The sequence below is a fragment of the Sphingosinicella xenopeptidilytica genome (genome assembly GCF_042676985.1).
GTDB classification, from domain to species: domain Bacteria; phylum Pseudomonadota; class Alphaproteobacteria; order Sphingomonadales; family Sphingomonadaceae; genus Sphingosinicella; species Sphingosinicella xenopeptidilytica.
In genome coordinates this window covers 330445-386720 of record NZ_JBHTIK010000001.1, presented here as the reverse complement: position 1 = coordinate 386720, position 56276 = coordinate 330445, and the positions used below count along the sequence as shown (strand labels likewise).

General features: G+C 65.8%; 54 protein-coding genes and 1 tRNA gene (2 of these 55 only partly in view). 34 read left to right on the top strand and 21 right to left on the bottom strand.

Going from position 1 to position 56276, the window contains the following annotated elements; translation table 11 throughout:
- From ACFQ00_RS02000 to ACFQ00_RS01965, 8 genes are all read right to left on the bottom strand, one after another.
- Nucleotides 1–1288, bottom strand: partial view of a TonB-dependent receptor gene (locus ACFQ00_RS02000; RefSeq protein WP_381485420.1) — the 5' portion only. The gene continues 851 nt to the left of window position 1, outside the view; the window shows 1288 of its 2139 coding nt (coding positions 1–1288); the start codon lies at nt 1286–1288; its stop codon lies off the left edge, out of view.
- A gap of 194 nt (nt 1289–1482) precedes the next feature.
- The gene (locus ACFQ00_RS01995) at nt 1483–2751 is read right to left on the bottom strand and encodes a tyrosine-type recombinase/integrase (protein WP_381485417.1); all 1269 of its coding nucleotides are present in this window, start codon (nt 2749–2751) and stop codon (nt 1483–1485) included.
- Between the two features lie 153 nt (nt 2752–2904).
- A tRNA-Phe gene (locus tag ACFQ00_RS01990) sits at nt 2905–2980 on the bottom strand.
- A gap of 70 nt (nt 2981–3050) precedes the next feature.
- The gene (locus ACFQ00_RS01985; RefSeq protein WP_381485413.1) at nt 3051–3227 is read right to left on the bottom strand and encodes a DNA gyrase inhibitor YacG; all 177 of its coding nucleotides are present in this window, start codon (nt 3225–3227) and stop codon (nt 3051–3053) included.
- Complete coding sequence (locus ACFQ00_RS01980) at nt 3211–4188, bottom strand: ribonuclease (RefSeq protein WP_381485410.1); 978 nt, start codon at nt 4186–4188, stop codon at nt 3211–3213. Before ACFQ00_RS01980 ends, ACFQ00_RS01985 begins: the two co-directional genes overlap by 17 nt.
- Entirely contained in the window at nt 4181–4759 is a 579-nt protein-coding gene (locus ACFQ00_RS01975) for a Maf family protein (protein WP_381485407.1), read from the bottom strand. Before ACFQ00_RS01975 ends, ACFQ00_RS01980 begins: the two co-directional genes overlap by 8 nt.
- An 11-nt stretch (nt 4760–4770) precedes the next feature.
- A complete protein-coding gene (infA, locus tag ACFQ00_RS01970) occupies nt 4771–4989 on the bottom strand; it encodes a translation initiation factor IF-1 (RefSeq protein WP_184071869.1) in 219 nt (72 codons plus the stop codon).
- A gap of 102 nt (nt 4990–5091) precedes the next feature.
- Nucleotides 5092–5394 (bottom strand): hypothetical protein, encoded by a 303-nt coding sequence (locus ACFQ00_RS01965; protein ID WP_381485404.1) that lies wholly within the window; start codon nt 5392–5394, stop codon nt 5092–5094.
- Nucleotides 5395–5475: 81 nt separating this feature from the next.
- Between ACFQ00_RS01965 and hisG the strand changes: the two genes are divergently transcribed.
- From hisG to recQ, 3 genes are read left to right on the top strand one after another with little or no spacing between them, the layout of a single operon-like run.
- The gene (gene hisG / locus ACFQ00_RS01960; RefSeq protein ID WP_381485401.1) at nt 5476–6132 is read left to right on the top strand and encodes an ATP phosphoribosyltransferase; all 657 of its coding nucleotides are present in this window, start codon (nt 5476–5478) and stop codon (nt 6130–6132) included.
- Complete coding sequence (hisD, locus tag ACFQ00_RS01955; RefSeq protein WP_381485399.1) at nt 6122–7402, top strand: histidinol dehydrogenase; 1281 nt, start codon at nt 6122–6124, stop codon at nt 7400–7402. Before hisG ends, hisD begins: the two co-directional genes overlap by 11 nt.
- A gap of 8 nt (nt 7403–7410) precedes the next feature.
- A complete protein-coding gene (recQ, locus tag ACFQ00_RS01950) occupies nt 7411–9183 on the top strand; it encodes a DNA helicase RecQ (RefSeq protein WP_381485397.1) in 1773 nt (590 codons plus the stop codon).
- Here the strand turns inward: recQ and ACFQ00_RS01945 are convergent.
- Together ACFQ00_RS01945 and ACFQ00_RS01940 are read right to left on the bottom strand one after the other, a co-directional pair.
- A complete protein-coding gene (locus ACFQ00_RS01945) occupies nt 9180–9956 on the bottom strand; it encodes an SDR family oxidoreductase (protein ID WP_381485394.1) in 777 nt (258 codons plus the stop codon). The genes recQ and ACFQ00_RS01945 overlap by 4 nt on opposite strands.
- On the bottom strand, nt 9953–10822 hold the full coding sequence (locus ACFQ00_RS01940) for an alpha/beta fold hydrolase (protein ID WP_381485392.1): 870 nt from the start codon (nt 10820–10822) through the stop codon (nt 9953–9955). The genes ACFQ00_RS01945 and ACFQ00_RS01940 overlap by 4 nt, the downstream gene beginning before the upstream one ends.
- 274 nt (nt 10823–11096) lie before the next feature.
- Here ACFQ00_RS01940 and ACFQ00_RS01935 point away from each other — a divergent pair, with 274 nt between their 5' ends.
- Genes ACFQ00_RS01935 through ACFQ00_RS01890 form a run of 10 tightly spaced genes read left to right on the top strand, consistent with a single transcriptional unit; the run spans nt 11097 to nt 24721 of the window.
- The gene (locus ACFQ00_RS01935; RefSeq protein WP_381485389.1) at nt 11097–11708 is read left to right on the top strand and encodes a TetR/AcrR family transcriptional regulator; all 612 of its coding nucleotides are present in this window, start codon (nt 11097–11099) and stop codon (nt 11706–11708) included.
- Between the two features lie 49 nt (nt 11709–11757).
- The gene (locus tag ACFQ00_RS01930) at nt 11758–13773 is read left to right on the top strand and encodes a hydantoinase/oxoprolinase family protein (RefSeq protein WP_381485385.1); all 2016 of its coding nucleotides are present in this window, start codon (nt 11758–11760) and stop codon (nt 13771–13773) included.
- Nucleotides 13774–13789: 16 nt separating this feature from the next.
- Nucleotides 13790–14128 (top strand): acetone carboxylase subunit gamma, encoded by a 339-nt coding sequence (locus ACFQ00_RS01925; RefSeq protein ID WP_381485382.1) that lies wholly within the window; start codon nt 13790–13792, stop codon nt 14126–14128.
- Nucleotides 14125–14898 carry a hypothetical protein gene (locus ACFQ00_RS01920; RefSeq protein WP_381485379.1) on the top strand — a complete coding sequence of 258 codons (774 nt, stop codon included), beginning with the start codon at nt 14125–14127 and terminating at the stop codon, nt 14896–14898. The genes ACFQ00_RS01925 and ACFQ00_RS01920 overlap by 4 nt, the downstream gene beginning before the upstream one ends.
- Nucleotides 14899–14912: 14 nt before the next feature.
- A complete protein-coding gene (locus ACFQ00_RS01915) occupies nt 14913–17054 on the top strand; it encodes a hydantoinase/oxoprolinase family protein (protein ID WP_381485377.1) in 2142 nt (713 codons plus the stop codon).
- 12 nt (nt 17055–17066) lie between these two features.
- Nucleotides 17067–19145, top strand: a complete 2079-nt coding sequence (locus ACFQ00_RS01910) for a hydantoinase B/oxoprolinase family protein (protein WP_381485374.1) — start codon at nt 17067–17069, stop codon at nt 19143–19145.
- A gap of 13 nt (nt 19146–19158) precedes the next feature.
- Complete coding sequence (locus tag ACFQ00_RS01905) at nt 19159–20763, top strand: AMP-binding protein (protein ID WP_381485893.1); 1605 nt, start codon at nt 19159–19161, stop codon at nt 20761–20763.
- Nucleotides 20760–21173: a Zn-ribbon domain-containing OB-fold protein gene (locus ACFQ00_RS01900; protein WP_381485371.1), complete on the top strand. Its 414-nt coding sequence runs from the start codon at nt 20760–20762 to the stop codon at nt 21171–21173. Before ACFQ00_RS01905 ends, ACFQ00_RS01900 begins: the two co-directional genes overlap by 4 nt.
- 7 nt (nt 21174–21180) lie before the next feature.
- Nucleotides 21181–22320, top strand: a complete 1140-nt coding sequence (locus ACFQ00_RS01895) for a thiolase family protein (RefSeq protein WP_381485368.1) — start codon at nt 21181–21183, stop codon at nt 22318–22320.
- A 34-nt stretch (nt 22321–22354) separates the two neighbouring features.
- Nucleotides 22355–24721 carry a TonB-dependent receptor gene (locus tag ACFQ00_RS01890; RefSeq protein ID WP_381485365.1) on the top strand — a complete coding sequence of 789 codons (2367 nt, stop codon included), beginning with the start codon at nt 22355–22357 and terminating at the stop codon, nt 24719–24721.
- A gap of 65 nt (nt 24722–24786) precedes the next feature.
- On the opposite strand, the gene ACFQ00_RS01885 is transcribed toward ACFQ00_RS01890, so the two are convergent.
- The gene (locus ACFQ00_RS01885; protein ID WP_381485362.1) at nt 24787–26988 is read right to left on the bottom strand and encodes a TonB-dependent receptor; all 2202 of its coding nucleotides are present in this window, start codon (nt 26986–26988) and stop codon (nt 24787–24789) included.
- Between the two features lie 275 nt (nt 26989–27263).
- On the opposite strand from ACFQ00_RS01885, the gene ACFQ00_RS01880 reads away from it, so the two are divergent.
- Nucleotides 27264–28358 carry a helix-turn-helix transcriptional regulator gene (locus tag ACFQ00_RS01880; protein WP_381485359.1) on the top strand — a complete coding sequence of 365 codons (1095 nt, stop codon included), beginning with the start codon at nt 27264–27266 and terminating at the stop codon, nt 28356–28358.
- 19 nt (nt 28359–28377) lie between these two features.
- Nucleotides 28378–29109 (top strand): helix-turn-helix transcriptional regulator, encoded by a 732-nt coding sequence (locus tag ACFQ00_RS01875; protein ID WP_381485355.1) that lies wholly within the window; start codon nt 28378–28380, stop codon nt 29107–29109.
- Here ACFQ00_RS01875 and paaZ read toward each other — a convergent pair.
- Entirely contained in the window at nt 29106–31118 is a 2013-nt protein-coding gene (gene paaZ, locus ACFQ00_RS01870) for a phenylacetic acid degradation bifunctional protein PaaZ (protein WP_381485353.1), read from the bottom strand. The genes ACFQ00_RS01875 and paaZ overlap by 4 nt on opposite strands.
- 38 nt (nt 31119–31156) lie before the next feature.
- Nucleotides 31157–31945 (bottom strand): 2-(1,2-epoxy-1,2-dihydrophenyl)acetyl-CoA isomerase PaaG, encoded by a 789-nt coding sequence (gene paaG, locus ACFQ00_RS01865; RefSeq protein WP_381485350.1) that lies wholly within the window; start codon nt 31943–31945, stop codon nt 31157–31159.
- A 90-nt stretch (nt 31946–32035) separates the two neighbouring features.
- Here paaG and paaI point away from each other — a divergent pair, with 90 nt between their 5' ends.
- The 7 genes from paaI (at nt 32036) to paaE (ending at nt 37446) form a co-directional block, all read left to right on the top strand.
- Nucleotides 32036–32503 (top strand): hydroxyphenylacetyl-CoA thioesterase PaaI, encoded by a 468-nt coding sequence (gene paaI / locus ACFQ00_RS01860; RefSeq protein ID WP_381485347.1) that lies wholly within the window; start codon nt 32036–32038, stop codon nt 32501–32503.
- Nucleotides 32500–33702: a 3-oxoadipyl-CoA thiolase gene (gene pcaF, locus ACFQ00_RS01855; protein WP_381485344.1), complete on the top strand. Its 1203-nt coding sequence runs from the start codon at nt 32500–32502 to the stop codon at nt 33700–33702. Before paaI ends, pcaF begins: the two co-directional genes overlap by 4 nt.
- A gap of 154 nt (nt 33703–33856) precedes the next feature.
- The gene (gene paaA, locus ACFQ00_RS01850; protein ID WP_381485341.1) at nt 33857–34843 is read left to right on the top strand and encodes a 1,2-phenylacetyl-CoA epoxidase subunit PaaA; all 987 of its coding nucleotides are present in this window, start codon (nt 33857–33859) and stop codon (nt 34841–34843) included.
- Nucleotides 34844–34857: 14 nt separating this feature from the next.
- Nucleotides 34858–35142, top strand: a complete 285-nt coding sequence (gene paaB, locus ACFQ00_RS01845) for a 1,2-phenylacetyl-CoA epoxidase subunit PaaB (protein ID WP_381485338.1) — start codon at nt 34858–34860, stop codon at nt 35140–35142.
- A complete protein-coding gene (gene paaC / locus ACFQ00_RS01840; protein ID WP_381485335.1) occupies nt 35142–35894 on the top strand; it encodes a 1,2-phenylacetyl-CoA epoxidase subunit PaaC in 753 nt (250 codons plus the stop codon). The genes paaB and paaC overlap by 1 nt, the downstream gene beginning before the upstream one ends.
- On the top strand, nt 35891–36358 hold the full coding sequence (gene paaD, locus ACFQ00_RS01835) for a 1,2-phenylacetyl-CoA epoxidase subunit PaaD (RefSeq protein WP_381485333.1): 468 nt from the start codon (nt 35891–35893) through the stop codon (nt 36356–36358). Before paaC ends, paaD begins: the two co-directional genes overlap by 4 nt.
- A gap of 8 nt (nt 36359–36366) precedes the next feature.
- A complete protein-coding gene (paaE, locus tag ACFQ00_RS01830) occupies nt 36367–37446 on the top strand; it encodes a 1,2-phenylacetyl-CoA epoxidase subunit PaaE (protein ID WP_381485330.1) in 1080 nt (359 codons plus the stop codon).
- Nucleotides 37447–37483: 37 nt separating this feature from the next.
- On the opposite strand, the gene ACFQ00_RS01825 is transcribed toward paaE, so the two are convergent.
- On the bottom strand, nt 37484–39109 hold the full coding sequence (locus ACFQ00_RS01825; protein WP_381485327.1) for a long-chain fatty acid--CoA ligase: 1626 nt from the start codon (nt 39107–39109) through the stop codon (nt 37484–37486).
- An 8-nt stretch (nt 39110–39117) separates the two neighbouring features.
- Nucleotides 39118–39597, bottom strand: coding sequence for a 2,4'-dihydroxyacetophenone dioxygenase family protein (locus ACFQ00_RS01820; RefSeq protein WP_381485325.1), 480 nt, complete (start codon nt 39595–39597; stop codon nt 39118–39120).
- 189 nt (nt 39598–39786) lie between these two features.
- Here ACFQ00_RS01820 and ACFQ00_RS01815 point away from each other — a divergent pair, with 189 nt between their 5' ends.
- From ACFQ00_RS01815 to paaK, 4 genes are read left to right on the top strand one after another with little or no spacing between them, the layout of a single operon-like run.
- On the top strand, nt 39787–40572 hold the full coding sequence (locus tag ACFQ00_RS01815; protein ID WP_381485322.1) for an SDR family oxidoreductase: 786 nt from the start codon (nt 39787–39789) through the stop codon (nt 40570–40572).
- Between the two features lie 5 nt (nt 40573–40577).
- Nucleotides 40578–41330, top strand: coding sequence for an SDR family oxidoreductase (locus ACFQ00_RS01810; protein WP_381485319.1), 753 nt, complete (start codon nt 40578–40580; stop codon nt 41328–41330).
- Nucleotides 41331–41340: 10 nt separating this feature from the next.
- Nucleotides 41341–41895, top strand: a complete 555-nt coding sequence (locus tag ACFQ00_RS01805; RefSeq protein WP_381485316.1) for a VOC family protein — start codon at nt 41341–41343, stop codon at nt 41893–41895.
- Nucleotides 41896–41909: 14 nt separating this feature from the next.
- A complete protein-coding gene (paaK, locus tag ACFQ00_RS01800) occupies nt 41910–43205 on the top strand; it encodes a phenylacetate--CoA ligase PaaK (RefSeq protein ID WP_381485313.1) in 1296 nt (431 codons plus the stop codon).
- Nucleotides 43206–43240: 35 nt separating this feature from the next.
- Here paaK and ACFQ00_RS01795 read toward each other — a convergent pair whose 3' ends face one another.
- Nucleotides 43241–43621, bottom strand: a complete 381-nt coding sequence (locus ACFQ00_RS01795) for a hypothetical protein (protein WP_381485310.1) — start codon at nt 43619–43621, stop codon at nt 43241–43243.
- Nucleotides 43622–43979: 358 nt separating this feature from the next.
- Between ACFQ00_RS01795 and ACFQ00_RS01790 the strand changes: the two genes are divergently transcribed.
- The 4 genes from ACFQ00_RS01790 to ACFQ00_RS01775 all read left to right on the top strand — a co-directional run bounded on the left by ACFQ00_RS01790 (nt 43980) and on the right by ACFQ00_RS01775 (nt 47424).
- Nucleotides 43980–44558, top strand: a complete 579-nt coding sequence (locus ACFQ00_RS01790; protein WP_381485307.1) for a TetR/AcrR family transcriptional regulator — start codon at nt 43980–43982, stop codon at nt 44556–44558.
- A gap of 118 nt (nt 44559–44676) precedes the next feature.
- Nucleotides 44677–45636 (top strand): MBL fold metallo-hydrolase, encoded by a 960-nt coding sequence (locus tag ACFQ00_RS01785; RefSeq protein ID WP_381485304.1) that lies wholly within the window; start codon nt 44677–44679, stop codon nt 45634–45636.
- A gap of 4 nt (nt 45637–45640) precedes the next feature.
- Nucleotides 45641–47203, top strand: a complete 1563-nt coding sequence (locus ACFQ00_RS01780; protein WP_381485302.1) for an FAD-dependent oxidoreductase — start codon at nt 45641–45643, stop codon at nt 47201–47203.
- Nucleotides 47200–47424, top strand: a complete 225-nt coding sequence (locus ACFQ00_RS01775; protein WP_381485299.1) for a DUF2783 domain-containing protein — start codon at nt 47200–47202, stop codon at nt 47422–47424. The genes ACFQ00_RS01780 and ACFQ00_RS01775 overlap by 4 nt, the downstream gene beginning before the upstream one ends.
- Here ACFQ00_RS01775 and ACFQ00_RS01770 read toward each other — a convergent pair.
- A complete protein-coding gene (locus tag ACFQ00_RS01770; protein WP_381485296.1) occupies nt 47375–47809 on the bottom strand; it encodes an RrF2 family transcriptional regulator in 435 nt (144 codons plus the stop codon). The genes ACFQ00_RS01775 and ACFQ00_RS01770 overlap by 50 nt on opposite strands.
- Before the next feature lie 85 nt (nt 47810–47894).
- Between ACFQ00_RS01770 and ACFQ00_RS01765 the strand changes: the two genes are divergently transcribed.
- The 4 genes from ACFQ00_RS01765 (at nt 47895) to ACFQ00_RS01750 (ending at nt 52134) form a co-directional block, all read left to right on the top strand.
- The gene (locus ACFQ00_RS01765; RefSeq protein ID WP_381485293.1) at nt 47895–48569 is read left to right on the top strand and encodes a winged helix-turn-helix domain-containing protein; all 675 of its coding nucleotides are present in this window, start codon (nt 47895–47897) and stop codon (nt 48567–48569) included.
- A 2-nt stretch (nt 48570–48571) separates the two neighbouring features.
- The gene (locus ACFQ00_RS01760; protein WP_381485290.1) at nt 48572–49945 is read left to right on the top strand and encodes a sensor histidine kinase; all 1374 of its coding nucleotides are present in this window, start codon (nt 48572–48574) and stop codon (nt 49943–49945) included.
- A 183-nt stretch (nt 49946–50128) separates the two neighbouring features.
- Nucleotides 50129–51385: a glycosyltransferase gene (locus ACFQ00_RS01755; RefSeq protein ID WP_381485287.1), complete on the top strand. Its 1257-nt coding sequence runs from the start codon at nt 50129–50131 to the stop codon at nt 51383–51385.
- Entirely contained in the window at nt 51382–52134 is a 753-nt protein-coding gene (locus ACFQ00_RS01750) for a methyltransferase domain-containing protein (protein WP_381485284.1), read from the top strand. Before ACFQ00_RS01755 ends, ACFQ00_RS01750 begins: the two co-directional genes overlap by 4 nt.
- Before the next feature lie 3 nt (nt 52135–52137).
- On the opposite strand, the gene ACFQ00_RS01745 is transcribed toward ACFQ00_RS01750, so the two are convergent.
- The 4 genes in view from ACFQ00_RS01745 to ACFQ00_RS01730 are tightly spaced (at most 3 nt apart) and all read right to left on the bottom strand, a layout consistent with a single transcriptional unit that may run on beyond the window.
- The gene (locus ACFQ00_RS01745; RefSeq protein WP_381485281.1) at nt 52138–53037 is read right to left on the bottom strand and encodes a DMT family transporter; all 900 of its coding nucleotides are present in this window, start codon (nt 53035–53037) and stop codon (nt 52138–52140) included.
- Nucleotides 53034–54242 carry an ABC transporter permease gene (locus ACFQ00_RS01740; protein WP_381485278.1) on the bottom strand — a complete coding sequence of 403 codons (1209 nt, stop codon included), beginning with the start codon at nt 54240–54242 and terminating at the stop codon, nt 53034–53036. Before ACFQ00_RS01740 ends, ACFQ00_RS01745 begins: the two co-directional genes overlap by 4 nt.
- Before the next feature lie 3 nt (nt 54243–54245).
- Nucleotides 54246–54950, bottom strand: coding sequence for an ABC transporter ATP-binding protein (locus ACFQ00_RS01735; RefSeq protein ID WP_381485275.1), 705 nt, complete (start codon nt 54948–54950; stop codon nt 54246–54248).
- Nucleotides 54940–56276, bottom strand: the 3' portion of a protein-coding gene (locus tag ACFQ00_RS01730; protein WP_381485272.1) for an efflux RND transporter periplasmic adaptor subunit. The gene runs 64 nt beyond the window's last position; 1337 of the gene's 1401 nt are visible here — the last part of the coding sequence; its start codon lies beyond the right edge, outside the window — the gene reads right to left on this strand; the stop codon is at nt 54940–54942. The genes ACFQ00_RS01735 and ACFQ00_RS01730 overlap by 11 nt, the downstream gene beginning before the upstream one ends.

The window sequence follows — 56276 nt, the reverse complement described above, 5'->3', positions numbered from 1 at the left end:
AAATGCTCTTCTTCTCGTGCGTATACCGCAATCCACCTGTGACGTTCAGCTTGTCTGTTACAGGCACGGTCAACTCACCAAAGGCGGCATAGGACGTGACCGGAAGCCGTGGCTTCAGCACCACGAGCGCGTCGCCTGGGTTCAGAACGATCTGACCGCCTGTCTTTTCATCGAAGTAGTAACCGCCGACAATCCATTTTACAGGGCTGCTAGGCAGAGAGACGAGCTGCACTTCCTGCGAGAACTGGCGACTGAACGATGGGTCGATGGCAAATCCGATGATTTGCGCGTCGGTACCATCATAGTCCACCGAAGATACGGCGCGATAATTGCGGTACGCCGTAATCGAAACAAGCTGCGCAAAAGAGGTTTCAATTTCGCCGCGGAGCGTTGAGGCCCAGAGGCGCCCCTTCTGGAACGAAGGATAGTTGTGATAGACTTGCCGCGGCTTTGCTCCGGTGTTGCCCCCTGCAAGAAGCCCGAGCGCATTGTCTTGAACCTGCCGGAAGCTCCAGACATCATAAGCTTCGTTTTTCCCGTATTCGCCGCTCAGAACGAACTTGGCCGTATCGGTCGGGGTGAAGACCGTCTTTAGTCGAACGGAGATGTTTTCCTTATCCTGCGGGCTGCCGCCGATCGGATTGATCGCAAGGTTTTCAACAAGCGAATCGCGGCCGAGATAGTTGACGTAAGCGCCAGCAGCGAGCGTCTCGCTCACGGGGCCGGATGCATAGAAGCCCACTTCCCGGCGATTGTGATTGCCGTATCCGGCAACAATGCGCCCCTCGAGCTCCTGGCCGGGTTCGCGTGTGATGATGTTGATGGCGCCGCCGATGGCATTGCGGCCGTAAAGCGTCCCCTGCGGGCCTTTGACCACTTCCACGCGCTCGACGTCGAGAATGTCCATGTTCACGCTGAGCGGGCTGGATACGTATACACCATCGACATAGGTCGCCACGCCGGGTTCAGCACCAACCGTGGCAATATCGCTGCCAATTCCGCGGATATAAGGTGTCGCGAAGCCCCCACTGCTGGAATAGACCAACCCGGGAACGGCGATTTGCAGCTGCGCGGCGCCCTCGATCTGCTGCTGCTCGAGCTTCGCCGGTGTGAATGCTGAAATCGACACGGGAACGCGCTGAAGCGACTCAGAACGCTTTTGAGCCGTAACGACAATTTCTTCGAGCACATAGTCTGAAGCTGGCGCCTCCTGTGCATAAGTGGGCACAGACAGGACGATAGCCGTAGACGCCAAAAGTCCCCCAATTACGTGTTGCTCCAAGCGCATGTCTCTCTCCTCCCCCGGATCCTGTTTTCCGTCACATCACGCCCGAACGACTGATGTGAGATATGGATTCTTTGGTGTGGAGGCTGCGCTTAGCAAACGATCCGCCTTTGCGGGCATGATGAGAGTGCCGCATCCCAAATCAAAATCTTGATGACCCGGCGCACCGCTCCGCAATCAGGTAAAAAACGCAAGAACTACAAGGCCTCACGCCGACCAAACATCGGTCTTTCGGCCGCTTGTCCAAAGCGCTCGCGCCCGAACTTGCCTCTGGCCGCATTCCCTTTGGCACGAAGCTGGTCGAGGTAGTCTGACCAGTATTGCATCATACGCACGCGCTCAGGCCAATGCGCGCCGCGCAGGTAAGCACGCCGAACATCGTTATTTTCGATATGCGCCAGCTGACGTTCGATGGCATCGGGATGCCATTTGCGGCTTTCATTCAAAAGCGTACTCGCGAGCGCGCGAAAGCCGTGCCCAGTCATCTCGGTCTTGTCATAGCCGAGACGCCGCAGGGCGGCATTGACGGTGTTTTCGGAAATCGGCCGGTCGTTCGACCTCACGCTCGGGAACAGATAGCGAGAGTTTCCGGTGACCGCATACAGGCGCTCAAGAAGGTCCAGGACCTGCTTCGATAGCGGCACCTTGTGCTCCCGCCCCATCTTCATCTTCGAAGCCGGTATCGTCCAAACGGCCTCTTCCGCATCAAACTCGTCCCATTCGGCGTTCCTGAGTTCGCCGGGCCGAACAAACACATGCGGCGCGATTTTCAACGCATACTCAACCGCAGGTTGGCCTTCGTAGCCTTCGATCGCGCGCAACAGTGCACCAACCTTGGTGGGCTCGATAATGGCCGCGCGATGCGTGACCTTCGGGGCAATAAGCGCGCCGCGAAGGTCGACGGTCACATCCCGTTTGGCGCGCCCCGTGGCAATCGCATAGCGAAGCACGCTGCTGAAGGTGCTCCTGAGCCGCCGCGCCGTTTCATACCGGCCGCGAACCTCGACAGTCCGCAGCACCGTCAAAAACTCAGGCGCGGTAAGCTTTCCAATCGGACACGTTCCGATAAGCGGTTCCGCAAAGCTGAGAAGCCAGCGCAGCTTCTCCATGGTCGCCGCCGCGCGTCCTTCAGCCTCGATTTTCGCGAGCCACTCATCGGCCACCGCCTTGAACGAATCACCGCCCTCGAGGGAAGCGATACCACTGGTCAGCTTCTTGTAGGCGGACGGGTTCAGTCCCTTGTCGAGCATCTTGCCCGCATTCGCGCGCTTTTCCCGCGCTTCTTTAAGGGAGACCTCCGGATAGACGCCCAGCGCCAACGTGCCCCGCTTGCCCGCATGACGGTAATCGAAACGCCAGTAGCGCGCACCTTTCGGATGCATCAGCAGGTACAGCCCATACATGTCGGCGACCTTGTAGGGTTTCTCCCGACACTTCAGTCTGCGAATGACGGCATCAGTCAGCATGACGGTACATTTCCCAAAAAATGTACCGTCAATGTACCGTCAGCAGCAAAAATTGACAACAAACTGGGACGGTCACGAGCGGACGATGTACCGTCAAAAGGCCCGGATTTCTGCCGTTTTTTGGACGCCTGCGGATGTCTGTGGAAGAGGCGATGGTGCCCGGGGACGGAGTCGAACCGCCGACACTGCGATTTTCAGTCGCATGCTCTACCAACTGAGCTACCCGGGCACATTCCAGCGAATGCGGAATGAAGCGCGCCTCTTAATGGCCTGCGCAGGGCTTGTCCAGCACCCGCGCGTCAATCCTCGGCAGGGGGTTCCTCATCGGAATGCACGGGTACGCGGTAGCGTTCGTCGAGCCACGAGATGAGGTCGCGATCACGGCAGAGCTGCGAGCAGAAGGGCTTGTGCGTGGCGGTTTCGGGCTTGCCGCAGATGGGGCAGCGGCCGATGCGCGAGTCAGCTTTGGGCGGCATGGACATGGCCGGCTTGTAGCGCGAGCGCGGCATCTTCGGCCAGCACGACCTGCGCGCCGACGTGGCGTTCGAGTTCGGTGACCAATGTGAGGTGCGCACGCAGCCATGTGACGACGCGCGGCGCGGCGGTAAGCGTGCGCGGCCCCGCCCCCGGCGTCCGCGCGGCAAGGTGCAGGAGTGCAAGCGCGGCGGTTTCCACAGGTGCGTTCTGCACAAGCTCGATGATCGAGGCGCGCGGTCGCGGGCGCACGATCTGCAGGAAGCCGAAGCCGTTCACCGCCGTGCGTTCGAAGGGCTGCGGCAGCAGGCTGTCCACGAGGTCGCCCGCAGCCTGGCGCGCGGCCTTGTCGCGCAGCGTCGGCAGGTCGATGCCGATGGAGCCGCCGATATCGAAACGCCGGATCGCGGCAACGGCGGCGCGAACTCCCGCCATCGCGAGGTCGGCCGCGGGGAGATCGCCATCGATATCAATGGTTGTCATCGCCGGGGTCGGCACGATCGCGAGGCTGCCGCCGGGGAAAGCGACATGGCCGCTTTCTGCGTCCGCAATCGCTTCGGCCCAACCGTAGTGATCCAGCGTTTCGCCGTAGCCGAGCGTGCGCGCGCCCGGCGGATCGAAGGCAGGCGCCGTGATCAACTCCGGCACAGCGCCCGCCGCCCCTTCGGCCCGCACCTTCGCAAGCCGCGGACGGCCACGCTCCGGGATCGGCTCGCGTACTACAACGACGCGCACGAGACCGCCTTCGGCAAGATCGGTGGGAACCGGTTCAAGCAGCGCTTCGTGCTCGCCCAGCAGCACGATGCCGCGCCGCCCGCCGAGCTTCGCCGTCAGCCGCGCATCCCATATCTCGCCCACGCGGAGACTGCCTTCGCGCGCGATCCGCATTTCGGCGATCGCGCCAGCCTCGATGAGCGCGGCGCGGGTTTCGCCGATGCCGCGCTCGATCAGCCATTCAGCCATCGGAGGGGACGATGCCGGACGCGGCGAGCAGCGCCGACGTCTCGTAAAGCGGCAGGCCGACGACCCCCGAATAGCTCCCCGAAAGGAAGCGCACGAAGGCGGCAGCGCGGCCCTGGATCGCATAGCCGCCCGCCTTTCCGCGTCCTTCGCCCGCGCGGACATAGGCGTCGATCTCGGCAGCCGAGAGCCGCTTGAAGGTGACGATGGTTTCGGCAACCCGTTCCCGCAGGCGTCCCTCCGCATCGATGACCGCGACAGCGCTGTAGACACGGTGCCGCCGCCCCGAAAGCAGCATGAGGCACTGCCGCACGACATCGTCCGTCTCGGCGGGCGGCAGGATACGGCGGCCTGCGGCGACCGTCGTGTCACCCGCGATCACCACCTCGCCCGGCCCCCGCGGCACGGCAGCGGCCTTCTCGGCGGCAAGACGCACCGCATAGTCGCGGGGCAGCTCGTCGCGCCGGGGCGTTTCGTCAATGTCGGGCGAAAGCGTGCGCGCCGGAACGATGCCGATCTGTTCGAGAAGGGCGCGGCGGCGCGGGCTCGATGAGGCAAGGACCAGCGCCGGCACAAACGGTTCCGTTACTTGAAGCGGTAGGTGATGCGGCCCTTGGTGAGGTCGTAGGGCGTCAGTTCGACGAGCACTTCGTCGCCGACGAGCACGCGGATGCGGTTCTTGCGCATCTTGCCGGCGGTGTGGCCCAGAATCTCGTGATCGTTTTCAAGTTTGACCCGGAACATCGCGTTAGGGAGCAGTTCGGTGACCGTCCCCCGCATTTCCAGAAGTTCTTCCTTCGCCATTCAGTCTCCTTGCGCGGGCAAGCGTGCCCGCAAATGCTGCCTGCCCTTGGCGGAAAAGGCGCAGAAACGCAAGGTTGCTGTTGGTGCCGTACGGCCAGCGGCTCAGCGGCGCCTGAGACGCCGCGCGTTCGCGGTGACGCGGCTGTGCACGGGGGCGAGCGCATTCTCCGCCGCCTCTATGGGATCGCGGGCGCGCGCCGCGCCCATCATGCCGCGCGTGAAGGCATCGACCTTTTCGGGCACCATGCGATTGAATTCCTTGGCATCGAAGGCTTCCGGGAAGATCGCTGCGTTGCCGAGCATGGCGCTGCGCTCCGCGATGACGACCATCGAGGCGGACCAGGTTTCCATCGACATGAGCCACAGCCGGACCATTTGCGGACCTGAACGCCACCAGTCGACCATACACACCCCGCATGTTTATCCGCACTGGCGAACCGCCGACTCCGTTGCGGCGCAGCACCGCCTTCTTTACAGGCAGTCGCGATGAAAACGGAACTGGTCTTTGCAATCCCTAAGGGACGCATCCTTGAGGAAGCGTTGCCGCTGCTCGCGCGCGCCGGAATCGAACCCGAACCTGCGTTCGCCGACGAGAGCAGCCGCGCGCTGCAATTCGCCACGAACGTGCCCGGGCTTTCGCTGATCCGCGTGCGCGCGTTCGACGTCGCAACCTTCGTGGCGCACGGCGCGGCAGACCTCGGCATCGCGGGGAACGACGTGCTGATGGAGTTCGCCTACTCCGAGATTTACGCGCCCGTCGACCTCGGCATCGGGCACTGTCGGCTTTCGGTGGCGGAACCTGCCGAGATGGCGGCGGGGGACGACCCGAGGAGCTGGAGCCACGTGCGCGTTGCGACCAAGTACCCGAACCTCACCAGCCAGCACTTCGCGGCGCGCGGCGTGCAGGCGGAGTGCGTGAAGCTGAACGGCGCGATGGAGCTTGCGCCGCGCCTTGGCCTCACCCAGCGCATCGTCGACCTCGTGTCGAGCGGGCGGACGCTGAAGGAGAACGGACTCGTCGAGGTCGAGAAGATCGCCGATGTGACGAGCCGCCTCATCGTCAACCGCGCGGCGTTCAAGACCAAGGCGGCGGCGATCGCGCCGTGGATCGAGCGCTTCCGGGAGGCCGCCGGTGCCGCTTGAGCTTTCAACCGCCGACGGGGACTTCGCGGCGCGTTTCGCGGATTTCGTCGATGCCGGGCGCGAGACGGCGACCGACGTTTCGGCGGCGGTTTCCGGGATTATCGCCGACGTCCGTGCACGCGGCGACGTGGCGCTTTTTGAACTGACGCGGCGCTTCGACCGAACGGACATGACGACGCTGCGCTTCACTGAAGCTGAAATCAGCGCCGCGAAGGATCAAATCGAGCCCGACCTGCGTGCGGCGCTGGAGCTTGCTGCGGAGCGCATCCGCGCGTTTCACGTGGGGCAGCTTCCGGCCGACCACGATGCCGTGGACGCCGCGGGCGTGCGCGCCGGGTGGCGCTGGTCGGCGATCGACGACGTGGGCATCTACGTGCCCGGCGGGCTCGCGAGCTATCCTTCCACGGTGCTGATGAACGCGATCCCTGCGAAGGTCGCGGGCGTGCGCCGCCTTGTGATGACGACGCCGACGCCGGGCGGCGCGGTCAATCCGCTGGTGCTCTATGCTGCAAGCCTTGCAGGTGTAGACGAAATCTACCGCGTCGGCGGCGCGCAGGCGATCGCGGCGCTGACCTTCGGCACGGACACGATCCGCCCGGTGGACAAGATCACCGGCCCTGGCAACGCCTACGTCGCCGAAGCCAAGCGGCAGCTTTACGGGCGCGTCGGCATCGACATGGTCGCGGGACCTTCGGAAATCCTGGTGGTCGCGGACAGCGCCGCGAACCCGGACTGGCTCGCCGCCGACCTTTTGAGCCAGGCTGAACACGACCGCGTCGCGCAGGCGATCCTCATCACCGACGACGCGGACCTCGCCGCGCGGACGGCGAAGGCGGCGGACTCGGCGCTCGACGAACTCGGCGCGGACGTGGCCCGCGAAAGCTGGGCACGCTTCGGCGCGATCATCACGGTGAAGAGCCTCGACGAGGCCCCCGCTCTGATCGACGCGCTCGCGCCCGAGCACCTCGCGCTCAGCATCGCCGACCCGCAGGCGATGTTCGCGCGCGTGCGCCACGCGGGATCAGTGTTCATGGGCTACCGCACGCCCGAGGCGATCGGCGACTATCTCGGCGGGCCGAACCACACGCTGCCGACGGGGCGCCGCGCGCGCTTCTCCTCCGGGCTTTCGGTCGCGGACTTCATGAAGCGGACGACCTTCCTCGACTGCTCGGCCGAAGGCTTCGCCGCCGTCGGCCCGGCCGCAGCACGCCTGGCGCAAGCGGAAGGCCTGCCCGCGCACGCGCTTTCGGTGACGCGCCGCCTCGGTTGAGGCAGACCATGCGACGCGATCCCGCCGCCATCCTTCACGAGGTTTTCGGCTTTCCCGCCTTCCGGGGCGTGCAGGAGCACGTCGTTTCGCGCGTGCTTGCAGGCCAGCATACGCTCGCCATCATGCCGACGGGTGCGGGCAAGTCGCTGTGCTACCAGCTTCCCGCCGTTGCCATGGAGGGCTGCTGCGTCGTCATCTCGCCGCTGATTGCGCTGATGCACGATCAGCTTCGCGCCGCCGAGGCCGTGGGCATCCGCGCAGCGAGCCTCACCTCGGTGGATACCGACCGCTGGGAGACGCAGCGGCGGCTGTGCGCGGGCGAACTCGACCTGCTGTACGTGGCGCCGGAGCGCGCGAGCGGCGACGGGTTCCGCCAGCTTCTCGACGATGCGCGCATTTCGATGTTCGCGATCGACGAGGCGCACTGCGTTTCGGAATGGGGCCACGATTTCCGGCCCGATTACCGCCTGCTGCGGCCGCTGCTCGACGACTTCGCGCATGTGCCAAGGTTGGCGCTGACCGCCACCGCCGACGCGCACACGCGGACGGACGTGCTCGCCGCGCTCGGCATCCCCGAAGAGGGCATGATCGTCGCGGGGTTCGACCGGCCGAACATCCGCTACACCGTGCACCCGCGAAACGGGCTGACGCGGCAGCTCGGCGACCTTCTGGCGGCCAATCCCGGCCCCGGCATCGTCTACGCGCAGACGCGCGCGGCGACCGAGACCCTCGCCGAGACATTGGCGCGCGGCGGGCGGCGCGTGCTGCCCTATCACGCGGGGCTCGCGCCTGAGATCCGCGCCCGGAACCAGTCCGCATTCATCGCCAGCGAGGACATGGTGATGGTGGCGACGGTCGCGTTCGGCATGGGTATCGACAAGCCCGACGTGCGCTTCGTTGCGCACGCGGGCCTGCCGAAATCGATCGAGGGCTATTACCAGGAAAGCGGCCGCGCGGGGCGCGACGGCGAGCCCGCCGAGGCGCATCTGTTCTGGGGTGCGGAAGATTTCGCGCGCGCCCGGCTGAGGGTGGCCGAGGTCGAGGAGGCCCGGCAGGCGGGCGAGCGCGCGCGCATCTCGGCGCTCGGTGCACTTGTCGAAACCGGCGGGTGTCGCCGTGCCGTGCTGCTGAGACATTTCGGCGAGAGCCCGCCGCAGACGTGCGGCAATTGCGACAACTGCCTCAATCCGCCCGCGAGCATCGACGCCACGGAGACGGCGCGCAAATTCCTCTCCGCCGTCTACCGCACCGGGCAGAGCTACGGCATCGGTCACCTCGAAGAGGTGCTGACCGGCAAGGCGAGCGAGAAGGTTCGCGCGCGTGGGCACGACAGCCTCACCGTGTTCGGCATCGTTTCCGCCGAGGACGCGCCGCTGCTGAAGCCGGTATCGCGCGCGCTGCTGGTGCATGAGGCGGTGACGCCTACCGAGCACGGCGGGCTCGCGCTTGGCCCCGGGGCGCGCGCGATCCTGCGCGGCGAGGAGAGCGTGACGCTGGTACTGCCGCCGCGCCGCGAGCGTACTCGGCGCGGACAGAGGGCACAGGGCGAGAATCCGGTCGACGATCCGATGTTCGAGGCACTGCGCGCCTGCCGCCGCGCGCTCGCCCAGGAGGCGGGCGTGCCGCCTTACGTCATATTCCACGACAGCACGCTGCGCGAGATGGCGGCGGCGCGGCCGACCTCGCGCGATGATCTTTCCGAGATTTCCGGCGTCGGCGCGCGCAAACTCGATGCTTACGGCGACCGCTTCATCGAGACGATCCGGGCGTTCGACGGCTAGACGGCGGTGTAACCGCCGTCGATGACGAGCTCCGAGCCGGTCATGAAACTCGATTCGTCGGAGGCGAGGAAGACGACGCCGTTCGCGATCTCGTGCGGCTGGCCGACGCGGCCGATCGGGTGCAGCGAGGCGAAGGCGGCAATCGCGCCCTCCTCGTCGAGGCCCGTCGCCATGCGCGTCACCTCGACGCCCGCCGCTGTGCGGATGAGGCCGGGGTGGACGCTGTTGACGCGGATGCCGTAGCCGCGCTGGCCGCAGTGCGCCGCGACGCACTTCGTGAGCAGCCGCACGCCGCCCTTCCCGGCCGAGTATGCGGGCAGCGCCGCCGTGCCGATGAGGCCGCCGACCGACGAGATGTTGATGATCGAGCCGCCGCGACCCTTCATCGCGGCGATACCGTATTTGCAGCCGAGGAACGCGGTATCGAGATTGAGCGCGATCATGCGCTTGTAGTGCGCGAAATCCATGCTCTCGATGTCCATGTCGAGCCCGCCGCCCGCGTTGTTGACGAGGACGTCGATGCGGCCTTCGTTCGCGAGCACGTCCGCCGTCAGACGCTCCCAGTCCTCGGGCGTGGTCGCATCGTGGCGCACGAAGCGGGCACGGATGCCCTTGCCGCCAAGGTCCGCCGCAGAGGCTTCGCCGCGCGCCGCGTCGATATCGGTGATGACGACGACCGCGCCTTCGCACCCAAGCGCCTCCGCCATCGCAAGGCCGAGGCCTCCCGCGGCGCCGGTGATGACCGCGACCTTGTCCTGAACCCGTCCTGTCATGCTGCGACTCCCTCCCCGGACAGCCCTTGGGCCGTGATGAAATCAATGATCGTGTTCTGCATCTCCGCACTGTCGAGCATGTCGACGTGCACGGCGCCCGGCACGGTGTGCGCGGCGGCGCGCGGGTTGCGCGCGGCCATCTCGGCAAGCTCCGCTTCGCTCAGCACGGTCGAGCGCTCGCCGCGCATGATGAGCGCCGGGCAGGCGACACGGTCCCACCACGGCCACAGCGCGAAGTCTTCCGGGTTGTTGCGGAACTGGTTGGAGAGTGCCGGATCGTAGTGATAGCCAACACCGCCATCGTCGAGGCGGCGCGACCAGCCGATGGTGATCTCGTCGAGCCGATCTGCCGAAAGCGTTGCCCCGGCGCGCTCGAAGAAGCGCCCGACATGCTCGCGGAACGCGCCCATGTTCGGAAAGCGCGGCGGGCCGCCGAGCCGCTCGCCGAGCACGCTGCGCATCGCATCGGGAAGCGTGGTGCCGACATCGTAAAGCACGAGGCTGGCGATGCGCTCCGGCGTCTCGCCCGCGAGGCGGATGCCGAGCGCACCGCCCTTGGAGGCGCCCACCCAGTGCACGGGACCGTCCGCGACCGCATCGAGGAAGCGGCCCACGATGACCGCCATCGTGCCGAGACCGTAGCCGTTCTCGGGATCGGGCGACGGATCGGACCGGCCGCAGCCCGGCGCATCGGGTGCGATCACGCGGAAGCCGCGCGCCCGCAGGTTGCGCGCGAGCGGGGTGTGATCGGCGCTGGTGCCCGTGACACCGTGCGCGATCATCACGGTGGGACCGTCCGCATCCCAGATGCGCACGTGCATACGCTCGGCATCAATGGGGATCAGCCGCGAATAGGCGCCGTCCATGTCAACTCCCCCTCAGGAACAGAATTATAAATAGACCGATCGGTCGATCTTTTCGGAAACCAGAATATGCCGTCATGCACCTTCTTGCTCAACTGAATTTTTTATTCATGAAAAACAGATAGATAAACTAAATTCGCAGATCACAAACTCGTCTCTTGACAAATCTTCGACCGATCATCCAATTATAGAACGATCGTTCTAGACAGCTTGATTCGAAGCCGTGATAGAACAGACAAGATCCGCGATTCGGCGGACTGGAACCTGGGGAGAGTGTATGGCGCGCGTCGTCAGCCTGAAGAATTCGCCTGCCGCCCGTGAGGCGCGGGGCCGCGAGGAACTCGTGGAAGTCGCGGTGGAGCTGTTCGCCCGCAACGGCTTCGCGGGCACCTCGATCCGCGACATCGCCGACGCGGTGGGACGCAGCGTTTCCAACGTCTACCACTATTTCGAGAACAAGGAGGCGCTCTGGCTCGCCATCCTCGAACGCTCGGTGAAGGCGCTTCCGGGCCGCCTGCGCGGTGCGATCGACGGTGTTTCAGCGCCGCGCGACCGGATCGCCGCGCTGGTGCGCGAACATCTGGACGTCTCGGAACAATACCGGCGGGAATCGCGCATCTTCTTCATCGACGAGGAGCGCCTCTCCGCAAGCGGCAACAAGGCCAACAAGCGCATCCAGCGCGAAATCCTCACCATCTACGTCGCAGAACTCGAAGGTCTACGCGCCGTGGGCCTTCTTGCGGACGGCGACATCCGCATCACCGCGTTCAACATGCTCGGCGTCATCAACTGGTACCTGCGCTGGTCGAAACCCTCCGCAGGCCAGGCGAAGCGCGAGCAGACCGTCGATCAGGTGCTCGCCTTCATCCTGCGCGGCACCGGCTTCTGAACAATAGGCAAATCGCCGGACAGGCCGGCCAAGGGAAAACGAAAACCTCATGGGCATCACCATCGACATCGACACCGGCGGCACCTTCACCGACGGCTTCATCGTGCGGGACGGCGACGTGCGCACCGTGAAAGTGCCGACGACGCCGCACGACCTCACCGCCTGCTTCCTCGACTGCATCAGCGCGGGCGCCGAGGCGTTCGAACGCGGCATCGAGGACTTCCTCGGCGAGACGGACATCATCCGCTTCTCGAACACGATCGGCACGAACACGATCATCCAGCGCAACGGCTCCAAGATCGGGCTCATCGTTACAGCAGGATCGGAAGCGCTGGCGCCGACGCACGACGAAGAGGGCAAGTCGCCGCTCGTCGCGCCGGACATGGTGATCGGCATCGCCGAGGCCGTGAGCGCCGACGGTACGGTGACGGCATCGCCAAACGCCGCCGCCATTCTCGATGCGGCGCAGACGCTGATCGACCGTGGCGCACGCGGCATCGTCGTCGCGCTTGGGAACTCCGATCTCAATCCGGCGAACGAGCGCCGCGTGCGCGCGGTGATCAAGGCCGAGTATCCGCGCGATTATCTCGGCTCGGTGCCCACCTTCCTCGCCTCCGACATCTCGGCGCGGCCGGGCACGCGCGAGCGCATCAACGCCGCCGTGCTCAACGCCTATATCCATGGCAAGCTCGCGCGCCTGCTCTACAAGGCGGGCGAGGAGCTGCGCCTGCGCGGCTATCGCGGCACGCTCTTCATCGGTCACAACAACGGCGCGGTCGCCCGCGTCGCCAAGACGCGCGCGATCAACACCTACAACAGCGGGCCCACGGGCGGACTTTACGGCGCGCGCGCCATCGGCGTGCTCTACGGCGCCGAGACGCTGATCGCCACCGACATGGGCGGCACCTCGTTCGACATCAGTTACGTGGAGGGCGGACAGGCGAGCTACGCGCTGCAGCCCGAAGTCGAGGGCTTCGCCTGCAACCTGCCGATGATGGCGATCGACGCGCTCGGCGCGGGCGGCGGTTCGATCGCCGAGGTCGAAGAAGGCGTACTGAAAGTCGGGCCGCAATCGGCGGGCGCGCTTCCCGGCCCCGCCTGTTTCGGGCTCGGGGGCACGAAGGCGACAGTGACGGACGCGAACCTCGTGCTCGGCATCCTCGATCCCGCACGCTTCCTCGGCGGCGGCATGACGCTCGACCTCGAAAAGGCCCGCGCCGCGATCGACGCCGCCGTCGCGCAGCCGCTGGGGCTCAGCATCGAAGACGCAGCGCTCGCCATCCGCCGCAACGTGGAAAGCGCGATGGGCAAGGCGGTCGGCGCGGTCGCCGAGAGGCTTGGGCGCCCAAGCGGTCTTCCCGTCATCGCCTACGGCGGCGCGGGCGCGATTCATGCTGCGGACATTGCGGTGAATGCGGGCGTCAGCCGCGTGATCATCACGCCCTTCTCCGCCGTCTCCTCGGCATTCGGTTCATCGCTGATGGACGTGGGCCACATCTATTACCGCCGCGCGGACATTCTCGTGGAAAGCGCGAGCGACCTGCTCTCCGCAGGCACGCTCTTTGCGGAAATGGCCACCGAAGCCGCGCGCGACATGCGCGGCGAGGGTTTCGAACCGACCGACGCCGAGGCGCGGCTGCAACTCTTCTGGACCGGCGCTGGCGGTGAGCCCGAAATCCTCGTGGGCGCCGAAACCGAGGCTGTCTCCGACGCCGATGCCGCCGCCGCAGCGCTTGTCGCCGCACGCGAAGCCCTCGGCGCCGCGGGTCCGCTGCGTCTTGCCAGCATCGCCTACAGCGCCTCTGCGCGCGTGCCGCATTTCGAATGGCGGCAGGGACAGACGGCAGCAACCGATCTCGCAGCCGCGCGCCTTGCCGACCGGCAGGTGTGGTTCGGCAGACCGGAGCGCATCGCGACCCCAGTTTACGACCGTGCGCGCATGGGCCCGGGCCACACGCTTTCCGGCCCTGGAATCGTGGAATCGAACCAGACGACGATCCTCGTGCCCGAAGGCTGGAGCCTCGGCATCGACGCTTACGACAACGCGCTTCTCGAACGGAACTAAGGCCCGGAGCCGAACAATGAGCAAAGTCCGCATCACCGAGTATCTCGATATCGACCTGCCCACGGAAACGTGGCGCTGCAACCGCTGCGGCCACGATCTCGGCACCGCACACGGGAATTACAAGGAAGGCTGCGTCGTCGCCGAACAGCCGCTTGAAAAAGTGCATCCGCCGCTCGTCGCGGAGGGCAACTACAGCTTCACGCCGGACAGCACATATTGCCGTCTCGTGGAGTTCTACTGCCCCGGCTGCGCGACGATGCTGGAAAACGAGTATCTGCCGCCGGGCCACCCGATCACGCACGAGATCGAACTCGATATCGCCGCGCTGAAGCGCCGCCACGGCGCCGCCGCATGACGAACCGGCTGGCCTCTGTTCTCGGCGGCGACGCAGGCGCGGCGGTGCTGCCGCGCCTTGCGGCGGCGGCCGCGCCGGTGTGCGGCCAGCCGTGGAGCGCGTTTGCCGCCGATGCGGGGCAGATCGTGCAGGCGGCGAAGCGTATCGCCGCGCTGTTCGGCACCGATGCCATCGTCATCGAAATCGATGCGTCGGACAGTGCGAGTACGGTAGAAGCGGTCCGCCGCCTCGCCGCAGAGAATGGCCGCCCGGTCGTCCCCATTCTGCCCGGCCCGGTGACGCTTGCCGCGACGAGCGACGCCGACGCCGCGAAGGAGGTGCTGACGGGCATCGTCGAGGCGATCGGCGAGGCACGTCCGGCGCTGCTGCTGTTCGACGAAAGCACGGTAGCAGCATCGGAACTCGCCGGCATGGGCGCGCGCAAGCTGTTCAACACGCTGCGCAACGTCGCCTCCTATTTCGACGTGCCGCTCGGCATCATCATGGCGATCCCGGATGAAGACGCCGCCGATACGGCTGTGCGACTGAAACCCGATGCGGTGATCGCGGCAGGCGCGGCAGATGCCGCCCTTCTGGACCGCATCGCCGCCGAAGGCCCCATCGCGGGAATCGCGCTGGCGGCAAACGACACAGCGGCGACGAGCAACGCGGCCGCACTCGCGGCGACGCGTCCGCTCATCATCACGACGCTCGGCGGCGGACCCGATCCGCTGCCGGTGGAAACCATGCACGCATTCATGGGCGCCTTCAACGGTGCCCGCCAACCTTGAGGGACGAGGCAGCGATGAGTTACACGGTAGGCATCGACGTCGGCGGTACGTTCACCGACTTCTATTGCGCCCACGAGGGCGGAGGCTTCCACACGGCGAAAACGCCGACGACGCACTACGACCTTTCGGTCGGCTTCATGCGCGGCATGGGGCTGCTCGCGAAGGGGCTGAAACTGAAGCTGCCTGAATTCCTGAGCGGTCTTTCGAGCGTGCGCTATTCGACGACGGTGGGCACCAATGCGCTCATCGAGCGCACCGGCCCCAAGCTCGGCCTCATCACCACCGCGGGTTTCGAGGACACGATCTTCATCGGGCGCGGGCGCAGCTGGGCGGACGGCCTCGGCTGGCAGCAGGGCCGCGACCTCGCGCGCATCGAAAAGCCCGCACCGCTGATCGATCCGCAGATGGTCGTCGGCGTGCGCGAGCGCATCGATTACGCAGGCAAGATCATCGCGCCGCTTTCGCGCGAAGAGGTTCTCGAAAAGCTGCAGTCGCTCGTCGATCGCGGGGCGCAGGGTTTCGTCGTCTCGCTGCTCTGGTCGTTCGTGAACCCCGAGCACGAGCAGTTCATCAAGCAGGTGATCGAGGAGGAATATCCCGAGGATTATCTCGGCTCGATGCCGGTGATCCTGTCGTCGGAAATCTCGCCCAAGGCGGGTGAATACACGCGCACGATGACCGCGGTTGTCAACGCCTACATCCACGGCCTGATGGCGGAAGAGCTGAACAAGCTCGGCAACGAACTGCGCGATGGCGGCTACAGGAAGCCGCTGACGCTCGTCCACAACACCGGCGGCACCAAGAAGGCGTCGCGCACGCGCGCCGTGCTGACGCACAACGCCGGGCCGGTCGCGGGTCTGCACGGCGCCGCGGCGCTCGGCGGCCTCTCGGCGGACGGCAACATCGTCTTCACCGACATGGGCGGCACCTCGTTCGACATCGGCCTCATCGAGGGCGGCGCGATCAAGGCGCACGATTTCATCCCGGTGATCGACCGCTGGCGCACCAACATCCCGGCCATCGAAGTGAAATCGATCGGCGCGGGCGGCGGATCGATCGCGTGGATCAACCGCACGCTCGGCGACACGCTTGAGGTCGGTCCACAATCGGCCGGATCGATGCCGGGACCGGCCTGCTACGACAAGGGCGGCAAGGAGCCGACCGTGACCGACGCCGATCTCGTGCTCGGCCTCTACAATGCCGAGAATTATCTCGGCGGCGAAATGCTGCTCGATATCGATCTCGCGAAGAAGGCGATCAGCGAGAAGATCGCACAGCCGCTCGGTATTCCGGTGGAGGAAGCCGCATGGCGCATCCGCCGCATGATCGACGCGCGCATGGGCCAGGAAGTGTTCAACGAGGTCGCGCTGAAGGGTCACGACCCGCGCACCTTCGTTCTCTATGCCTGCGGCGGCGCGGGCGGTGCGCACGCGGTGGGCTTCGCGCCGTTCATCGGCGTCAGCAAGATCGTCGTGCCGCTGCAATCGTCGGTGTTCGGCGCGTTCGGCGCCTCGACGATGGCGATCAAGGAAGTGTGGGAACGTTCGCGTTCGCTGAAGCTCTTCAACTGGTCGGAGCAGGCGTATCTTTCCGATCTCGCACCGTTCAACGATCTCGTCTCGGAACTCGTCGATCTCGCGACGCGCGACCTGAAACTCGAAGGCTTCAACGAGCGCGACATGGCGTTCCGGCTCGAACTCGATATGCGCTACGGCAGCCAATACAACATGACGCGCGTCACCGCGCCGAAGCTGCGGCTCGACAATGCGGACGACGTGAAGGCGCTCTGCGATGCGTTCACCGCGCGCTACGCCGAGGTCTATTCGCCAGAGGCGACCTTCCCCGCGGGCGGCATCAACGTGGAGAGCTTCTTCCTCACCGCGTCCGTCGCGCAGGATCCCTTCGCGCTGCCCGCCGAAACGCTCGCCGCGGCCGAGCCGGATGCAGGCGCGAAGACCGAAACACGCCCCGTCTACTGGGACCCGGCGGACGGCTTCGTCGCCACACCGATCTACGACGCGCGCCGTCTAAAACCCGGCAACCGGCTCGCCGGCCCCGCCGTCATCGAAAGCCCCGACACGACCTATGTCGTCGCGCCGGGTTGGACCTTCCACATCGACGCCTGGCGGAACGGCGTCCTCGAACGCAGCGCCTGAGGGAGAGAGAACATGACCGGCATAGCCTACGCCCGTGACCACGAAGTGGTTCAGCGCCTGCGCCCCGAACCGATGACCGAGGCCGAAGCCGCCGCACAGGCGCACATCGATCCCGTCGAGTTCGATATCTTCAAGCACAAGATGCACATGATCGCGCTTGAGGGCAAAGAGACGACGATGAAGCTCGGCGCCTCCACCGCGATGCGCTGGGGCGACGTCGCCTTCGGCGTCTTCACGCGGCAGGGCGATCTCAGCGTCTGCGCAACCGGCATCTATCACCACGCCGTGCTCGGCCAGCTGCCGCTGAAATATGCCGTGAAGCACTGGGTCGACGAGCCCTCCGTGGGCGTGCGCGATGGCGACAGCTTCTTCTACAACGACCCCTTCTACGGCGGCGTGCACAACGCCGACATGGGGCTCGCCGTGCCCGTGTTCTACAAGGGTGAACTCATGTGCTTCATCGCCGCCGCCGTGCATACCGGCGAGGCGGGCGGCACCGAGCCCGGCGGCACCTGCAATACCGCGAAGACCAAGTACGACGAAGGGCTTCTGGTTCCGCCAATCAAGATCGGCGAGAATTACCAGCTGCGTGAGGATATCCTCAACATGCTGGCGGCGATGACGCGCGATCCGCGCACGATGATCCTCGACATCAAGGCACGCCTTGCCGCGGCGCGCATCGCGCAGCGCCGCGTGCTCGAAGTGATCGAGGAGAAGGGGCCGGAGTTCTTCATCGGCGGCCTGCGCCGGATCCTGACGCAGACCGGCGAAGCCGCGAAGCGCCGCGTCGCCGAGCTCAACGACGGCATCTACCGGCAGCCGCGCTTCCTCGACACGGTGGGCACCGAATCCGGGCTCACCAAGATCAATCTCACCATGATCAAGCAGGGCGACCGCATCATCATGGATTTCGAGAACACCTCGCCGCTCGTCGAAGGCCGGCCGATCAACAGCTTCTTCCAGGGCATTCTCGGCCTCTCCTGCGTCTATTACTGCGGCTGGCTGTTCCACGATCTGCCCGCCAACAATGGCCTCCTCGAAGCCATCGACTGGCGCTTCCCGGACGATGCGATGGTGAACGCCAAGGGCGATGCCTCCACATCGCTCGCGCCGCTGGTGCAGACCTGCTTCACGCAGGGCATCTTCCTCACCGGCGCGCGGATGACCTACAGCTACGATTCCTCGCGCGCAGTGGCGGCGTGGTTCTCGGGCTTCGCGATCCCGACGTTCGGCGGCATCAACCAGTTCGGCGAAGGCATCGCGGACATCACGCCCGAGATCAACGCCACGGGCTGCGGCGCGCGGCCGGACATGGACGGCGTGGAAGCGGCAGGCGCGTTCTTCGCTACGATGAGCGACTGCTCGGACGTCGAGGCGACCGAAAGCGACCGGCCGTTCCTCTACACGTTCCGCAATCTCTTCAACAACAGCTACGGCCACGGCAAGCAGCGCGGCGGTTGCGGCGTTGGCTTCGGGCTGATGGTGCACGATACCAACCGCTTCATGCTCGGCTCGATGGGCGGCGGCTCGCGCTTCCCGACGACGCTTGGCCTGTTCGGCGGCTATGCCGTGCCGCCGGTGTTTGTGCAGACCGTGCACGACAGCAACCTGAAAACCCTGATGGCGGACGGCGAGACGCCGCTGCCGCACGACCTCTCCGGCGTGTTCGCCCCGAACAATCCTGAGATCGGTTCAAAGCAGGCAATGGACGTCAGCATGGTCGTGCAACCGTTCAACGACGGTGACACCTATTACGTCGGTGTCGGCGGTGGCGGCGGCTACGGCGATCCGCTGGAGCGCGAACCGGCGAGTGTGCTCGGCGATCTTCGGAACGGCCGCGTGTCACACTGGGCGGCGGCGAACATCTACAAGATCGCCTACGACACAGAGACGATGCGCTTCGACGCCGAGGGCACCGATGCGCTACGCAAGGCGGCACGTGCCGAGCGCCTCGCCCGTGCGAAGCCCTACGGCGACTTCGTGAAGGACTGGTCGAAGCTTTCGCCGCCCGAGGATGCCCTCCGCTACTACGGCAGCTGGCCGAACCCGCGCGACGGGATGCAGCCGATCGTGCAGCTTCGCGCTGCCTGAGATGCCGGTGGACATGCTCGCGAACGTTGCCGAACGCACCGTTCACGGCCTGCTGAAACAGCGGGCCGCCGAACGCCCAAACGATCCGTTCCTTCATTTCGAAGGGAAGGACTTCACGTTCGGCGCGCTGAACGACGCGGCAGCGCGCGTTGCGGGCGGCCTTGCCGCGCGCGGCATCGGGCGCGGCGACAAGGTCGCGATCATGATGGGGAACCGCCCGGAATTCCTCATCTGCTGGTTCGCGCTTTCGCAGATCGGCGCCATCGAAGTGCCGATCAACACGGCGCATCGCGGCACGCTGCTGCACTACATGCTGGATCAGGCGGATTGCTCGCTGCTGATCCTGGAAGGCACGTTTCAGGATCGCCTTCAGGACATCACGGCCGATCTTCCGAAGCTGCGCACCGTGGCGCTGCTGGACGGTGCGGGGCTGGACGGCATCCCGCAGCAGGTCGTCGATTTCAGCGCGCTGGAAAGCGCTGCACCGCTTGGCGATGCGCCGCTGATCGGCCCCGCCGATCCGGTCGCAGTGATGTTTACCTCCGGCACCACCGGCCCGTCCAAGGGTGCGGTGCTGCCACAGAATTACGTGCTGATGCAGGCCGCGATCATCGCGGAAGGCTGCCGCTACACACCCGAGGATTGCCTCTACAACGCGCTGCCGCTGTTCCACGGCAATGCGCAGTTCCTCTCGACGATTCCCGCGCTGCTTTCAGGCGCGCGCATGGTGCTCGCGCGGCGCTTCTCGGCCTCGGCGTTCTGGGACGAGGTGCGCACGTACAAGTGCACGGCGTTCAACTACATCGGGGGTATTCTCCCGATCCTCTGGAAGGCACCGCCCTCGCCTGACGATGCGAACAACAGCCTCCGCCTGATGATGGGCGCGGGCGCGCCCAAGGATCTGTTCGAGGCGTTCGAAACGCGCTTCGGCGTCCGTCTCGTCGAAGGCTACGGCATGAGCGAGATCGGCATTCCGCTCAACAACAGCATCGATCACCGCCGCCCCGGATGCTGCGGTCAGCCGCTTCCGCAATACGAGGTGCGGCTCGTCGACGACGACGGCGCCGACGTGCCCGACGACACGCCCGGCGAATTGCTGATCCGGCCGAAGACGATGAACAGCATGATGCTGGAATATTATCGGATGCCGGAAAAGACCGTGGAAGCGTGGCGCGACCTGTGGTTCCACACCGGCGACTATCTGAAGCGCGATGCGGACGGCTATTATTATTTCGTCGACCGCAAGAAGGACGCGCTGCGGCGGCGCGGCGAGAACATCTCCAGCTACGAGGTGGAACGCGGCGTCAGCGCGCATCCCGCCGTGCTCGAATCCGCGGCCGTCGCGGTCGCGTCCGAACTCGGCGAAGACGAAGTGATGATCTGCCTCACGCTGCGCCCTGGCCAGACCCTCGAACCGATCGCATTGATGCAGCATTGTCTCCGTCAGATGGCGCGCTTCATGGTGCCGCGCTACGTCCGCATCCTCGATGCACTTCCCAAGACGCCGACCGAACGCGTGCAGAAATACGCCCTCCGCGCCGAGGGCGTCACCCTCGACACCTACGACCGCGAGTCCGATCCCGCATGGCACGCGCTGCTGAAGGATGAAGCGGCATGAGCGGCGGCAATCTCCCGCCCTTCGCCGAAGGGATCTTCAAGGCAGATGGCACGCTTGCCGAACTCGTCGGCAGCCGCTGTCCCCTATGTGGCGCGCAGCATTTCCCGGCACGCACGCATTGCCCGGACGACATGGCGGAAACCGCAGCCGTGAGCCTCGGCAGCCACGGCACGCTCTACAGCGCCACGGTGATCCGTACCAAGCCGCCGTTCGGCCTCCCCGCGCCTTATGCCGTCGGCTACGTCGATCTCGATGCGCACCCGCTGCGCATCTTCATGCTGCTCGATCCCGAACACACCGAGGATTTCCGCATCGGGATGCCGCTCGCGCTGAAGAGCCGCGCGCTCGGCGTTGGTCTCAATGGCGAGCCCTGCATTCGTCCCTATTTCACGCCCGCACTGAAAGACTGATCCAACCATGGTCGCGATCCTCGGCGTCGGCACGACACGCTTTACGCAAAAAGTAGAACGAACGATCGTTTCACTGGGTGTCGAAGCCGCGCGCCTCGCACTTTCCGATGCCGGCCTTGCGCCCACGCGCATCGAAGGCGCGTTCGTGGCGAATGCGCTTGGCGGGATGCTGTTCGGCGACACGACGATCGGCCAGACGCTGCTGCGTGACGTCGGCCTGCGCCGCCTTCCGATCGTGAATGTCGAGAACGCCTGCACATCCGGATCGAGCGCGCTGTGGCTCGCGTGGAACGCGGTGAGCGCCGGGCAGATGGAAGCCGCACTCGTGCTCGGCGTCGAGCGCATGTGCGTGCCCTCGCTCGGCCTCATCAATTCCGGGCGCACCGAGATCGACACGCTGCTTGGTCTCGTCACGCCCGCGAGCTTCGCGCTGCGCGCGCAGCGGCACATGCACGAATTCGGCACCACGCGTGAACAGATGGCCGCGGTCGTCGAGAAAAGCCGCCGCCACGGCGCGCTCAATCCGAACGCGCTGTTCCAGCGCGCCGAAACGATTGCCGACGTGCTCGCCGGTCCGTCAGTTGCCGACCCGCTGACCCGCTCCGAATGCTGCCCGATCGCGGACGGCGCTTCCGCGATCGTCATCGGCTCCGATCGCCTCGCGCGCGAACTCGGCGCGGGCGTGCGCATCGACAGCGTCGTCCTTTCGAGCGGCGGCTACGAGAACCCCGCCGATCTCGCGCGATGGGATACTGACAGCGAAACCGCCGCCGCCGCTTATGCGCGCGCCGGGATCGGGCCCGAGGATCTCGATCTCGTCGAGTGCCACGACGCTTTCTCGATCGCCGAGATCTTGCACTGCGAAGCGCTCGGCCTGTGTGCGCCGGGCGAAGGCGGGCCGCTCGCCGCGAGCGGCGCGACGTCGCTCGGCGGCCGCATTCCCGTCAATGTTTCGGGTGGCCTCATCAGCCGCGGCCACCCGGTCGCGGCAACGGGCGTCGCCCAGATCGCCGAAATCGCCGCACATCTGCGCGGCACCGCCGGTGTGCGCCAGGTGGAAGGCGCGAAGGTCGGCCTCGCCCAGTGCATGGGCGGCGACCTCGCCGGCGACACGAAATCCTGCACCGTGGCGGTTCTTTCGCGGTGAAGCAGGCAACACCAGAAAAAGGGAGGATTGCATCATGGTTCGAAGGTCTGTTGCCGGTGCCATAAGGACCGGCATTTCCATTTCGGCGTTCGCGGCAGGCTTCGTTGCCCTGCCCGCCGTCGCACAGGACACCGATGAGACCGGCATCGCCGAGATCATCATCACCGCGCAGAAGCGCGAGCAGAGCCTGCAGGATACGCCGCTCTCCGTCTCCGCCTTCGGCGCGGCGCAGATGAACGCGCGCGATGTCACCAACATCGGCAATGTCGCCGCCTATGTGCCGAACGTCGAAATCAATTCGGGCAAGGGTGACGGCGGCAGCACCAACGCCGCAATTTTCATCCGCGGCGTCGGCCAGAACGACTTCATCTTCCCGACCGATCCCGGCGTCGGCGTCTACGTCGATGGTGTCTATATCGCCCGCTCGATCGGCGCGATGATGGACCTTTCCGACATCGAGCGCATCGAGGTGCTGCGCGGTCCGCAGGGCACGCTCTACGGCAAGAACACGATCGGCGGTGCGATCAACATCATCTCCTCGCGTCCCGGCAACGAACTTTCCGGGCAGATCCGCACCACGGTCGGCGCGCGCGACCGCATCGATGTGGAAGGCCGCATCTCGGTGCCGCTGATCCCCGATGTGCTCGCGATCAAGATCGCCGCCGCCAGCAAAAATCAGGACGGCTACGTGATCCGCCCGGACGGCACCGACCTTGGCGACATCAATGTCGACGCCGGCCGCTTCGCGATCGCGTGGAATCCGTCCGAGGACTGGACGGTCGACCTGTCGTTCGACGCCTCGCGCATCCGCCAGAACGGATCGCCGCAGCGGCTTTCGGACACGTTCTCGTTCCCCGGCGGTCTCTATGATCTCTACAACGCCATCGCCGCGCCGCTCGTCGCCGCGCGCGACGGGCTGCCCGCGGGCGCGCTGTTCGACGATCGCTGGGTCTCCTCCGACCGGCGCGTCAGCAACGGCACAGGCCCGACGCGCGACAAGGCCGACGTGTGGGGCACGAACCTCACCATCGCGTGGGAGGCGAGCCCGGCGCTCACGGTGAAGTCGATCACCGGCTATCGCGAGATGGATGCGGAAATCCAGGTCGACATGGACCAGTCGCCGTTCCCGATCATCCACACCGACGAGGTGCAGAGCGAGAACCAGTTCAGCCAGGAATTGCAGCTGAGCGGCGCGACCGAGGACAAAAGGCTCAACTGGCTGGTCGGCGGTTATTATTTCCGCGAACGCGCGCACGACGTGAACCAGACGCTTCTCGCCTCGGGGCTCTACGATGCGCTCGAACTGCTCCCCGATGCGCTGATCCCGCTCGTCGCGGGCGTGCCCTGCCCGCCGCCGGTCGCCGGGCTTCCGTGCGCGGGCGGCGCGGGCAATCCGTTCAACGCGCTGCTCGATCTCGACGTGCGGCCGCAGACGGCGCTCACGACCAACAACTGGGCGATCTTCGGTCAGGCGAGCTACGAGATCGTCTCTGCGCTCACGCTCACCGTCGGCGGGCGCTACAGCTGGGAACGCAAGCGCTACTTCATCGATTCGATCTATCCGAATTCGGGGCGTATCGCGACACCGCCGACGCACGACGAGCGCACGTGGAAGAACTTCGCGCCGAAGATCGGCATCGATTACCGCGCGAGCGACGACCTGCTGCTCTATGCATCGTGGTCGAAGGGCTTCAAGAGCGGCGGCTGGAACCCACGTCCGCTGACGCCCGAGGAATTCAAGTCCTACGACCCCGAGAAGCTGACCGCGTATGAGGCGGGCCTCAAATCGCGGCTGCTCGATGGGCTGATGACCTTCAACCTCGCGGGCTTCTACAGCCAGTACAAGGATCTGCAGCTCCAAGCCAACAGCGTCTCGCCGACAACGGGCGGCCTCATTCTGACGGTCGACAACGCAGGCAGCGTCGATCTCTACGGGTTCGAGGCGGAAATTCTTGCCGCGCCGCTTCCCGGCCTCGATCTCAACGCGAGCATCGGCTACTTGCACAACGAGTATCAGTCGCTCGCGGCGGGTACGGGCTATCCAATCACCAACACGCTGCCGAAGGCGCCCGCATGGACGCTTGCGCTTGGCGCGCAGTATCGTTTCGATCTGCCGGGAACGATGGGCGGGCTCACGGTGCGCGGCGATCTCAGCCACCGCAGCAAGACGTATCACGATCCGGCGAATTCGCTCTCGATCGTGCAGCCGGCCTATACGCTTGTCGATGCGCGCCTCGCGTGGACATCATCGAGCGAGGCGTTCGAGGTTGCCGTTTTCGGCAAGAACCTGACGAAGGAAGACTATTTCACCGCCGCCGAATTCGTGCCGGCCTTCGGTGTGCAGAACATGGTGGTCGGACGTCCCCGCGAATGGGGGCTGCAACTCACCGCGCGTTTCTGACGATCCTTTTTTGGGATTGTCGGTATCGGCCGGAGGCAGCGCCCTGCCTCCGGCCGTTTTTATGTCTAGAAGTTGTACCGCACCTGTGCACCGAACCAGCGCGGCTGCGTGTAGGTGTCGTAAGCACCGCCGAGCGGCGGGGCCGAGACGTCGAACGAGAAGATCTTGCGGGCCTTGTCGAACACGTTGTTCGCGAACACCGAAAGCTCGAGCTTGTCCTCCATCGTCTTCAGCGACACGCGCGCGTTGGCGAGCCAGCCACCCGGAACCTTCGTGACCGACGCGTTGGTCAGCTGCGAATAGAAATCCGCGGTGTAGACGGCGTTGAACGTCGTGCTCAGCTCGCCGAAGCCGAGATCGAAATCCTTCGTCGCGGCGAGGTTGATCGTGTGACCCGGCGACTGCGGCGCCTTGCGATCGACGAGACGCGTGCCGATCGGAATATCCTGAACGTTCGTGTGCAGGAGAGCGAGGCCCGCATCGAAGCGGAAGCCCATGCCCGGATGCAGCGACAGTTCGAAGTCCGCGCCGTAGATTTCGGCATCGGTGTTGAACAGCGTGAAGTTGAAGCCGCGCTGATCGAACGCCTGATAGTCCGAATAATCGTAGTAGAAGGTCGCGGCGTTGAAGCGCACACGGCGGTCGAGGAATTCGAACTTGCCGCCGATTTCATACGCCATCAGGTCTTCGCCCTTGAAGCGGAAGCCGGAGAGCGGCGCCTGCCCCACGAACCCTGCGTTGTAGTTGAACGCCTTGTAGCCGCGGTTGATGCTCGCATAGAGCAGCGTCGCGTCGTTCGGCTTCCAATCGAGCGCGAGACGGCCGGAAACGCCGGTTTCGCCGTGCTTGTCGGTGGTGACACCGTTCGCCGCGAGCGTGCCCGGTGCGATCAGCAGCGGGCAGAGCGGACCTTCGCAGACTTCGGAGTAGTAATAATCCTTCTCGTCGCGCGTCACGCGGATGCCCGCCGACAGCTTGAGCTGATCGGTGAGATCGTATTCCGCCTGCACGAAGCCCGAGTAGGACTTGGTGTCGACCCGGTAATCCGCGCGCGGATAGGTGCCGAAGCCGGAGAGATTGAAGCCCTGGAAATAGTCGCCGTTGATGTTGAGGTAATAGAGACCCGCGGTCCAGCGGAACGCGCCATCATCCTCGATCAGGCGGATTTCCTGCGTGAAGTGCTTTGCTTTCGCATCCTGTTCGAACACGCCAATGTCGACCGGCGAGAAATCGTTGTCGGCCGCGTAGCTGCTGTCGAGCTTCTGATAGCTGGTGACGGTTGCGAGCGAATAGCCGCCGCCGAGATCGTAGTTGATCTTGCCGCCGATGGTCCACGTCTCGCGCGCAAAGCGGCCCGCGTAGTTGAAGGCGCCCGTATAGGGGTCGCCGTCCGCATCCGCATAACCGAAGCCGGTGGGCGATCCCTTCGGCAGTGCGACGCCGAGACCGTCAGCGTCCTGAGTCGCGCCGGTGATCATCGCGCCGCCGCTCGTGACGGGGCGCGTCTTGTACCAGTCCGCGAACAGGTTGATCGTCAGGGCTTCGTTTGGTTCAAGCCGCAATTGGAAGCGCCCGGCGAGCGTATCGTCGGCGAGAAGATCGGGACCGATCGCGTTCTTCACATAGCCGTCGTGCTTGTCTTTCATGAACGACAGGCGCGCAGAGACGCCTTCCGCGATCGGTCCGCCGACGGCACCCTCGAAGCGGAGCTGGTCATAGCTGCCGTAGGTGACATCCACGTACCCGTCGAGTTCATCGCCCGGCTGGGCGGTGATGATGTGGACGAGACCGCCCGTCGCGTTGCGGCCGAAGAGCGTGCCCTGCGGTCCCTTCAGAACCTCGACGCGGCCGACGTCGAACAGCTGCTGCACGCTGGTGCCGCTCGAAGGCTGATAGACTTCATCGATGTAGAAGGCGTTCGCCGGTTCGATGTGGCCAGCGAAATCGTTCTGCGAAACGCCGCGGATCGAGATGAGACCGGCAACCGGCGGGCCGCCCGGCGAAACGAACTGCAGACCCGGCGTCATCGCGGCAAGATCGGTCGTGTCGCGCAGGCCAAGCTCGAGCAGGCGATCACCGCCGTGCGCCGTAACGGCGATGCCGATATCCTGCACGTTCGCAGCGCGGCGAGTCGCAGTGACGACGATTTCCTCGATCGTGTCGTTGCTGCTGGTTGCGGCATCCTGCGCCGCGGCGCTGCCTGCGGAAAGCGCGATCGCAAGCGCGAGAACACCGGCGCCCGTGTTGAAGCCGCTGGTCCGTTTCATGATTCTGGTACCTCCCCCGAAAAGCCGGTCGCGCCCCATGGCGGCCGGCATCTTGCTTCTCGGCACGCTTCATGCCCCGCTTGCGGCACCCCTGCCTATAACGGGAAACACTCATGGGGGGTGTGGCACGAAAGCCGCGAATATCCGGCACTTTCCCTGCAGCCTGTTTTCTGATTGAATGCGTACTGCAGGGGCAGTAGATTAATTGTACGATCGGTCGATCTATGCACACGCGCCTTAAAGAGCGCCTGGCCGATAGATGAGGGGAGGCGGAGGTGCCCAGCGCGAATTTCGGGGGAGATCCCTCGGCGGAACTCTTCGAGAAGATTCTGTCCTGCGAGACCGCTGACGCGGTCGGTGAAACATTGCTCGAACCGATGGTCGATGCGCTCGGCGCGCGGAGCGGCGTTTTCATGCAGATCTTTTCTTCGCCCTATGGAGACCGGCATTTCGGCGCGCGCAGCTATGTGGGCAGCAAACCCACGTCGGTAGATGTGTATGTGGACGGGCTTTATGCGCTTGATCCCGTGATCCGTCCGGTGATGGACTGGCTGGACGACGAGCGCGGCCCGGCACCGAGCCTGCTGACGGGTTCGTTCGAGCGCGATCTGGAGGAAGACCCCCAGTATCGCGATACGTTCCTGCGCCCCTATGACATCGGCCACGTCGTCGCCGTCGCCATGCCGATGCGAACGGGCCTCGAAACACAGCTCGCCTGCGTGGGCTTTCATCGTCGCCACGGTGATATCGCGTTCCTACCCGAGCAGCTTTCGTGGTTCCAGCGTCTGGTGCCGGCGATCCGTTCAGTGCTTTACGCGCTCGCCTGCAAGGAGGCGCTGGCACTCTCCGAAACCATCGCCATTGCCGCCCGCGAGGCCGGAACCGAAATGGGTTTCCTGATCCTCGACGAGGATCTCGTGGTGCGGAACGGCAACGCGAAGGGCATGGAGGATCTGGGTCTTACCGGCGGTGCGCAGGGCGGCTCATCCGTGCTCGGCGACATCAAGGCGCGACTTCTGGCCGCCGATCGTGCGCCGGGCGCATCATTCAGCTTCAAGGCGAGCGGGGCACGTGCGTTCGACGTCGAGGTACGCAAGTTCGAAACCGCCGACGGCCGCAATTTTCATCTCGTCGTGACGAGCGGCGGTGGTCCGCGCCACGCGATCGGCGACGCCTGCCGCCGCTTCGGTCTCACCGAACGCGAAACGGAGATCGCGCGCCAGATCGCGTCGGGCAAGTGCAACGCCTCGCTCAGCCACGAACTCGGCATCTCGCTGCGCACCGGCGAGAACCATCTCCGCTCGATCTACCGCAAGGTGGGCGTCAGCAGCCGGACGCAGCTCGTCTCGCGCTTGCTGCACATCCAGTAGCTGCGGTAGCGTTTCGGCGATGGCCGAACTTCCGCTCCTCGATCCCGATATCGGCGCCGCGCTCGTCGAAGCGGTGGGCACGCCCGTGTTCGGAACACTGATGCTCGACGCCGCGCGGAGTGTAGCGGGTGTCGACGAGATCTTCGCCTATCACGTCCGCGACGGGCAGCGCCCGGTCGCGCTCTCCTCGATCAGCGAGCGCGGCGACCACGACCGGCGCGCGCGCCACTATGCAGAGCGCTTCTACCATCACGATCCCGTGGTCCACGCGCGCCAGCGCACGGCAGCAGGTCGCGGCTTCATCGCCTGCGTCCGCGCGGCCGAGATCGGCCTGCGCGATTACCGCGCGATCTGCTTCGAGCAGCCCCGCTTCGCCGACAAGCTCTGCTTCGGCTGGCGGGGCGCGGGGCGCGCGATCGTGCTCAGCTTCTATCGCCGCCGCGACAGCGAAGGCACCGCCGCGCTCGCAGCGCTCGCCAACGTCGGCCTCACCGCACTTGCCCGGCAGGCTGTTCCCGCATCTGAATCCAACCTCGTCGAACGGCTGGAAACGCGCATCGCCCGCGCCTTTCCGGCCCTCACCCTGCGCGAGCGGCAGGTCGCCGCGCGCACCATCGCGGGCTGGACCGCCGAGCGCACGGCGGACGCGCTCGACATCCGGCCGAGCAGCGTCCTCACCTACCGCCAGCGCGCCTATCAGCGGCTGGGGTTCTCAGGCGCGGCGGATTTCCTGCCCTCGATCCTCGATTAGACCGCGTTCATCGTCAGCAGGTCGTAGGTCGCGCAGAGCTCGTCGTCCTGGTTGGTGACGCGTACGGCCCAGCGCACCTCGCCCATCTCGGCCGAACGCTGCGACTTCGACCGGACGGTGAGCGACACCTTCATCGAATCGCCCGGCTTCATCGGCTTCACGAAGCGCAGGTGCTCGAGGCCGTAGTTCGCGAGCACCGGCCCCGGAGGCGCATCGACGAAGAGGCCCGCCGCGAACGACAGGATCAGGTAGCCGTGCGCCACGCGCCCGCCGAAGATCGGGCTCGCCTTCGCAGCCTCCTCATCCATGTGCGCGTAGAAATTGTCGCCGGTGAAGTCCGCGAAATGCTCGATGTCATCGAGCGTGATCGTGCGCGAGCCTGTCTTCAGCGTATAGCCCGGTTCCAGCTCGCCGAGGCGCAGACGGAACGGGTGGACGGTGCCTTCATCCATCGGCGCGCCGGGCAGATATTCGCCGAGCGCCTTCGAGAGCAGCCCCGGATCGCCCTGCAGCGCGGTGCGCTGCATATAGTGCTTCACGCCGCGGATACCGCCCATCTCCTCGCCGCCGCCCGCGCGGCCGGGGCCGCCGTGGACGAGGACGGGAAGCGGCGAGCCATGGCCCGTCGAGGTCTTTGCTGAGTCGCGATTGAGGAACGCCATGCGGCCATGGAACGCGCCCGATTCGAGCACGAGTTCGCGCGCCGTGGCGCCGTCGTGCGTGAACACCGAAATGGCGAGCGACCCCTTGCCGTGGTTGGCGAGCGCGGCCGCATCGGCAAGATCGGCATAGGGCATCAGCGTCGCGACCGGGCCGAACGCCTCCACCTCGTGGATCGCTTCCGCCTTCCACGGATCGTCGGTGCGCATCAGCACCGGCGCAAAGAATGCGCCCTTCCCGTCATCCGCCCCGTTCGGGTCGCCGTAGACGACCGGCGCGACCGCCGAAAGCTCGGCGATCTTCGCGCGCACGTCCGCGAGCTGCGCACGGCTGACGAGCGCGCCCATGGTAACGCCTTCGTTTCGCGGGTCGCCGACGACGGCCTTCGCGAGGCGGGCGGAGAGCGCTTCCTGCACGGCATCGATGAGGTTCGCAGGCACCAGCGCGCGGCGGATCGCGGTGCACTTCTGCCCCGCCTTCACCGTCATCTCGCGCGCGACCTCCTTCACGAACAGGTCGAACTCGGGCGTGCCCGGCGCGGCATCCGGCGCGAGAATCGAAGCATTGAGCGAATCGCGCTCCGCCGTGAAGCGCACCGCTTCGCGCGCGATCACCGGGATCTGCTGCAGCTTCGCAGCGGTGTTCGCCGAACCGGTGAACGCCACCGAATCCTGCCCCGTCAGATGATCGAACAGGTCGCCCGGCATCCCGGCGATGAACTGCAGCGCGCCTTCGGGAAGCACGCCGCTTTCGATCATGATGCGGAACGCGGCCTCGGCAACGTATGCCGTGGCGGACGCGGGCTTCACGATCGCGGGAACGCCCGCGAGCAGCGTCGGCCCCAGCTTTTCGAGCATCCCCCACACGGGGAAGTTGAACGCGTTGATGTGAAGCGCAAGCCCCTGCATCGAGGTGTAGACGTGCTGGCCGATGAAGCTGCCGTCGCGCGCCAGCACCTCTGTGTCGCCGTCAAGGAGGATGCGGTCGTTCGGCAGCTCGCGGCGACCCTTGGAGGCGTAGGAGAAGAGCGTGCCTGCGCCGCCTTCGATGTCGATCCAGCTATCGGTGCGCGTCGCGCCCGTATCCCACGACAGGTCGTAGAGCTCTTCCTTGCGCTCCATGATCGCCTGGCCGAGCGCCTTCAGCATCAGCGCGCGCTCGTGGAAGGTCATCGCGCGCAGCGCCTTGCCGCCTTTTTTCCGGGCGAAGTCCGCCATGCCGCCGAAATCGAGGCCGTCACTGCCCGTTTCGGCAACGACATCGCCGGAGAGCGCGGAATGGATGGGCGAAAGCCCGCCGGCGCTCTTCACCCAGCGGCCTTCGGCGTAGTTTTCGAGAATCTTGGTCATGCGGGAATGGCTCCGAAAATCGGCTTGGGGAAATCGGCTCAGGCGCCGGTAAACTTGGGTTTGCGCTTTTCCATGAAGGCGGCGACGCCTTCCTTGTAGTCGGCGGAGAAGCCGAGACGGCGCATCAGGTCGCGCTCGTTATCAAGCTCCTCGTCGAGCGTATTCGCCCATGCGCCGCGAATGGCTGTTCGCGTGGCGGCAAGGCCCTGCGTCGGTCCGGCGGCGAGGCGAACGGCGAGCGCACGGGCTTCCCCCGCAAGCGCCTCGTCGTCGATGCACTTCCAGATCAGGCCCCATTCCTCGGCGCGCTCTGCCGACAGTGGCTCACCAGTGATGGCAAGGCCGAGCGCGCGCGCCTGCCCGACAAGGCGCGGCAAAACCCACGTCCCGCCGCTGTCGGGGATGAGGCCGATGGCGGCGAACGACTGGATGAACTTCGCGCTTCTGGCGGCGAGCACGATATCGCAGGCGAGCGCGATGTTGGCGCCCGCGCCTGCGGCAACGCCGTTCACGGCACAGATCACCGGCATGGCGATCGTGTTCAGGCGGCGGATCAGCGGATTGTAGAAACGCTCGACCGAATCGCCGAGATCGACGGCGCTTTCTCCGGGCGCCACGGCACGGTCGGAAAGATCCTGCCCCGCGCAGAAGCCGCGGCCCGCACCCGTCAGCAGCAGCGCGCGTGCGCCCTCCTTCTCGGTCCGATCAAGTGCCTCGGCGACCTCGCCGTGCATCTTCACCGTAAAGCTGTTCAGGCGATCGGGGCGGTTCAGCGTCAGCGTCGCAACGCCCTCGCTGATGTCGAACATGATCGTCTCGAAAGACACGCAAAGCCTCCCCATCCTGAATCGTTAATGATAGAATGAACGGTCGAACAATTATTGGCAAGCGCGAAATCGTCAGGTATCTGCGTCACCATGACCGATTCCACACCACCGACTCCGAAGAGCGCCGCGCCAGACGATAAGGCGCTCCGCATCGCGCGCGCAATGGCCTCGAAAGAAGGCACCACACCCGCGCTTGGGCTGGAGATCGAAGCCGCCGGGGAAGGCTTTGCCCGCGTCGCCATGCGGCTGTCGCCGGCCACACTCAACGGCTTCGGCATGGCCCACGGCGGCATGGTCTTCCTGCTCGCCGATACGGCCTTTGCCTATGCCTGCAATTCGCGCAACGTGCAGACGGTTGCGCAGCACGCCAGCATCAGCTTCATCGATGCCGGCCGCGCGGGCGAGCGACTCGTCGCCGAGGCGCGGGAGCGCGCCGTGAAGGGCCGCACAGGGGTTTATGCCGTCAGCGTCTTCGGCGAAGACGGCCGCATCATCGCTGAATTCCAGGGGCTGAGCCGCACCATCGGCGGCCCCGTGATCGAAGAGGAACAGGAATGACCGACGCTTTCATCTGCGACGCCGCGCGCACGGCCATCGGACGCTACGGCGGATCGCTCGCGGAAGTCCGACCGGACGATCTCGCGGCGGTGCCGCTGAGGGCGCTCGCGGCGCGCAACCCCGGTATCGACTGGAGCGCGCTCGACGACGTAATCATGGGCTGCGCGAATCAGGCGGGCGAAGACAACCGCAACGTCGCGCGCATGGCCGCATTGCTCGGCGGACTCGGCGAGACGGCACCGGGCACGACATTGAACCGCCTGTGCGGCTCCGGCCTCGACGCGGTGGCGATGGCTGCACGCGCGATTCGCAGCGGAGACGCCGATTTCATCGTCGCGGGCGGCGTTGAAAGCATGACACGCGCACCGTTCGTGATGCCGAAGGCGGACAGCGCCTTTTCGCGCAGCAATGCCGTTTACGACACCACGATCGGCTGGCGCTTCGTGAACCCGGCGATGAAGGCAGGCTTCGGCGTCGATTCGATGCCGGAGACGGCGGAGAACGTTGCCGACGACTTCGGCATCTCGCGCGAGGACCAGGACCGGTTCGCGGTTGAAAGCCAGCGCCGCGCTTCCGCCGCGCAGGCGAGCGGCCGCTTCGCCGAAGAGATCGTTCCGGTCACGATCGCGCGCAAGAAGGGCGATCCCATCGTGGTCGACCGCGACGAGCATCCGCGCGAGACGACGATCGAGACGCTGGCGAAGCTGCGCCCGATCGTGCGCCCCGACGGTACTGTCACTGCGGGCAATGCGAGCGGTGTCAACGACGGCGCCGCGGCGCTGCTGATCGCCAGCGAAGCGGCCGCCGCGAAACACGGCCTGAAACCCATCGCGCGCATCGTCGGCGGTGCTGTTGCGGGCGTGCCGTCCCGCATCATGGGCATCGGCCCCGCGCCCGCCACGAAGAAGCTGCTCGCGCGTACCGGCGTTTCGATCGGCGACATCGACGTCGTCGAGCTCAACGAAGCCTTCGCCGCGCAGGGCCTTGCCGTGCTGCGCCAGCTCGGGCTTCCCGACAACGCAGAGCACGTGAACCCGAACGGCGGCGCCATCGCGCTCGGCCACCCCCTCGGCATGTCGGGCGCGCGGCTCGCGATGACTGCGGCGATCGAGCTTCAGAAGCGCGGCGGCCGCTACGGTCTTGCCACGATGTGCATCGGCGTCGGCCAGGGCATCGCGCTCCTCATCGAACGCGTTTAGTTTAGGTTTGTTCTCCCTCTCCCCCCGGCGTGAAGAGCAATGGGGAGAGGGATGGGGAAAGGGGCAACCAAAACACCCTGAGTATCCCGCCCAAATAATAATTGACCGGTCGGTCGATTTATTATACGACTCATGTGGAGGAAGGAGCGACCCCGTGTACACCACTGAACTTCAGAAGGTTGATCCGCAGCAGGCCCCCTCGCGGGACCCGCAGGAGCTTGTCGACGCATTCGAGGCGCGGGTCGCCGCCGATGCGTTCATCGAACCCAAGGACTGGATGCCGGAGGCGTATCGCCGCACGCTGATCCGCCAGATTTCGCAGCACGCGCACAGCGAGATCGTCGGCATGTTGCCCGAAGGCAACTGGATCACGCGCGCGCCGTCGCTGAAGCGCAAGGCGATCCTGCTCGCGAAGGTGCAGGACGAGGGCGGCCACGGCCTCTACCTCTATTCCGCCGCCGAGACGCTGGGCTCTTCGCGCGAGGAGATGATCGACGCGCTGCACAGCGGCAAGGCGAAATACTCCACGATCTTCAACTACCCGACGCTGACCTGGGCCGACATCGGCGCCATCGGCTGGCTGGTGGACGGCGCGGCGATCATGAACCAGGTGCCGCTGCAGCGCACCTCTTATGGCCCCTATGCGCGCGCCATGGTCCGCGTCTGCAAGGAAGAAAGCTTCCACCAGCGTCAGGGCTACGATGCGCTGATCGTGATGGCGAACGGCACCGACGAGCAGAAGGCGATGGTGCAGGACGCGATCGATCGCTGGTGGTGGCCCGCGATCATGATGTTCGGCCCCTCCGACGACAATTCGCCGAACTCCGCGCAGTCGATCCGCTGGCGCATCAAGCGCGAGACGAACGACGAGCTTCGTCAGAAGTTCATCGACGCCACCGTGCCGCAGGTGCTGCTGCTCGGCATGAAGGTGCCGGACGCCGACCTCAAGTGGAACGAGGAACGCGGCCACTACGATTACGGCGCGCTGGACTGGGAAGAGTTCTACGCCGTCGTGCGCGGCGAAGGCCCGACCGCGAAGGAACGCATGGAAGCCCGCCGCAAGGCGTGGGACGACGGTGCATGGGTGCGTGAGGCCGCAGACGCCTACGAAGCCCGCCGTCGCCTCAAAGCCGCAGCCTGAAGGAAAGACGAGACATGAAGACCGATTGGCCCCTCTGGGAAGTGTTCGTGCGCGCGCGCGGCGGACTTTCGCATCGTCACGCTGGCTCGGTGCACGCGCCTGACGCGACGATCGCGCTGCGCCATGCGCGGGATACCTACACGCGCCGTCAGGAAGGCGTCAGCCTGTGGGTGGTGCGCTCGTCCGACATCGCGGCGTCCGATCCCGAGCAGGCGGGCCCGATGTTCGAGCCGGCGGAGACGAAGATCTATCGTCATCCGACCTTCTACGAACTCCCCGATGCCGTGAAGCACATGTGATGGAAAACGCGCTCTTCACATACGCGCTGCGTCTTGGGGACGACAGCCTCGTGCTCGGGCAGCGGCTTTCCGAATGGTGCGGCCATGCGCCGACCATCGAGGTCGATCTTTCGCTCGCCAACGTCGCGCTCGATCTCGTCGGGCAGGCGCAGCTCTTCCTCGGCTATGCCGGCGAAGTCGAGGGCAAGGGCCGCGATGCGGACCGCCTCGCCTTCCACCGCGACGTGCTGGCATGGACCAACTGCCTGATGGTCGAGCAGCCGAACGGCGACTTCGGACGCACCATCGCGCGGCAGTTCCTGTTCTCGACATGGCAGAAGTCCCTGTTCGATGGTCTTGCCGCCTCGAAGGATCAGCGCCTTGCGGAAATCGCCGCAAAAGCGGTGAAAGAGGTTGCATACCACGCCGACCTCTCCGCCGAATGGGTGATCCGCCTTGGCGACGGCACGGAGGAAAGCCGGGCGCGCATGGCCGATGGCCTCGACTGGCACTGGCGCTTTGTCGATGAGCTTTTCCAGGTCGATGCGGTCGTGGAAGCGCTCGTCGCCGATGGCATCGCGGTCGATCCCGCTTCGCTGCGTCCGGTGTTCGAAGCGCGCGTCGCGGCCGTCCTCGCTGAAGCGGGCCTTCCCGAAATGAAGCTCCCGCGCGCCATTCTCGGCGGGCGCAAGGGCCATCATTCCGAACATCTCGGGCATATGCTCGCGGTGATGCAGCATATTCCGCGCACCTATCCGGAAGCCGTCTGGTGAACGACGCACGCGCCATCATGGCCGTGCTTGCCTCCGTGCCCGATCCCGAGATTCCGGCGGTATCGCTCGTCGATCTCGGCATCGTGCGCGATGTGCTCACCGATGCCGAGCCGGCGCGCGTGCTGATCACGCCGACGTACACGGGCTGCCCGGCGACCGCCTACATCCAGCTCGCGGTCCGCGAGGCGCTGGATGCGGCGGGGATGGCGGATGTCGCGATCGAGACCCGCCTCTCGCCGCCGTGGACGACGGCGTGGATCACGCCGGACGGCCGCGAGAAACTGCGCGCCTACGGGATCGATCCACCTCCCGCCAGCACCGCCCTCAACAGTCACCCAGCCACCTGCCCCCGCTGCGGTTCAAATCACACGCACGAGATCAGTCGGTTCGGTTCCACCCCCTGCAAGGCGCTCTGGCAGTGTGACAGCTGCCGCGAACCCTTCGATCGTTTCAAATGCCATTGAGGCCCTGAATGTCCACGCATTTCCACACACTGAAGATCGCCGAAGTCCGCCGCGAAACGCCGAGCGCCGTCTCGATCCTGTTCGACGTGCCCGAAGCCGAACGCGAAGCCTTCGCCTTCCGCGCCGGCCAGCACATCACGCTCCGCGCCGACATCAATGGCGAGGATCTCCGCCGCAACTATTCGCTCTGCGTCGCCCCGCACGAAGGCCAGCTTCGCGTCGCCATCAAGGCGATTTCCGACGGACGCTTTTCGCGCTGGGCGAACACCGCACTCGCCGCCGGTGACACGCTTGAAGTGATGCCGCCGCACGGCAGCTTCTCGTGGGATTTCGATGCGAACGCGCAAAAGCATTACGTGGGCTTCGCGGGCGGATCGGGCATCACGCCGGTTCTCTCGCTCCTCAAGACCACGCTTCTCGAAGAGCCGAAGAGCCGCTTCACATTGTTCTACGGCAACCGCGCCAGCAACGAGATCATGTTCCTGGAAGAGATCGCCGCGCTCAAGGACCGCTTCCTCGATCGGCTCGAAGCCTATCACTTCCTCGAAGACGAGGATGACGAGGACATCGCGCTCTTCAACGGCCGCCTCGATTCGGCAAAGCTCACCGAACTGCTCGGAGGCCTCATCGATGCCGATGACGTCGATGCCGCCTTCATCTGCGGCCCGGGGCCAATGATGGACGCCGTGGAAACGGCGCTCACCACCGCGGGCGTTCCCGCCGACCGCATCAAAGTGGAACGCTTCACGATCGACCGCCCGACCGCCGAACAGGCGGCCGTGGAACGCGAGATCGAGCGCAAGGCCGAAGGCCGCAAGGTCGAGGTCACGCTGGAAGGCCGCCGCCGCCGCATCACCTTCGACAGCGCGCAAGGCAGCATCCTCGAAAACGCCCGCGCCGCCGGTCTGCCGACGCCCTACGCCTGCAAGGCCGGCGTCTGCGCCACCTGCCGCGCCAAGCTCATCGAGGGCGAGGTGCATATGAAAGCGAACTACGGCCTCTCACCCGAGGAAGTCGCGCAAGGCTACATCCTCACCTGCCAGGCCGTACCGATGACCGACAGCGTGGTGGTCGATTACGACGCGTGAATGAAAAGCCCATCCTCTCCCGGGAAGAGGGGACTTCTTAAGCCGCTGCCTCGTCGAGGCAGTTCACGTAACGCGCGCGAAGCGTTTTTTTGTCGATCTTGCCCGTTGCCGTGAGTGGCACGGCGTCGAAGAAGATGCGGTCGGGCATCCACCATTTGGCGATGGCGGGGGTGAGGTGTGCGCGCATCGCCTCTTCGGTCACCTCGGCATCGTCGTAGAGATCGAGGACGAGGACCGGGCGCTCTTCCCACTTCGGGTGATGCACGCCGACGACCGCCGCAACTTTCACGCCCGGAAAGCCGACCGCGATATTTTCGATATCGATCGAGCTGACCCACTCGCCGCCCGACTTGATCACATCCTTCGCGCGATCGGTGATGCGCATGAAGCCGTAGCCGTCGATGGTGGCGATGTCGCCGGTGTCGAACCAGCCCTCTTCGTCGAGCGCATCGGCATCCGCACGGTAGTAGCGTCCGATCGTCCACGGGCCGCGCACCTTGAGAGCGCCCGAGGTTTCACCGTCGTGCGGGAGGACGCGGTTTTCCTCATCTGTGATGCGCAGCTCGACACCGAACTGCATTCGACCCTGCCGCGTCCAGATGATGTCGTCGACATGATCAGCACCGCCTTCGGCAAGCGCGGGCGTCGGCGTCGCGACGACGCCGAGCGGGTTCAGCTCCGTCATGCCCCAGAGCTGCAGCACCTTAACGCCATAGGTGCGCGAGAACGCCTCCGCCATTGCGCGCGGCACGGCGGAACCGCCGATCACCAACCTTTGCAGCTTGCCCACAGTGCCGCCGGTGCGCTGGAGATAATCGAGGTACATCGTCCAGATCGTCGGCACGCCGCCCGAGAAGGTGACGCCTTCACCCAAGACGAGTTCGTGCAGGCTCGCCGGGTCCATGCGGTCGCAGGGCAGCGCGAACGCGCAGCCGTTGAGCGCGCCAGCGAAGGGCAGGCCCCAGCCGGTCGCGTGGTAGAAGCTGCTGCACGGCATGATGCAATCGAACACGTCGAGCCCGAACGCCGACGGCAGGCTTGCCGCCATCGCGTGGAGAACGGTCGAGCGGTGGCTATAGACGACGCCCTTGGGGTGTCCCGTGGTGCCCGATGTATAGCAGAGGAACGCTGCCGCATTCTCATCGAGGCGCGGCCATGCGATCGTATCGGGCTGATCCGCGATCAGTGTTTCCCACGATTCTGCGCCGACGCTGCCGGGGATCGTGTGCTCCGCGTCGCTCAGCATCACGAAGCGCGTGAGCTGCGGGAGCAGGGCTGCCAAACGTTCGATGAGATCGGCGAACGTCCGCTCGTAGAACAGGATCGAACTGCCCGCATGTTCAATCGTGTAAGCAATCTGCTCGTCGGTGAGGCGCGGGTTCGCCGTGTGCAGTACCGCGCCGATGCCGGGCGCGGCGAACATCAGCTCCATGTGGCGGTGCGTGTTCCAGCCGAGCGAGCTGATCCGGTCGCCGGACGCCACGCCCATGCTGCGCAGCAAATGCGCAGCACGTGCCGTGCGCGCAGCGAGCCCGGCATAGTCGTAGCGCCACAGCGGCTCGTCCACGAGACGCGATGCGATCGGCCGCTTGCCGTGCGCCGCAGCGGCGTGGCTGAGCAGCCCGCTGATGAGCAGCGGGCTGTCCTGCATCAAACCCAGCATTGTTCCCCTTACCAGTCGGCCGGCTTTTCGATGTGATCGGCAGCACCCTGCGCCGCAGCAAGACCATACATGAACTTCGCATCGACAACAGCGGCGATGCTGCCGTCGGCATTGTAGCCCATGAGCGGCCCGTTCACGACCGCGAACATCACCATGCCGTCGTCATCCGTGTTCGGGATGTGGTTGATGCCGCCCATCTCGCGCACATAATCGCCGGCGCGGCCGCGGTCGTCACCATAGCCGAAACCGCCTTCGATGAGGATACCCTCGACCGAACCGACGTGTCCGTGAACGGGCGCGGTGTTGTTCGGTCCCACCTTCAGCAGCATCGTGAAGCCGCCGGTGAAAGGATTGATGTTGAGCAGCTTGAACCAGGTTTCCGGCATGACCCAATCATGCCAGGGCAAATCCTTGATATTGTAGAACGCCGGAGTGTGGCGCTTCGTCTCTTCAATGTCGGGCGCATCCTCGCGCGTCAGCAAGACCATGATCAAACCTCCCTCGTTTTTCGGATTTTCAGGGGTGCATTGTGACTCGGCGCTCCGAGTCCCGAAATGGCGGGAAACACCTAGGTGCTTAGGTGTTTCCCGCTATTGGAATGACCGGCCGCACCTCTAGCCTTTCGTGCAACACTGCGAGGACTGCCCACAGGGGCATTGGGGAGAGGTTCGAACATCATGCGCCTTCAGGGCAAAGTCGCCATCGTGACCGGGGCGGCCTCCGGCATCGGCCGTGCAACCGCCATCGCCTTCGCACGCGAAGGCGCGCGTGTCGGCGTGACCGACATCAATCTTGCGGGCGCCGAGGCAACCGCTGCTGCGATCGGCGAGGCCGCGATCGCGCTTCCGCTCGACGTGACGAACGAAGCGGCGTGGGCGGAGGCGACCGCCGCCGTCGTGAAGCGCTTCGGCAAGCTCGACAGCCTCGCGAACATCGCGGGCATCGGCTTCCCGGGCACGATCATGGACCTGACGATCGACCACTGGAACAAGATGATCGCGGTGAACCTCACCGGCGTGATGCTCGGTTGCCAGGCGGCGATCCGGGCGATCTCGGAGACGGGAGGCAGCGGGGCGATCGTCAACGTCTCCTCGCTCGCGGGTCTCGTCGGGATTTCGGATGTGGCGGGCTACTGCGCTTCGAAGGGTGGCGTCACCACGCTGTCGAAATCGGTTGCGCTTTACTGCGCGGAGCAAAGACTACCAATACGGTGCGTGTCAGTGCATCCGACGTATGTGGACAGCGAGATGCTGGATCCTATCGCCGACGCGATAGGAAACCGCGCGGCGATGGTGGCGGGCATGGCGAGCCTGGTGCCGATGGGCCGGATCGCGAAGCCCGAGGATATCGCGAATGCGATCCTCTTCGCGGTTTCGGACGAAGCCGCCATGCTGAGCGGATCGCCGCTGATCATCGACGGGGCGCAGCTTGCTGGCCCCTCCAGCGCGCACACGAAAGGCTGAACATCATGGGACGTGTTTCAAACAAGGTCGTTATCGTCACCGGCGCGGCGGTGGGCCTGGGCGCGGCAATCGCCAAGCGCCTGACGGAAGAAGGCGCCACCGTGATCCGCACCGATATCGCCGCAGGCGAAGGCATCATCAGCCAGGACGTCGCCGACGAGGCGGGCTGGAAGGCGCTGATCGCCGACACGATGGCGAAGCACGGCCGCCTCGACGCCCTCGTCAACAACGCGGGCATTTCATCGAGCAAGAGCCCGATGGACCCCGAAGGCGCCGAACTCGAAGATTGGCGCCGCATCAACACGGTGAACGTGGAAAGCGTGTTCCTCGCCTGCAAATACGCGATGCCCGCCATCGCGAAAGGCGGCGGCGGCGCCATCGTCAACATGTCGTCGATCGGCGCGCTGGTGCCGACGCCGTTCATCGCGGCCTACGGCGCATCGAAGGCGGCGGTCGCACAGTTCACGCGCTCGCTCGCGCTCCACTGCTGCGAGAAGAACTACGCGATTCGCTGCAACAGCGTGCACCCGGGCCAGGTGCGCACGCCGATGCACGACGTGCTGATCGCGCGCACCGCCGCCGAACACGGCATCAGCGAAGATGACGCCGCACAGGCGTTCCTCACCAAGGTGCCGATGAAGACGTGGCAGGAGGCCGTGGATATCGCCAACGCCGTGCTGTTCCTGGTGTCGGACGAGGCGCGCTTCATCACCGGCACCGCCGTCGTTGTCGACGGCGGCATGAGCCTCACGAACTAGGAGACTATCCGTGCGCACACTCGACTTCGGCCAGCCGATGGGCGGCATCATGCAGATCGCCTATATCGTGCCCGACATCACCACGGCGATGAAACACTATATGCCGCGCCTGAATTGCGGGCCCTGGTTCGTGATCGAGCACTTCCCGCTGATCGATGCGCAGTATCGGGGTGAACCCACCGAGCTCGACATCACGCTCGCCATCGGCTTTTCGGGCTCGATGAGCTTCGAGCTCATCCAGCAGAACAACTGGGAGACGCCGTCCGTCTACACCGAGGTGCAGCAGAAGCGCGGCTGGGGTTTCCACCACTTCGGCATCTCATGCGCGGACTTCGATGCGGACGTTGCCAAATACAAGGCGCAGGGCCACGAAATGGCGCTGTACGGCGTCGCCGGCGTCGGCGCGCGCGCGGCCTATATGGACACGTCGGACGTGCTGCCCGGCATGATCGAGCTGATCGAGATGACCGACCAGACCGAGGCCTTCTTCACGATGATGAAGGCGGCATCGGAGAACTGGGACGGCAGCGACCCTATCCGCGTGTTGCAGCCCCCGGCCGCGTAAGGCAGAACCGCGACATGACGAATGCCAAGGGTCTCGACGCCATTGAGACGGCGAGCCGTGACGAGCTCAGTGCGTTGCAGTTGGGGCGTCTGCGGGCGAGCCTTGCCCATGCGTATGCGGGGAACCCTGCGTACCGTGCGAAGTTCGACGCGGCGGGTGTGCATCCGGACGACCTGAAGTCGCTTTCGGACCTTTCGAAGTTCCCGTTCACGACGAAGGCGGATTTGCGGGACGCGTACCCGTTCGGCTTCTTCGCGGTGCCGCAGGAGAAGCTGTCGCGTATCCATGCCTCGTCGGGAACGACGGGGAAGGCCACTGTGGTGGGCTACACGAAGGCCGACATCGCGACATGGTCGAGCCTCGTCGCGCGCTCGATCCACGCTGCGGGCGGGCGCCCGGGGATGAAGGTGCACGTCGCCTACGGCTACGGCCTCTTCACCGGCGGTCTTGGCGCGCACTACGGCGCGGAGGCCTTGGGCTGCACGGTGATCCCGATGTCGGGCGGGCAGACCGAAAAGCAGGTGCAGCTGATCACCGACTTTGCCCCCGAGATCATCATGGTGACGCCGAGCTACATGCTGGCGATCCTCGACGAGTTCCGGCGGCAGGGGATCGACCCGGCGGCAAGCTCGCTCAAGGTGGGCATCTTCGGCGCCGAGCCGTGGACCGAGGCGATGCGCGCCGAGATCGAGGGGGCGTTCGCGATTCATGCGGTCGACATCTACGGGCTTTCCGAGGTGATGGGTCCGGGGGTGGCGCAGGAGTGCGTGGAGACCAAGGACGGGCTCACCATCTGGGAGGACCATTTCTACCCCGAGGTGATCGACCCCGAGACGGGCGCTGTGCTCCCGGACGGCGAGGAGGGCGAGCTTGTGTTCACCTCGCTCAGCAAGGAGGCGATGCCGATCGTGCGCTACCGCACGCGCGACCTCACCCGGCTGCTCCCCGGCACGGCGCGCAGTATGCGGCGCATGGCGAAGATCACGGGCCGCTCGGACGACATGCTGATCATCCGGGGCGTGAACGTGTTCCCGAGCCAGATCGAGGAGCACATCCTCTCGGTGCCTGCGCTCGCGCCGCACTTCCTCATAGAGCTCACCCGCCCGGACCGCATGGACATGGTGCGGCTCTCGGTCGAGGCCCGCGAGGACACCGACCAAAGCACCCACGCCGAGCACGCCCACACGCTCGCACACCGCATCAAGACCATGGTCGGCATCAGCGTCAAGATCGACATCACACCCGCAGGATCAATCCCACGATCCCAAGGCAAAGCCGCGCGGGTGGTCGATAAGAGACTGCGGGAGTAGATCTCGGCACGACGGCTATGGTGTGGAAGCGATCGTCAGGCCTCGCCATTACAGACGACAGTCAGAACACGGCGAGTTGTAGCATCATATTCAACGCTGACTTGCTGGCATCCGCCGTCGTTGATGTAGGGTAGTTCTCTAGGATTGCGGAACCAACGCCTTTTGCCGGCCGGAGTTTGGGCATCAACAATTTTAGCCTCCATCCTTGAGGCTTCCTCAATTTCTTCTTTTGCGCACGGACGCGAAGCGAAGTTTTCCAGCATCACGTCACAGCCGGTGTCCATTCCGAGAGGCGAGATGGGGATGATATAAGTGGCTAAGATCTTCCCTCCGACGTCCGGTGCGTAATTCCTTCCGTACTTATCTAACGTCTCGGCATTCTTGGGTAACACCACGGGCCGCTCGATTTCATCCATCAGAGCAGCTTCTCTGCTTTGCGGTGCTTGTGAGCAGGCTGCTGCGCATAACGTGACGGAGAGAAAGCCAAAATTCCTCATTCCGGCATTTTCTCACGTGTCTTCAATGTCCGCAATGTTGTCGCAACAAGACGTGATGGTCATACCGGCATAGGCCGGTATCCATACGACCGTGATTATGAATACCGGCTTACGCCGGTATGACGGATATGGTTTCTACGTAATCGACACCTTGAGGCGGGAGCGATTGCTGATCTATCGGCCTAGCGGCCAGCACTTCACCAGACGAACCCGTTGCGGGCACCGCGCGCACCGCCTAGACACGAACGCTCTGTTATTGCGAATGAAAGGCACGTGAGTGGCCCGGACACAGGCGGCGGATTATGACGAGCGGCGGATGGCCGTGCTCGACAAGGCTGCCGAGCTTTATGCGCATTCGGGGTTCCACGGCTGCTCGATCGCCGATCTTGCCGCCGCGTGCGGCATGTCGAAGTCGCTGCTTTACCACTATTTCGCCTCCAAAGAGGACATCCTGTTCGAGATCATGGATGGGCACATCGGCGCGCTCGCCGAGGTGGCGGACGCGTATCGGGGCGAGGCCGATGCCAAGGCGCGCTTCGGCAAGCTGACGCACGGCTTCCTTGAACTTTATGCCGACGCCTCGGCGCGGCACCGCGTGCTGGTGAACGACCTCGACAAGCTGCCGGAAGAGCGCCGGCGGCACATCGTCGATACCGAGCGCACGCTTGTCGACCTTGTTGCGCGCACAGTCGGCGAGATTGCGCCCGCGCTTTCCGAAAAGGACGCCCGCGTGCGCGCCATGCTCTATTTCGGCATGATCAACTGGTCGCACACATGGTTCCGTCCCACGGGCAGCTTCACCGTGGAGGCGCTCGCCGAGACGGTGATCGACCAGATGCTGGACGGGCTGCGCTGACAGGAGCGCCGCTGCGACGCCGCTGTCATCAGAGCTGATGACAGACGCTTGCCCTCCCTTCCGCTAAAGTCCTCCTCAAGGTCCGCGAATGCGGCGTGACATATGAGGAGGTTTATCCGTGGCAAAACCATTCGCATCGTCGGCGGACACCGCCGAGAAGACAGAGACGCTGGAGATCCTGGCGGACGGTGTTTACGCGCTGACCGCCGAGGGCGACCCCAATGTGGGCGCGATCGAGGGCGAGGATTTCATTGTCGCCATCGAGGCGCGCGCGACGCCGGTGGCCGCGCGCGAGTGGCTGGCTAAGCTGCGCCAGCACACCGACAAGCCGGTGAAATACCTGATCCTGACGCACTATCACGCCGTGCGCGTGCTCGGCGCGAGCGCGTTCGAGGCCGAGCATATCGTTGCGAGCGAGATGACGCGGAAACTCATCGAGGAGCGCGGCAAGGAAGACTGGGACAGCGAGTTCGGCCGGATGCCGCGCCTGTTCAAGGACCCGGACTCGGTGCCGGGGCTGACATGGCCGACGCAGACCTTCACCGACACGTTCGAAATCGCGCTTGGCGGCGATCGCGGCAAGCTCGACCTCGCCTTCTGCGGGCGCGGGCACACGGCGGGCGACATCGTGGTGTGGCACGACAAATCGAAGACGCTGTTCGCGGGTGATCTCGTGGAGGCGGAAGCGGCGCTCTACACGGGCGACGCCTTCCACATGGACTGGGCGGCGGGCACGCTCGACAAGGTGAAGGCCTACCGCGCGGAGAACCTGATCGGCGGGCGCGGGCGCGTGCCGCGCGGCCTTGCCGAAACCGACGCCGCGATCGAGCAGACGCGCGAATTCCTGAAGACCATGATCGACAAGGTGGGCACCGTGCACCGCGCGGGCGGCACGCTGAAGCAAGCGTTCGAGGCGACGCACGAGGCGCTGTTCCCCAAGTTCGGCCGCTGGCCGATCTTCGAGCACTGCCTGCCCTTCGACGTACAGCGGCTGTGGGACGAATTCGACGGCATCGACTGGCCGCGCATCTGGACGATGGAGCGCGACCGCGAGGTTTGGGCTGAACTTCAGGACTGACACGATGACGACAGGCATTCCGGTCCACCGCTCTATCGGCGCTTCGCCGGTGGGGACGGATGGCGCACATCTTGAAACGCTGATCGTCGGCGCGGGGCCGGTGGGGCTTTCGATGGCGCTCGACCTCGCGCGGCGGGGGCGCAAGGTGACGGTGCTGAGCCGGCTCGACTTCATCGCGGCGGGATCGAAAGGCATCTGCTATTCGAAGCGCAGCCTCGACATCTGGGACCGGCTCGGCGTCGGGCAGGCGATGGTGGACCGGGGCGTGGTGTGGAACCTCGGCAAGGTGTTCTGGGGCGAGAGCACGACGCCGATCTATGAATTCGACCTGCTTCCGGTGAAGGACCAGCGGCGGCCCGCGTTCATCAACCTGCAGCAGTATCATGTGGAAGCGATCCTCGTGGATGCGCTTGCCCAGTATCCCAATGTCGATATCCGCTGGGGGCACGAACTGACCGCGCTCGATGCGCGAGCGGACGGCGTGAGCGTGACGGTGGAAGCGCCGGGCGGGCGCTATACGCTCGGCGCCGACTGGCTGATCGCGTGCGACGGCAACAAGTCCACGGTGCGCGGGCTGATGGGCCTCGATTTCGAGGGGCGCGTGTTCGAAGATAATTTCCTCATCGCCGACATCAGGATGAAGGGCGAGCACCCGGCCGAGCGCTGGTTCTGGTTCGACCCGCCGTTCAACCCCGGCCAGTCCGCGCTGATGCACAAGCAGCCCGACGACGTGTGGCGGCTCGATTTCCAGCTCGGCTGGAACATCGACCGCGAGGCGGCGATGCGGCCGGAGAATGTCGAGCCGCTGGTGCGCGCAATGCTGGGTGATGAGATCGAGTTCGAGCGCGAGTGGTACAGCGTCTACACGTTCCAGTGCCGCCGGATGCAGCGCTTCGTGCACGGGCACGTGCTCTTCGCGGGGGACAGCGCGCACCTCGTCTCGCCGTTCGGCGCGCGCGGCGCCAACGGCGGGCTCGCCGACATCGACAACCTCGGCTGGAAGCTCGAGCGGGTGCTGGACGGCAAGGCACCGGAAAGCTTCCTTGAAAGCTACAACCACGAAGCGACCACGACAGCGGACGAGAATATCCTGAATTCGACGCGCTCGACCGATTTCCTTACGCCGAAGTCCACCGCGAGCGCCGCCTACCGCGACGCCGTGCTCAGCCTTGCGGGCGAGCATCCGTTCGCGCGGCCGTTCGTGAACAGCGGGCGGCTTTCGACGGCGGTGTCCTACCCCGCGAGTCCGCTTTCAACAGCGGACGAGGACACGGACTGGGACGGCGTGCCGCCGGGCTCCCCCGCGCTCGATGCGCCGTTTGGTGGAGACTGGCTGCTCGGCACGCTCGGCGGCGGCTTCCGACTGATCGCGAACGGCTGGCAGGGCGAAGCGCCCGTGCCGGTAATCGACGTGGCGGGCGAAGCGCTGATCGTGGACCGTTACGACCTCTCCCCGGGCAGTGCCTGCCTGATCCGGCCCGACCAGTATGTCGCGGCGCGCTGGCGCCATCCCAGCCCCGCGAAGATCAGCGCCGCGATCGCGCGCGCCGAAGGAGCCGCCGCATGAGCCTGGAAACGAAGCCGAACGTGGCGCGGCCCGACGATATCTACGAGGCGATGATCGCCGCGCAGGCGGGCATGAGCGAGGCGGAGAGCCTGCGCTTCTCGGCGCGGCTCATCCTGCTGCTGATCAACCAGATCGGTAACGACGCGCTCGTGAAGCACGCGATTGCGGCGGCTAGAGAGCCAGTTCCGACTCCGGCAGCGGGATCGGGTCCGCGAGCGTGACGGTATCGAGGATGCGCGCGGTTTCGTCGCGCACCATCACCATCAGGCGGTGCAGGCGGCACTTCTCTTCGGTGACGCAGTTCTCGCAGGGCTTGTAGTCGAAGCGGCTGGCGCAGGGCACGAGCGCCAGCGAGCCGCGCGTCAGCCGCACGATGTCGCCGTAGCGCACGTCGACCGGCGGCACCGCAAGCCAGTAGCCGCCGTCAGGCCCGCGCTTGGTGCCGACGATCCCGAGCCGGCTGAACTCCGAAAGGATCACGGTCAGGAACTTTTTCGGGATGTTCTGCGCGTCTGCGATGTCGACGAGGCGGATCGGCCCCTGGCCATAATTGTCGGCTAGGTGCTGGAGCGCGCGAATTGTATACCGCGTCCGTTGAGAAAGCATGGTCCCCCCTATGATGCCGCAATAAGGCAATGCCATGGCAGAGGGCAATTGACATGCTGACACGGCCTGCGTCTTGTTCGCGCACATGCGTATCCTGCTGATCGAGGACGATGAACGCGTCGCGGCTTATGTGGTGAAGGGCCTCGGCGAGGCGGGCCACGTCGCCGAACATGTCGCCGACGGGCGCGACGGGCTCTACCACGTGGCGGGCGAAGCCTATGACGTCGTGATCCTCGACCGGATGCTGCCCGGCGTCGACGGGCTCACCATCCTGCAGACCATGCGCGCGACGGGAAACCGCACGCCGGTGATCATCCTCTCGGCGCTCGGCGAGGTGGACGAACGCGTACGCGGCCTGCGCGCGGGATCGGACGACTATCTGACGAAACCGTTCGCGATGTCGGAACTGCTCGCACGGATCGATGCGCTGGGACGGCGGCCCACCGCGGCGCCTTCGAAATCGACGCTGGTCGTCGCCGACCTTGAAATCGATCTCCTCTCGCGCACCGTGGTGCGCGGCAGCAGACGCATCCCGCTCAGCACGCTCGAGTTCAGGCTGCTCGAATACATGGCGCGGCACGCCGGGCACGTACTCACCCGGACGATGATCCTGGAGGCGGTGTGGGACTATAATTTCGACCCGCAAACCAACATCGTCGACCAGCATGTGAGCCACCTGCGCCAGAAGATCGACAAGGGCTTCGACCCACCGCTGATCGAAACCGTGCGCGGCGCGGGTTACAGCCTGCGGCGACCCTAGGGGTGCGACTCCCGGCCTTCCGCTTCACGCGCGGCATGACGTTCCGCCACGCGCTCGCGTACAGCGCGTGGTTCGTCGTGTCCTACGCGGCGATGGGCGCCATCGCGTGGTGGGTCTTTGTGACCACGCCGCTCGCCGAGGTGCGGGCAACCATTCTTCCAGAGGTGGAAACGCTCTCCGCCCTTTATGAAAAGCGGGGCGTTGATGCGCTCCTCGACGCACTCGACACGCGGCGGGAGCAGCCCGCCAAGCGGCGTGCCTTCCACGCCCTCGTCGCGCCCGACGGCGAATGGATCACGGCCAACATGCCCGCGCCGCCGCCGCTCGTCCAAAGCCCGTGGTTCCGCTTCGAGTTCGAAACCTTCGACGGCGGCGTCGCGCGGGAAAATGAGGCCTACACCTATGAACATCGCTTTCCCGACGGCACGCGCCTGCTGATCGCGCGCGACACCGAGGATGTCGACGAACGCGAGGAATTGATCGGACAGGCGATCGGCTGGGGCACCGCCGTGGCGCTGGCGCTGGGGCTGCTCGGCGGCGCGCTGACGAGCCGCGCGGTCGGCCGCCGCATCGATGCCATCGCGGGAACGGCGGAGCGCGTGATGGCGGGCGATCTCAGCGGCCGCGTCGAGGTTCGCGGCACCGGCGACGACTTCGATCACCTCGCCGAAACGCTGAACGCGATGCTGGACCGGATCGAGAACCTGATCCAGTCCGTCGCGCGGGTTTCGGACAGCATCGCGCACGAACTGCGCACGCCGCTCGCCCGAATCCGCGCAGATCTGGAAGAGCTCGACGGCGCCGGCGACGCAGCGACGCGGACGGCGCTGATCGTGCAGGCGAACGAGAGCGCCGCCCGCCTGCAATCGACGTTCGATGCGCTGCTGCGCATCGCGCGGATCGAAGCGGGGCGCCATGCGCTGGCGACGGACAGTGTCAACCTGTCGGCGCTCGTCGGCGATGCCGCCGAACTTTATGCCCCCGGCGCCGAAGCCGGTGCGTTGCACCTTGCCACCGATGTCGCGCCGGGCATCCGCGTGCGCGGCGATCGCGACCTGCTGTTTCAGGCGGTGACGAACCTGATCGACAATGCCGTGAAATACACGCCGCCGGGCGGCATCGTACGTGTCGTGCTGGCCCGCGAGCCGGAGCGCGCACGGATCGAGGTGACGGACGACGGGCCCGGCGTCGATACCGCCGACCTGCCGCGCATCACCGAGCGTTTCTTTCGCGCACCCGCACAGGCCGCCGCCGCCGGGCAGGGCCTTGGCCTCGCGCTCGTGGAGGCGGTGGCGCGTTGCCACCATGCCGAGCTTGGCTTCCGGAACAAAAGCCCGGGCCTCGCCGCGACACTGCGCCTGCCGATCGCCAACTAGAGCAAGCTCTATCTCTTCGTTGACGCATCGTTTCCGGCGGAAAACCGGTTCCCACTTTTCCGCACGATGCTTTAAGCGCGCGCGGCCCCCGCGCGACCGCAACATGGACATATCCAAATCTTTGGCCAACGCGGCCGCCATCTCCGCCGCGCAGGCGGTCTTCCGTGATTTTCGGAGACCACCATGTCGCGTGCCAGTACCCTTCGCCGCATCGAGACCGAGACGTCGCTTCCGCCAAGCGCGCCCGATGTGCCGGTACGCAACAGCCGTGGGCCAGGTGAAATCGCGGTTCAGGCGGCGATCCTGGTTTATGATCTTCGCGCGAGTGGCGTCGTTCGCAATGCGCTTCGGATCGCACGCGCCGCGGCAGCCGCGGGACTTGCCGCCGAGCTGTGGGTCGTGCGCGACACCGGCGCCTTCGTGGAGGATACCAGCGGCATCCCCGTGCGCGTGATCGCGAGCGGCAGGCCGCGTCTGCCGCGCGGCGCCGACAGCGTCTTCACGGTTGCCGCGCTTGCCGCGACGATCCGCCGGGTGCGGCCCGCGGTGCTGCTCTCTTCGGGGAACCATATGCACGCCTTCGCCTGTGCGGCGCATCGGCTTTCCGGCGTATCCGAAACGCAGCTTATCGGGCGCGCAAGCAACGCGCTCGCCGCCGCGACGCCGCCGAAGCGCGCGGGGCTTGCGGCGGGACTGATCCGGCGGAGTGCGGTCGCTCTCGAGCGCGTGCAGTTCGGCATGATGGACGGGGTGATCGCTGTGTCGCGCGAACTGGGAGACGACCTGCGGCGCCACGGCGTTTCGGGCGCGCGGCTCGCCGTAATCCCGAACGGGGTCGATATCGATGCGATCGGACGCGCCGCCGCGGCCCCTGCCGACCATCCCTGGTTCGCCGACGGCGCGCCGCCGGTGGTGATCGCGGTCGGCCGGCTGAGCCCGCAGAAGGATTTCGCCACGCTGATCCGCGCCTTCGCGGCCGCGCGACAGGTACGCCCGATGCGGCTCGTCATCCTCGGCGACGGCCCCGCCGCCGAGCGCGATCATCTCACGGCGCTTGCCGAAGCGCTTGGCATCGGCGGCGACCTTTGGCTCGCGGGTTTCCAGGCGAACCCGCACGCCTTCGTCGCGCGCGCAGCACTTTCGGTGCTCTCGTCGCGCTGGGAAGGCGCAAGCAACGTGCTGATCGAGGCGCTTGCCTGCGGCACGCCGGTCGTCGCCACCGCCTGCCCCACCGGCGTGCGCGAGGTGCTGACCGAAGCCTGCGGCAGCCTGGTGCCCGTGGGCGATGACGCCGCGATGGCGCGGGCCATGCTAGCGCGCCTTTCCATGCCGCGCGGCGCCGCCGCGTGCCGGGCGCGCGCCGCCGATTTCAGCCTGCGCACGATGATGGACGGATACGCCGCATACCTGCACGCGGCGGTTCTGGAGAGGGTGCAATGAAGCACGAATATTCGAAGCAGTTCTACACGCGCCGCGCCGACCGCGCCGCCCGATCCGCGCAGGCGCTGGTGCCGCTCGTTGTCGACCTGATCGGCCCTTCGTCGGTGGTCGACATCGGCTGCGGCGACGGCATCTGGCTCAACGGCTTTCGCGCCGAGGGCGTGGAAACGGCGATCGGCCTCGACGGTCCATGGGTGCCCGCGAACAGCCTGCGCATCGACGAAGCATCGTTCGTGCGTTTCGATCTCGGCAATGCGCCGTTGCCGTTCCGGCCGCCACTGCCGCAGGCGCGCTTCGACCTTGCCATGTCGCTCGAGGTCGCCGAGCATCTCGATGAAGCGTGTGCCGACGCCTTCGCGGACCTGATGGCCTCGCTTTCGGACATGCTGCTGATTTCCGCCGCCACGCCGCATCAGGGCGGCACCGGCCATGTCAACGAGCGCTGGCCCGACTATTGGGCGGAAAAGTTCCGCGTACGCGGCTACCGGCCGTTCGACTTCCTGCGCTATGCGCTGTGGACCGACGAACGCATCGCGCCGTGGTATCGCCAGAACCTGATCGGCTATTTCCGCGGCGAGATTCCCGAGGCCGTGCAGCGCTTTGGCGAAGCATCGCTGCGGGGGCTGCTCGAACGGCCGCTGCCGCTCTCCCACCCGGGCGTCCATGCCTACAAGCTCGGCAAGCTGCGCGGCTGGCTGACGCGGCCGATCGCCACCGGGCTTGCCGAATACCGCCGACGGCGCGGCTGATCTTCAGCCGGGCTTCCGCGCCAGGAACACCGACACGCCGATGCCGCAGAGGATGAGTGCCATGCCCACGAAATGACGCGGGCCGAGCGGTTCGCCGAGCAACGCCGCCGCAAGCAGCGCGCCGAACACGGGCATCAGCGTGATCGACTGGCCCGCCTTCGCGGCCCCGATCATGCCAACCGCCGCGTTGAACAGGAAATAGGCGGCGAGCGACGGGAACAGCGCGACGTAAAGAAACGCGCCGACGATCTCGGGCCGCCAATCGATCGCGGGTGCGTGCCGCCATTCGAACATCGCGAGCGGCAGCATCGCGGCGACCCCGATGGCGAAGGTGACGGCGAGAAACGACAGCGGGTGCACATCGGGGCGGAGCCGCAAAAGGCTGGTATAGATCGCCCACGCGACCACCGCCGCGAGGACGAGCGCGTCGCCCCGGCCGAAATGAAGGCGCAGCACCGAGGCGAAATCGGGGAACAGTACGATGCCGACGCCGAGGATCGAAAGCCCGACGCCCGCGATCTGCCATGCCGGCGCGCGCACCCGGAAGGCGAGCGCATCGATGACGAGCACGAGCGCCGGGATCGCGGCCTGCAGGAGGAGGCCGTTGGTCGCGGTCGTGTACCGCAGCCCCGAATACAGAAACGCGTTGAACGCGCTGACGCCGACGAGCCCGAGAATCAGCACGGGGCGCCAGTGCCGCAGCAGAACCTCTCTGTCCGCAGCCACATGGCGCAGCGCGAAGGGCGCGAGCAGGAGAAACGCGCCGAACCAGCGCACGAAGGCGAGCGTGAACGGCAGCACATCGCCCCGCACCGCGCGCCCGACGATGGCGTTCCCCGACCAGAACAGCATCACGAGCGCCAGCATCCCATAGGCCCGAAGCTCGGCGCTGCGGGCCGTCATTCGTGGCGGAGCGCGTCGATGGGATTGAGCGACGCCGCACGCCGCGCCGGGAAATAGCCGAACACCACGCCGATCGCCGCCGAGAAGATGAACGCGAGCACGTTGATCTTCAGATCGAAGATGAAGGGCACCTGCATCAAGGGCGCGATCGCGATCGAGGCGAACAGCGCGATGACGAGGCCGATGAGCCCGCCGAGGCACGACAGCACCACGGCTTCGACGAGGAACTGCAGCAGAACCTCGCGCGCCACCGCGCCGATCGCAAGACGGATGCCGATCTCGCGCGTGCGCTCCGTCACCGACACCAGCATGATGTTCATGATGCCAATGCCGCCGACGAGCAGCGAGATCGCGGCGACCGCGGCGACGATCTGGGTGAGGATCGTGGTGGTGCCGGTCAGCGTGTCGGAGATTTGCTTGGTATCGAACACGTTGAAATTGTCGCTGTCGCCCGGCTTGATCTTGCGCCGTTCGCGCATCAGGTCTTCAAGCGAGGCCTGCACGGTCTGCGTGTCGTAGGCGTCATCCACCGCGACCATGATCTGGCCGATGTCGCGGTCGCCCGTGAAACGCCGCTGCACGAACTTGATCGGCATGACGACGACATCGTCCTGATCCTGCCCCATGCCGCCCTGCCCGCGCGTGCCGAGAACGCCGATCACCTGACAGGACACGCCCTTGATGCGGAAGCGTTTGCCGAGCGGATCGGTCTGCCGGAACAGGTTGTTCTTCAGCGTGTTGCCGATGACGCAGACGGGTTTGCCGGCCTGCTCCTCCTCCGGCATGAACAGGCGGCCGCTGTTCAGCGGCCACTGCTGCGCCTCGAAGTAAGACGCCGTGGTGCCGTTGACCGTGGTGCTCCAGTTATTGCCTTCATAGATCGCGGTGCCCGACGACTGCGCCATCGGCGCCACGGCGCGCACGCCGGTGAGCTGGCCTTCGATCGCGGTGACGTCCTCGGGTTTGAAATCGGGCGGGCGCGGACCGCCGCCGCCGCGGCCGAAGCCCTGGCCGGGGCGAAGCTGCAGGATGTTCGCGCCGAGGCTGGCGATCTGTTCGCGCACCGCGGCGGTCGCGCCGTTGCCGAGCGTCGTCATGGTGACGACCGCGGCGACGCCGATGATGATGCCGAGCGTGGTGAGGAACGAGCGCAGCTTGTGGCGCATGATGGCGCGGAAGGCGAGCGTGATCGTGGTGCCGAGCATCGGTTACACGCCTGCCTTTCCGGTGTTTTCGATGCGCTCGACGAGGCCGTCGCGGAAATGCACGATGGTGCGCGCAAACGCCGCCATGTCGGGCTCGTGCGTCACCATCAGCACGGTGATGCCGCTGCGGTTCAAATCGGTGAGCAGCTCCATGATCTCGAACGAGCGCTCCGTATCGAGGTTGCCGGTCGGTTCGTCGGCGAGCAGCACGTCGGGGCTCGTCACGATCGCGCGGGCGATGGCGACACGCTGCTGCTGGCCGCCGGAAAGCTCGGCGGGCGTGTGGTCCCACCATGGTTCCAGCCCGACCTTGTCGAGCGCGGCCATGCCGCGTTCGTAGCGCTCGCGGCGGTCCTCGCCGCGATAGAGCAGCGGCAGCTCGACATTTTCGAGCGCGGTGGTGCGCGACAGGAGGTTGAAGCCCTGGAACACGAAACCGAGATAGCGGCGGCGGAGCAGCGCGCGCTGATCGCGGTCCAGCGTTTCGACATGGTGGCCGTGGAACAGATATTCCCCCGCACTCGGCACGTCGAGGCAACCGAGGATGTTCATCGCGGTCGACTTGCCCGATCCCGACGGCCCCATCACCGCGACGAAATCACCGCGCGCGATATCGAGGTCGACGCCCTTCAGCGCCTGAAACGCGGTCGCGCCGGTGCCGTAGGTCTTGGTGATCCCGCGCAGGCGGATGATCGGATCATCGGCCATTGCCGGCCTTTTCCGCCGAACGCTGGCCACTGCCCGAATTACCGCCGGAGCGCTGGCCGCGCTGCTGCGGTGCTTCCTGCCCGGCGACGAGCTGGCCGACGATGAGCTTCATGCCTTCCTTGATGTCGCCGCTCTGGATCGCCGTGTTGGTGCCGTCGCTGTCGCCGACGACGACCTCGACCGATTTCGGCTGACCGTCCGCGCCGACGACATACACCGTCTGCGTACTGCCCGCGCCGAAGCCCACCGACTTCTGCGCGTTGTTGCCGCGCCGCGGGCGCATGACGAGCTGGCTGGTGATACCGCCGCCCTGCGATGCGCCCGACTGCGTCGACGGGTTGAAGCGAAGCGCGGCGTTCGGCACCAGCAGCACGTTTTCAACGCGGCTCGCGACGATGTCCGCCGTCGCGGTCATGCCCGGGCGGAGCGTCTCGTCGCGGTTGTCGACGTTCAATACCGCCGTGTAGGCGACGACCGTGGCCGTGCTGCTCGACGATGAGGATGAACTGCTGCTGCTGCTCGAACTGGCGTTCGAGCCGACGTTCACGCGCGTGACCTTCGCGGGAAAGCTGCGGCCGGGGAAAGCATCGACGCTGAAGTTCGCGCTCTGGCCGTCCTTCACCTGGCCGACATCCGCCTCGTCGACCGAGACCTCGACCTCCATCTCCCTCAGATCCTCGGCGATGGTGAACAGCACCGGCGCGTTGAGCGAGGCGGCAACGGTCTGGCCGGGCTCGATATCGCGCGAGAGCACGACGCCGGTGACCGGGGAAACGATGCGCGCCTTCGAAAGGTTGGTCTGCGACGACGAGAGCTGGGCTTTCGAAACCAGCACCTGCGCCTCCGCCGAGCGCAGGCTGGCGACGGCCTGGCTGTAGTTCGCGCGGGCGCTGTCCAGCTCGGTCTTCGACGGCACGCGGCCGCCCGAAAGGCGAGAAACCTCTTCCTGCCGGTCGAGCGTCGCCTTCGCGAGCGCGGCGCTCGCCTTGGCCTGCGCGACCCCCGCCTCGGCAGAGGCAACCTGCGCACGCGACTGCGCCACCGTATCCTGCAGCCGCGAGGTATCGAGCTCGGCAAGCTGCTGGCCGCGCGTCACGCGGTCGTTCACGTCGACGAACACCTTGGTGATGAGGCCCGACTGTTCGGAACCGACATCGACCTGATTGATCGGCTTCAGATTGCCCGTCGCCGAGACCGTGACGGTGAGGTCGCCGCGCTCGACGGCCCGCGTGTCGTATTGCGGCGTATCGTCGGAGAGGAAACTGCGGACGACGAGGATGAGGACGATCGCCGCGATGGCGAGCCCCGCATAAATCGCCCACTTGC

What these genes read in the sequence shown, in the direction of transcription:
- ACFQ00_RS01995 (WP_381485417.1), bottom strand. Translation starts at nt 2,751, where the DNA reads ATGCTGACTGATGCCGTCATTCGCAGACTGAAGTGTCGGGAGAAACCC.
- ACFQ00_RS01985 (WP_381485413.1), bottom strand. Translation starts at nt 3,227, where the DNA reads ATGCCGCCCAAAGCTGACTCGCGCATCGGCCGCTGCCCCATCTGCGGC.
- ACFQ00_RS01980 (WP_381485410.1), bottom strand. Translation starts at nt 4,188, where the DNA reads ATGGCTGAATGGCTGATCGAGCGCGGCATCGGCGAAACCCGCGCCGCG.
- infA (WP_184071869.1), bottom strand. Translation starts at nt 4,989, where the DNA reads ATGGCGAAGGAAGAACTTCTGGAAATGCGGGGGACGGTCACCGAACTG.
- ACFQ00_RS01965 (WP_381485404.1), bottom strand. Translation starts at nt 5,394, where the DNA reads ATGGTCGACTGGTGGCGTTCAGGTCCGCAAATGGTCCGGCTGTGGCTC.
- hisG (WP_381485401.1), top strand. Translation starts at nt 5,476, where the DNA reads ATGAAAACGGAACTGGTCTTTGCAATCCCTAAGGGACGCATCCTTGAG.
- recQ (WP_381485397.1), top strand. Translation starts at nt 7,411, where the DNA reads ATGCGACGCGATCCCGCCGCCATCCTTCACGAGGTTTTCGGCTTTCCC.
- ACFQ00_RS01945 (WP_381485394.1), bottom strand. Translation starts at nt 9,956, where the DNA reads ATGACAGGACGGGTTCAGGACAAGGTCGCGGTCATCACCGGCGCCGCG.
- ACFQ00_RS01940 (WP_381485392.1), bottom strand. Translation starts at nt 10,822, where the DNA reads ATGGACGGCGCCTATTCGCGGCTGATCCCCATTGATGCCGAGCGTATG.
- ACFQ00_RS01935 (WP_381485389.1), top strand. Translation starts at nt 11,097, where the DNA reads ATGGCGCGCGTCGTCAGCCTGAAGAATTCGCCTGCCGCCCGTGAGGCG.
- ACFQ00_RS01930 (WP_381485385.1), top strand. Translation starts at nt 11,758, where the DNA reads ATGGGCATCACCATCGACATCGACACCGGCGGCACCTTCACCGACGGC.
- ACFQ00_RS01925 (WP_381485382.1), top strand. Translation starts at nt 13,790, where the DNA reads ATGAGCAAAGTCCGCATCACCGAGTATCTCGATATCGACCTGCCCACG.
- ACFQ00_RS01920 (WP_381485379.1), top strand. Translation starts at nt 14,125, where the DNA reads ATGACGAACCGGCTGGCCTCTGTTCTCGGCGGCGACGCAGGCGCGGCG.
- ACFQ00_RS01915 (WP_381485377.1), top strand. Translation starts at nt 14,913, where the DNA reads ATGAGTTACACGGTAGGCATCGACGTCGGCGGTACGTTCACCGACTTC.
- ACFQ00_RS01910 (WP_381485374.1), top strand. Translation starts at nt 17,067, where the DNA reads ATGACCGGCATAGCCTACGCCCGTGACCACGAAGTGGTTCAGCGCCTG.
- ACFQ00_RS01905 (WP_381485893.1), top strand. Translation starts at nt 19,159, where the DNA reads ATGCTCGCGAACGTTGCCGAACGCACCGTTCACGGCCTGCTGAAACAG.
- ACFQ00_RS01900 (WP_381485371.1), top strand. Translation starts at nt 20,760, where the DNA reads ATGAGCGGCGGCAATCTCCCGCCCTTCGCCGAAGGGATCTTCAAGGCA.
- ACFQ00_RS01895 (WP_381485368.1), top strand. Translation starts at nt 21,181, where the DNA reads ATGGTCGCGATCCTCGGCGTCGGCACGACACGCTTTACGCAAAAAGTA.
- ACFQ00_RS01890 (WP_381485365.1), top strand. Translation starts at nt 22,355, where the DNA reads ATGGTTCGAAGGTCTGTTGCCGGTGCCATAAGGACCGGCATTTCCATT.
- ACFQ00_RS01885 (WP_381485362.1), bottom strand. Translation starts at nt 26,988, where the DNA reads ATGAAACGGACCAGCGGCTTCAACACGGGCGCCGGTGTTCTCGCGCTT.
- ACFQ00_RS01875 (WP_381485355.1), top strand. Translation starts at nt 28,378, where the DNA reads ATGGCCGAACTTCCGCTCCTCGATCCCGATATCGGCGCCGCGCTCGTC.
- paaZ (WP_381485353.1), bottom strand. Translation starts at nt 31,118, where the DNA reads ATGACCAAGATTCTCGAAAACTACGCCGAAGGCCGCTGGGTGAAGAGC.
- paaI (WP_381485347.1), top strand. Translation starts at nt 32,036, where the DNA reads ATGACCGATTCCACACCACCGACTCCGAAGAGCGCCGCGCCAGACGAT.
- pcaF (WP_381485344.1), top strand. Translation starts at nt 32,500, where the DNA reads ATGACCGACGCTTTCATCTGCGACGCCGCGCGCACGGCCATCGGACGC.
- paaB (WP_381485338.1), top strand. Translation starts at nt 34,858, where the DNA reads ATGAAGACCGATTGGCCCCTCTGGGAAGTGTTCGTGCGCGCGCGCGGC.
- paaC (WP_381485335.1), top strand. Translation starts at nt 35,142, where the DNA reads ATGGAAAACGCGCTCTTCACATACGCGCTGCGTCTTGGGGACGACAGC.
- paaE (WP_381485330.1), top strand. Translation starts at nt 36,367, where the DNA reads ATGTCCACGCATTTCCACACACTGAAGATCGCCGAAGTCCGCCGCGAA.
- ACFQ00_RS01825 (WP_381485327.1), bottom strand. Translation starts at nt 39,109, where the DNA reads ATGCTGGGTTTGATGCAGGACAGCCCGCTGCTCATCAGCGGGCTGCTC.
- ACFQ00_RS01820 (WP_381485325.1), bottom strand. Translation starts at nt 39,597, where the DNA reads ATGGTCTTGCTGACGCGCGAGGATGCGCCCGACATTGAAGAGACGAAG.
- ACFQ00_RS01815 (WP_381485322.1), top strand. Translation starts at nt 39,787, where the DNA reads ATGCGCCTTCAGGGCAAAGTCGCCATCGTGACCGGGGCGGCCTCCGGC.
- ACFQ00_RS01810 (WP_381485319.1), top strand. Translation starts at nt 40,578, where the DNA reads ATGGGACGTGTTTCAAACAAGGTCGTTATCGTCACCGGCGCGGCGGTG.
- paaK (WP_381485313.1), top strand. Translation starts at nt 41,910, where the DNA reads ATGACGAATGCCAAGGGTCTCGACGCCATTGAGACGGCGAGCCGTGAC.
- ACFQ00_RS01795 (WP_381485310.1), bottom strand. Translation starts at nt 43,621, where the DNA reads ATGGATGAAATCGAGCGGCCCGTGGTGTTACCCAAGAATGCCGAGACG.
- ACFQ00_RS01780 (WP_381485302.1), top strand. Translation starts at nt 45,641, where the DNA reads ATGACGACAGGCATTCCGGTCCACCGCTCTATCGGCGCTTCGCCGGTG.
- ACFQ00_RS01775 (WP_381485299.1), top strand. Translation starts at nt 47,200, where the DNA reads ATGAGCCTGGAAACGAAGCCGAACGTGGCGCGGCCCGACGATATCTAC.
- ACFQ00_RS01770 (WP_381485296.1), bottom strand. Translation starts at nt 47,809, where the DNA reads ATGCTTTCTCAACGGACGCGGTATACAATTCGCGCGCTCCAGCACCTA.
- ACFQ00_RS01765 (WP_381485293.1), top strand. Translation starts at nt 47,895, where the DNA reads ATGCGTATCCTGCTGATCGAGGACGATGAACGCGTCGCGGCTTATGTG.
- ACFQ00_RS01755 (WP_381485287.1), top strand. Translation starts at nt 50,129, where the DNA reads ATGTCGCGTGCCAGTACCCTTCGCCGCATCGAGACCGAGACGTCGCTT.
- ACFQ00_RS01750 (WP_381485284.1), top strand. Translation starts at nt 51,382, where the DNA reads ATGAAGCACGAATATTCGAAGCAGTTCTACACGCGCCGCGCCGACCGC.
- ACFQ00_RS01745 (WP_381485281.1), bottom strand. Translation starts at nt 53,037, where the DNA reads ATGACGGCCCGCAGCGCCGAGCTTCGGGCCTATGGGATGCTGGCGCTC.
- ACFQ00_RS01740 (WP_381485278.1), bottom strand. Translation starts at nt 54,242, where the DNA reads ATGCTCGGCACCACGATCACGCTCGCCTTCCGCGCCATCATGCGCCAC.
- ACFQ00_RS01735 (WP_381485275.1), bottom strand. Translation starts at nt 54,950, where the DNA reads ATGGCCGATGATCCGATCATCCGCCTGCGCGGGATCACCAAGACCTAC.